At 35.4% G+C, this 57,671-nt stretch carries 50 protein-coding genes (1 of these 50 running past the window's edge); 31 read left to right on the forward strand and 19 right to left on the reverse strand.

Translation table 11 applies throughout. From position 1 onward, the window contains the following. Positions 1 to 409: 409 nt before the first annotated feature. Positions 410 to 820 carry a type II 3-dehydroquinate dehydratase gene (locus PMI13_RS19740; protein WP_007847139.1) on the forward strand — a complete coding sequence of 137 codons (411 nt, stop codon included), beginning with the start codon at positions 410 to 412 and terminating at the stop codon, positions 818 to 820. A gap of 130 nt (positions 821 to 950) precedes the next feature. On the opposite strand, the gene pckA is transcribed toward PMI13_RS19740, so the two are convergent. The 11 genes from pckA to rimP all read right to left on the reverse strand — a co-directional run bounded on the left by pckA (position 951) and on the right by rimP (position 19,566). Then, entirely contained in the window at positions 951 to 2,567 is a 1,617-nt protein-coding gene (gene pckA, locus PMI13_RS19745; RefSeq protein WP_007847140.1) for a phosphoenolpyruvate carboxykinase (ATP), read from the reverse strand. Positions 2,568 to 2,694: 127 nt separating this feature from the next. Further along, the gene (locus PMI13_RS19750; RefSeq protein WP_007847142.1) at positions 2,695 to 3,600 is read right to left on the reverse strand and encodes a GYDIA family GHMP kinase; all 906 of its coding nucleotides are present in this window, start codon (positions 3,598 to 3,600) and stop codon (positions 2,695 to 2,697) included. Positions 3,601 to 3,610: 10 nt separating this feature from the next. Next, complete coding sequence (gene fabD / locus PMI13_RS19755; RefSeq protein ID WP_007847150.1) at positions 3,611 to 4,486, reverse strand: ACP S-malonyltransferase; 876 nt, start codon at positions 4,484 to 4,486, stop codon at positions 3,611 to 3,613. Positions 4,487 to 4,555: 69 nt separating this feature from the next. Next, positions 4,556 to 6,502 carry a LysM peptidoglycan-binding domain-containing protein gene (locus PMI13_RS19760; protein WP_007847152.1) on the reverse strand — a complete coding sequence of 649 codons (1,947 nt, stop codon included), beginning with the start codon at positions 6,500 to 6,502 and terminating at the stop codon, positions 4,556 to 4,558. A 37-nt stretch (positions 6,503 to 6,539) separates the two neighbouring features. Beyond that, positions 6,540 to 8,126 (reverse strand): bacillithiol biosynthesis cysteine-adding enzyme BshC, encoded by a 1,587-nt coding sequence (gene bshC / locus PMI13_RS19765; protein WP_007847155.1) that lies wholly within the window; start codon positions 8,124 to 8,126, stop codon positions 6,540 to 6,542. 15 nt (positions 8,127 to 8,141) lie between these two features. Beyond that, positions 8,142 to 10,076, reverse strand: a complete 1,935-nt coding sequence (locus PMI13_RS19770) for a putative porin (protein ID WP_007847157.1) — start codon at positions 10,074 to 10,076, stop codon at positions 8,142 to 8,144. Between the two features lie 133 nt (positions 10,077 to 10,209). After that, positions 10,210 to 11,667: a RagB/SusD family nutrient uptake outer membrane protein gene (locus PMI13_RS19775; protein WP_007847159.1), complete on the reverse strand. Its 1,458-nt coding sequence runs from the start codon at positions 11,665 to 11,667 to the stop codon at positions 10,210 to 10,212. Positions 11,668 to 11,678: 11 nt separating this feature from the next. Beyond that, the gene (locus PMI13_RS19780; protein ID WP_007847162.1) at positions 11,679 to 14,498 is read right to left on the reverse strand and encodes a SusC/RagA family TonB-linked outer membrane protein; all 2,820 of its coding nucleotides are present in this window, start codon (positions 14,496 to 14,498) and stop codon (positions 11,679 to 11,681) included. A 303-nt stretch (positions 14,499 to 14,801) separates the two neighbouring features. Then, complete coding sequence (gene infB / locus PMI13_RS19785; RefSeq protein WP_007847165.1) at positions 14,802 to 17,768, reverse strand: translation initiation factor IF-2; 2,967 nt, start codon at positions 17,766 to 17,768, stop codon at positions 14,802 to 14,804. A gap of 77 nt (positions 17,769 to 17,845) precedes the next feature. Then, complete coding sequence (gene nusA, locus PMI13_RS19790) at positions 17,846 to 19,081, reverse strand: transcription termination factor NusA (RefSeq protein ID WP_007847175.1); 1,236 nt, start codon at positions 19,079 to 19,081, stop codon at positions 17,846 to 17,848. A gap of 17 nt (positions 19,082 to 19,098) precedes the next feature. Further along, positions 19,099 to 19,566, reverse strand: coding sequence for a ribosome assembly cofactor RimP (rimP, locus tag PMI13_RS19795; RefSeq protein WP_007847177.1), 468 nt, complete (start codon positions 19,564 to 19,566; stop codon positions 19,099 to 19,101). Between the two features lie 215 nt (positions 19,567 to 19,781). On the opposite strand from rimP, the gene PMI13_RS19800 reads away from it, so the two are divergent. The 21 genes from PMI13_RS19800 to PMI13_RS19900 all read left to right on the forward strand — a co-directional run bounded on the left by PMI13_RS19800 (position 19,782) and on the right by PMI13_RS19900 (position 41,407). After that, a complete protein-coding gene (locus tag PMI13_RS19800; protein ID WP_007847179.1) occupies positions 19,782 to 21,095 on the forward strand; it encodes a UDP-glucose dehydrogenase family protein in 1,314 nt (437 codons plus the stop codon). 174 nt (positions 21,096 to 21,269) lie between these two features. Next, entirely contained in the window at positions 21,270 to 22,349 is a 1,080-nt protein-coding gene (gene rfbB / locus PMI13_RS19805; RefSeq protein WP_007847181.1) for a dTDP-glucose 4,6-dehydratase, read from the forward strand. A gap of 4 nt (positions 22,350 to 22,353) precedes the next feature. Beyond that, entirely contained in the window at positions 22,354 to 22,806 is a 453-nt protein-coding gene (locus PMI13_RS19810) for a hypothetical protein (protein WP_007847184.1), read from the forward strand. A 3-nt stretch (positions 22,807 to 22,809) separates the two neighbouring features. Continuing rightward, the gene (gene rfbA / locus PMI13_RS19815) at positions 22,810 to 23,673 is read left to right on the forward strand and encodes a glucose-1-phosphate thymidylyltransferase RfbA (protein ID WP_007847186.1); all 864 of its coding nucleotides are present in this window, start codon (positions 22,810 to 22,812) and stop codon (positions 23,671 to 23,673) included. Between the two features lie 163 nt (positions 23,674 to 23,836). Continuing rightward, positions 23,837 to 24,685, forward strand: coding sequence for an ABC transporter permease (locus tag PMI13_RS19820; protein ID WP_007847188.1), 849 nt, complete (start codon positions 23,837 to 23,839; stop codon positions 24,683 to 24,685). A gap of 63 nt (positions 24,686 to 24,748) precedes the next feature. Further along, on the forward strand, positions 24,749 to 26,008 hold the full coding sequence (locus PMI13_RS19825) for an ABC transporter ATP-binding protein (RefSeq protein WP_007847191.1): 1,260 nt from the start codon (positions 24,749 to 24,751) through the stop codon (positions 26,006 to 26,008). A gap of 2 nt (positions 26,009 to 26,010) precedes the next feature. Continuing rightward, positions 26,011 to 27,093 carry a DegT/DnrJ/EryC1/StrS family aminotransferase gene (locus tag PMI13_RS19830; protein WP_007847202.1) on the forward strand — a complete coding sequence of 361 codons (1,083 nt, stop codon included), beginning with the start codon at positions 26,011 to 26,013 and terminating at the stop codon, positions 27,091 to 27,093. Between the two features lie 2 nt (positions 27,094 to 27,095). Further along, positions 27,096 to 27,731: an acetyltransferase gene (locus PMI13_RS19835; RefSeq protein WP_007847205.1), complete on the forward strand. Its 636-nt coding sequence runs from the start codon at positions 27,096 to 27,098 to the stop codon at positions 27,729 to 27,731. After that, the gene (locus tag PMI13_RS19840; RefSeq protein WP_007847208.1) at positions 27,728 to 28,633 is read left to right on the forward strand and encodes a glycosyltransferase family 2 protein; all 906 of its coding nucleotides are present in this window, start codon (positions 27,728 to 27,730) and stop codon (positions 28,631 to 28,633) included. Before PMI13_RS19835 ends, PMI13_RS19840 begins: the two co-directional genes overlap by 4 nt. Before the next feature lie 19 nt (positions 28,634 to 28,652). Continuing rightward, positions 28,653 to 29,243: an acyltransferase gene (locus tag PMI13_RS19845; RefSeq protein ID WP_007847210.1), complete on the forward strand. Its 591-nt coding sequence runs from the start codon at positions 28,653 to 28,655 to the stop codon at positions 29,241 to 29,243. Between the two features lies 1 nt (position 29,244). Beyond that, positions 29,245 to 30,429: a glycosyltransferase family 4 protein gene (locus tag PMI13_RS19850; RefSeq protein ID WP_007847212.1), complete on the forward strand. Its 1,185-nt coding sequence runs from the start codon at positions 29,245 to 29,247 to the stop codon at positions 30,427 to 30,429. Then, a complete protein-coding gene (locus PMI13_RS19855) occupies positions 30,426 to 31,298 on the forward strand; it encodes a glycosyltransferase (protein ID WP_007847214.1) in 873 nt (290 codons plus the stop codon). The genes PMI13_RS19850 and PMI13_RS19855 overlap by 4 nt, the downstream gene beginning before the upstream one ends. 54 nt (positions 31,299 to 31,352) lie before the next feature. Then, on the forward strand, positions 31,353 to 32,021 hold the full coding sequence (locus PMI13_RS19860; RefSeq protein WP_007847216.1) for an NAD-dependent epimerase/dehydratase family protein: 669 nt from the start codon (positions 31,353 to 31,355) through the stop codon (positions 32,019 to 32,021). A gap of 4 nt (positions 32,022 to 32,025) precedes the next feature. Continuing rightward, positions 32,026 to 32,946 carry a glycosyltransferase family 2 protein gene (locus tag PMI13_RS19865; protein WP_007847219.1) on the forward strand — a complete coding sequence of 307 codons (921 nt, stop codon included), beginning with the start codon at positions 32,026 to 32,028 and terminating at the stop codon, positions 32,944 to 32,946. A gap of 293 nt (positions 32,947 to 33,239) precedes the next feature. After that, positions 33,240 to 34,163: a glycosyltransferase family 2 protein gene (locus PMI13_RS19870; protein WP_007847225.1), complete on the forward strand. Its 924-nt coding sequence runs from the start codon at positions 33,240 to 33,242 to the stop codon at positions 34,161 to 34,163. A gap of 22 nt (positions 34,164 to 34,185) precedes the next feature. Continuing rightward, positions 34,186 to 34,971 (forward strand): class I SAM-dependent methyltransferase, encoded by a 786-nt coding sequence (locus tag PMI13_RS20785; RefSeq protein ID WP_007847229.1) that lies wholly within the window; start codon positions 34,186 to 34,188, stop codon positions 34,969 to 34,971. 6 nt (positions 34,972 to 34,977) lie between these two features. Then, on the forward strand, positions 34,978 to 36,573 hold the full coding sequence (locus tag PMI13_RS19880) for a hypothetical protein (protein WP_007847231.1): 1,596 nt from the start codon (positions 34,978 to 34,980) through the stop codon (positions 36,571 to 36,573). A 4-nt stretch (positions 36,574 to 36,577) separates the two neighbouring features. Beyond that, positions 36,578 to 38,374 (forward strand): asparagine synthase (glutamine-hydrolyzing), encoded by a 1,797-nt coding sequence (gene asnB, locus PMI13_RS19885; RefSeq protein ID WP_007847233.1) that lies wholly within the window; start codon positions 36,578 to 36,580, stop codon positions 38,372 to 38,374. Beyond that, the gene (locus PMI13_RS19890; protein ID WP_007847236.1) at positions 38,374 to 39,312 is read left to right on the forward strand and encodes a glycosyltransferase family 2 protein; all 939 of its coding nucleotides are present in this window, start codon (positions 38,374 to 38,376) and stop codon (positions 39,310 to 39,312) included. The genes asnB and PMI13_RS19890 overlap by 1 nt, the downstream gene beginning before the upstream one ends. Positions 39,313 to 39,483: 171 nt before the next feature. Beyond that, complete coding sequence (locus PMI13_RS19895) at positions 39,484 to 40,425, forward strand: glycosyltransferase family 2 protein (protein ID WP_007847239.1); 942 nt, start codon at positions 39,484 to 39,486, stop codon at positions 40,423 to 40,425. Positions 40,426 to 40,468: 43 nt separating this feature from the next. Further along, positions 40,469 to 41,407, forward strand: coding sequence for a glycosyltransferase family 2 protein (locus PMI13_RS19900; RefSeq protein WP_034670353.1), 939 nt, complete (start codon positions 40,469 to 40,471; stop codon positions 41,405 to 41,407). Here PMI13_RS19900 and PMI13_RS19905 read toward each other — a convergent pair. The 3 genes from PMI13_RS19905 to PMI13_RS19915 are packed head-to-tail and all read right to left on the reverse strand — an operon-like array spanning position 41,404 to position 44,550. Next, a complete protein-coding gene (locus tag PMI13_RS19905; protein ID WP_034670352.1) occupies positions 41,404 to 42,327 on the reverse strand; it encodes a hypothetical protein in 924 nt (307 codons plus the stop codon). The genes PMI13_RS19900 and PMI13_RS19905 overlap by 4 nt on opposite strands. A 1-nt stretch (position 42,328) precedes the next feature. Next, positions 42,329 to 43,762 carry an MBOAT family O-acyltransferase gene (locus PMI13_RS19910; RefSeq protein WP_007847271.1) on the reverse strand — a complete coding sequence of 478 codons (1,434 nt, stop codon included), beginning with the start codon at positions 43,760 to 43,762 and terminating at the stop codon, positions 42,329 to 42,331. A 14-nt stretch (positions 43,763 to 43,776) separates the two neighbouring features. Further along, entirely contained in the window at positions 43,777 to 44,550 is a 774-nt protein-coding gene (locus PMI13_RS19915) for a class I SAM-dependent methyltransferase (protein WP_007847275.1), read from the reverse strand. Between the two features lie 243 nt (positions 44,551 to 44,793). On the opposite strand from PMI13_RS19915, the gene PMI13_RS19920 reads away from it, so the two are divergent. The 9 genes from PMI13_RS19920 (at position 44,794) to PMI13_RS19960 (ending at position 53,629) form a co-directional block, all read left to right on the forward strand. Further along, positions 44,794 to 45,951 carry a glycosyltransferase gene (locus PMI13_RS19920; RefSeq protein ID WP_007847277.1) on the forward strand — a complete coding sequence of 386 codons (1,158 nt, stop codon included), beginning with the start codon at positions 44,794 to 44,796 and terminating at the stop codon, positions 45,949 to 45,951. A gap of 2 nt (positions 45,952 to 45,953) precedes the next feature. After that, the gene (locus tag PMI13_RS19925; protein WP_007847279.1) at positions 45,954 to 46,517 is read left to right on the forward strand and encodes an acyltransferase; all 564 of its coding nucleotides are present in this window, start codon (positions 45,954 to 45,956) and stop codon (positions 46,515 to 46,517) included. Next, positions 46,518 to 47,669: a glycosyltransferase gene (locus PMI13_RS19930; RefSeq protein WP_007847281.1), complete on the forward strand. Its 1,152-nt coding sequence runs from the start codon at positions 46,518 to 46,520 to the stop codon at positions 47,667 to 47,669. It begins immediately after the preceding gene. 333 nt (positions 47,670 to 48,002) lie between these two features. Next, positions 48,003 to 49,214, forward strand: a complete 1,212-nt coding sequence (locus PMI13_RS19935; RefSeq protein WP_007847284.1) for a hypothetical protein — start codon at positions 48,003 to 48,005, stop codon at positions 49,212 to 49,214. A 154-nt stretch (positions 49,215 to 49,368) separates the two neighbouring features. Then, positions 49,369 to 49,926: a serine acetyltransferase gene (locus PMI13_RS19940; RefSeq protein ID WP_007847287.1), complete on the forward strand. Its 558-nt coding sequence runs from the start codon at positions 49,369 to 49,371 to the stop codon at positions 49,924 to 49,926. Positions 49,927 to 50,307: 381 nt separating this feature from the next. Continuing rightward, the gene (locus PMI13_RS19945; protein ID WP_007847299.1) at positions 50,308 to 50,976 is read left to right on the forward strand and encodes a carbonic anhydrase; all 669 of its coding nucleotides are present in this window, start codon (positions 50,308 to 50,310) and stop codon (positions 50,974 to 50,976) included. A 23-nt stretch (positions 50,977 to 50,999) separates the two neighbouring features. After that, the gene (locus PMI13_RS19950; RefSeq protein ID WP_007847301.1) at positions 51,000 to 51,299 is read left to right on the forward strand and encodes a hypothetical protein; all 300 of its coding nucleotides are present in this window, start codon (positions 51,000 to 51,002) and stop codon (positions 51,297 to 51,299) included. A gap of 142 nt (positions 51,300 to 51,441) precedes the next feature. Then, complete coding sequence (locus PMI13_RS19955) at positions 51,442 to 53,037, forward strand: SulP family inorganic anion transporter (protein WP_007847302.1); 1,596 nt, start codon at positions 51,442 to 51,444, stop codon at positions 53,035 to 53,037. Positions 53,038 to 53,191: 154 nt separating this feature from the next. After that, the gene (locus PMI13_RS19960) at positions 53,192 to 53,629 is read left to right on the forward strand and encodes a hypothetical protein (RefSeq protein WP_007847303.1); all 438 of its coding nucleotides are present in this window, start codon (positions 53,192 to 53,194) and stop codon (positions 53,627 to 53,629) included. 45 nt (positions 53,630 to 53,674) lie between these two features. On the opposite strand, the gene pth is transcribed toward PMI13_RS19960, so the two are convergent. The 5 genes from pth to PMI13_RS19985 all read right to left on the reverse strand — a co-directional run. Beyond that, the gene (pth, locus tag PMI13_RS19965; protein WP_007847304.1) at positions 53,675 to 54,238 is read right to left on the reverse strand and encodes an aminoacyl-tRNA hydrolase; all 564 of its coding nucleotides are present in this window, start codon (positions 54,236 to 54,238) and stop codon (positions 53,675 to 53,677) included. Positions 54,239 to 54,325: 87 nt separating this feature from the next. Then, on the reverse strand, positions 54,326 to 55,258 hold the full coding sequence (locus PMI13_RS19970; RefSeq protein ID WP_007847305.1) for a hypothetical protein: 933 nt from the start codon (positions 55,256 to 55,258) through the stop codon (positions 54,326 to 54,328). A 102-nt stretch (positions 55,259 to 55,360) separates the two neighbouring features. Continuing rightward, positions 55,361 to 56,257, reverse strand: a complete 897-nt coding sequence (locus PMI13_RS19975) for a hypothetical protein (protein WP_007847306.1) — start codon at positions 56,255 to 56,257, stop codon at positions 55,361 to 55,363. Positions 56,258 to 56,377: 120 nt separating this feature from the next. Beyond that, positions 56,378 to 57,118, reverse strand: a complete 741-nt coding sequence (locus PMI13_RS19980) for a hypothetical protein (RefSeq protein ID WP_007847307.1) — start codon at positions 57,116 to 57,118, stop codon at positions 56,378 to 56,380. Positions 57,119 to 57,124: 6 nt separating this feature from the next. After that, positions 57,125 to 57,671, reverse strand: partial view of a hypothetical protein gene (locus PMI13_RS19985; protein WP_007847308.1) — the 3' portion only. It continues 269 nt past the right edge of the window; the window shows 547 of its 816 coding nt (coding positions 270–816); its start codon lies off the right edge, out of view; its stop codon occupies positions 57,125 to 57,127.

Consider the following 57,671-nt stretch of genomic DNA (forward strand, 5'->3'; position numbering starts at 1 on the left):
TAAAAATGTAGCATAAAGAGTATATAAATTTTGTCTCAAAAATAGTTGCAAGTTCAAGGAATACATTCGCTCCATTTTGCTACAGGTATGTTTAAAGCATGGAATGCAAGATATGGAGGGGCAGAAGCTTCAAGAATTACTGAATTTTATGCTCACAGTATGACAGATGGTAGATCAATTATGATTTAAATAAAGTTTCAACAATTTTAAAATATCACTCTAGTAAGATGATTTTTAATAAGTAATACATTTATATAAATGAATCCGTCTCACAACAAAAAAGTGAGGCAGATTTTTAGTTAATTAGATTTTTAGTTCGTTATTAAAAAAAACACTATCCCATGAAGTGTGTAAGTTAAAAATAAAATAACTTTACTCCCCAATTGAAAAAAGTTTTTAATTTTATGGTATGAAAGTTTTATTAGTAAACGGACCCAATCTGAATCTATTGGGTACAAGGGAACCTGAAATCTATGGCACTTTATCTATGGAAGATTATCTTGAGAAATTGAGATCTGAGTTTTCTTCCTATGAACTGATTTATTATCAGTCCAATATTGAAGGAGAGCTGATTAACAGGCTTCAGGAAGATGATTTTGATGCTGTGGTGATCAATCCGGGGGCTTTCACCCATTATTCTTATGCAGTTGCCGATTGCTTAAAAAATATCAGTAAACCTAAGATTGAGGTACATATCAGCAATATTTACAAAAGAGAGGAATTCCGTCAGAAATCTGTTACTGCAGCCTGTAGCGATGCCGTTTTATCCGGTTTCGGAATGGAAGGATATCGATTGGCGATTCTTAGTTTACAGTATTAGTTTATGTTAATCACAGATTACTCAGATTTTCACAGATAATCAGAACTTAATTTTCAGTAAGAATTCAAGAGCAGTTTAAGAAAGCAGAATATATAAAAAAGCCCCATCGATCGATGAGGCTTTATATTGATTAAATTGTTTGTTCCTGTAACTGAGGACCTGAAGAAATTAATTTCTTACCTTCTTCGGTATTGCAGTACTGGTCAAAGTTTTTGATATATTTTGCAGCAAGATCTTTCGCTTTTTCTTCCCACTCAGTGGCATTGCTGTATGTATTTCTAGGATCTAAAATACCTTCCGAAACATTAGGCAAGGCAGTCGGAATCTCAAGATTCATGATCGGAACTCTTGTTTTAGGGGCATTTTCAATAGAACCGTCGATGATTGCATCAATGATCGTTCTTGTATCTTTTAAGGAAATTCTTTTCCCTGTACCATTCCAGCCGGTGTTTACCAGATAAGCTTTAGCTCCGTGTTCTTTCATTTTACCTATCAATGTTTTAGAATACATTGTTGGATGTAATGTAAGGAATGCTTCTCCAAATGCAGGTGAGAAAGAGGGTTCAGGTTCTGTAATTCCCCTTTCGGTTCCTGCTAATTTTGACGTATATCCACAAAGGAAGTGATACTGTGCCTGGTTTTCATCTAAGATAGAAACCGGAGGCAATACTCCGAAAGCATCAGCAGAAAGATAAACAATTTTCTTAGCATGCCCTGCTTTAGATGGTAAAACGATCTTATTAATATGGTAAATCGGATAAGAAACTCGTGTATTTTCTGTGATCGATCCGTCTTTATAATCAGAAACACCGTTATTTACAACAACATTTTCAAGAAGCGCATCTCTTTTAATCGCTCTGAAAATATCGGGCTCTTTTTCTTCAGATAAATCAATTACTTTGGCATAGCAACCACCTTCGTAATTGAATACTCCATTGTTATCCCAACCATGTTCGTCATCACCGATCAGGTATCTTTTCGGATCTGCAGACAATGTTGTTTTTCCTGTTCCGGAAAGACCGAAGAACAAAGCAACATCCCCTTCTTCACCTACGTTTGCAGAACAGTGCATTGAAGCCATTCCTTTTAACGGAAGATAATAATTCATCATGGCAAACATTCCCTTCTTCATTTCTCCACCGTACCATGTACCCCCAATAATCTGTAATTTTTCAGTAAGGTTAAACATCACAAAATTTTCTGAGTTTAATCCTTGCGCTTCCCAATCAGGGTTTGTTATTTTAGACCCGTTCATTACGATGAAATCCGGTTCTCCGAAGTTTTCCAGCTCATAATGAGAAGGACGGATAAACATATTAGTAACGAAATGCGCCTGCCACGCCACTTCAACGATGAATCTTACTTTAAGCCTTGTGTCTGCGTTTGTTCCACAAAAGGCATCTACTACATAAATTTTCTTTGACGTTGAAAGCTGGTTCAGCACTAATTCCTTGCAAGACCGGAAAATCTCCGGTGTTGTAGGTAAATTTACTTTACCATCCCAGAAAATTGTGTCTCTTGTAACATCATCCTGAACAATATATCTGTCTTTAGGTGAACGACCTGTGAAAATTCCTGTTTGTACAGATACTGCACCGGATTCCGTAAGCTCAGACTTCTCAAAGCCTTGATTATCAGAAGATACTTCAGCCTGATATAATTCCTCAAAAGAAGGATTATACATCATTTCATAATCTCCTTTAATCCCTAATTTTTCTAAATCCTGGATGATTTTAGCGTGTTTCATTTTACTTTATATTTTCTATTTCTTTTTGGGTTCAACAAAATTAAATATTAATTAATTGTTAAAGGTGGATAAATATAATGATATAAGTCAGAATACCAAAGAAAAAAACCTTAGCGTAAGGAGTTGATTATAAAGAAATTAAATCATCCCAATCAAAAATAGTCGTAAATCCTTTTCCCCAAAAATACTCCTTAAACCCTTCAAATTTTGCACTCATTACAAAATCTCCACCCCAGGCACCAAGACTTTTAACAAATGAAGGACAATCAGTGAAAATTTTTTGTTTAACTGTAGGAATTTCAATAAAATCAGATATTTTTTGCTCATGAAAGAACATTAATTGAGAAAAATTCTCTAATCCGTCACATAACAAAATATTTCTTGTGAGATCTGAAAACTCATTCACCAGTTTTTGAGACCTTGTTTTAGATTTATAAAGCGCAATGCCTTCACGGCTGTCCTGCTTTTGATTTAAATGAATAAAAATCAATTCATTTTTAAAGGAAGGATTAAAGTTTACCTTCTCATACCTGATTTCGGGTTTGTTTTGAAAAAGGACGGCAGATTTCTCTTTTGCCACTGCAATATCATATCCACTTCCTCCCAAACTGACCGAATTTAAGTGAAAAGGATCTACTTCAGCCCACACAGCCAGGTTATTCATTAAAGTAGAGCTGCTTCCAAGGCCATAGTCTGCCGGAAACTGAAGATTTGTCTTTAAGTAATAGGAATCAGTGCCTTTGAATTTTGTTTCAGAAAGATCCTGAACATTTTTCAGGGTTTTTAGAATAAATTCAGCACCTGAAGGAATATTGGCTTCCAAGACCTGCCAGCTTTTAAAATCAATGACAGCTTTCAGCCATAATTTGTTCTGATGATAAGCTTCCCAGAAAATAAGTGACTTCTGATCATCCCTTTCATCAAAGAAGAACTCTTGTCCCAGCCTGGTAGGTACCGCTAAGACAAGGGCTCCGTCTATCGCGAAATATTCTGAAGTAAGCATCAGCTTTCCCGGTGAAAATATTCCGCTCATATTTTTTTATTTAGATGGCAGAGGCAACGTCTACAGAACCGTCAATTTTCTTGATCAATCCCTGAAGCGTTTTTCCGGGCCCCACTTCAACGAAATTGGCAGCACCGTCTTTAATCATATTCTGAACAGATTGTGTCCATTTTACAGGTCCTGTTAATTGTGCGATCAGGTTTTGTTTGATCTCTTCAGGATTTGTAATGGCTGTCGTTGTAATATTCTGGTAAACAGGAATTGTTGCTTTTCTGAATTTGGTCAATTCGATAGCAGCGGCCAGCCTTTCCTGTGCAGGCTGCATCAATGGGGAATGAAAAGCTCCGTTTACAGGCAATAATAATGCCCTTTTGGCTCCTGCTTCTTTTAATTTTATACAAGCTTCTTCAACAGCTGCTGTTTCTCCGGAGATCACTAATTGTCCGGGACAATTGTAATTAGCAGGCACAACGATTCCGCTGATCTGTGCACAGATTTCTTCAACTTTAGCATCTTCCAATCCTAAAATTGCTGCCATGGAACTTGGATTGGCATCACAAGCCTCCTGCATTGCTTTTGCTCTTTCGGAGACTAATTTCAGACCGTCATCAAACGACAGAACACCGTTTGCCACTAAGGCTGAAAATTCACCTAGAGAATGTCCTCCAACCATTTCTGCTCCAAGACCGTTTACTGCTTTCAGAACAGCTACTGAATGTATAAAAATTGAAGGTTGGGTAACCTCTGTTTTCTTCAAGTCTTCGTCCGTTCCATTAAACATAATGGAAAGGATGTCGAAACCTAAAATTTCATTGGCAGATTCCATCAAATCCTTTATATCTTTTCGAGAATCATATAATTCTTTTCCCATCCCAACGAATTGAGAACCCTGCCCAGGAAATACAAGTGCTTTCATGTATTAATTTAAAATATTATGCAAATATAGATATAATGTTAAAAATATTATTTAACATAAATAAATATCTTAAGGAACTAAACGTATCACACGGTAGCCGGTATTTACGTATGCTCCGTTCACTTTTGATTTTACGAATTCAAATTTTGTAGCCAGCTGTGTCTGAACTTTATTCATTTGCTTAAACAGCTCTCCTTTTTTGTTTTCTCTGGTCAGCATATCATTCACTACATCAAAGCCTATGATCGCATATTTAGCCGGAGTTTTACAATACTTGGCTTTATATGCAGCCAGGATCTCTTTTTCAAAGCTTCCTTCAGTATTAATTTTTCTGTCCATCAGATAAACCAGGCTTGCCTGGCTCAGGTCGTCTACTTTTTTCTCAAAGCTCGGTACAAAATACATGCTGAATGCTTTCATTCCCTGTACTTCTTTTGACAATGCTATTATTTTATTTGAAAATGCCTCTCCGGTACTGTCATTGTCACTTGCCAGGATTGCAATTACCGGTGCTGACTGGCCGGTCATCATATTTTTATCCAACTGTATTTCAGCCGGAGAACTGACAATCGTTATATTCGGATTTTTAACTGCTTTTTCAAGACCGGCTTTAATATAGTTGGCCAGCTCCTTTTTACTGTCAGCTACAACATAAATCTTTTGATCTGAATATGCTGTTTTTACTTCATCAACGATTTTATCCGCATACGTCTGGTCATTGGTCTCAATAATGACAAGATTACTGTAATTGTGTAATTCCGGAGTGTTGGCAAACGGTGCTACAACAGGAATTTTCTGGGTCTTAGTAAAATCTAAGACATCGATCACATTGGATTTAAAAAACGGCCCGATAATCAAATCGGTATTATTAGGGTTTATCTGTGTTAATGAATTTTTAAAGGAAGCTTCATTTCCGGAATCCACCACTTTGATATCTAATTTTTGTCCGTTTCCTGCATTTCTTTCAATCGCTAATTTTGCTCCTGTTAAGAAATCCAGTGCCATAGCCCTGTATTGCGTTTCATTGGTATTATACCCAAAAGGCAGCATCAGCACAACACTTAGAGCATCACCGCTCTTTTTCACATAGCCCGGATCAAGTTTTTTAATTTTTAAAACCATTCCTGTTTTCAGGCCTTTTGAAAGATCAGGGTTTAGGGCAATTAATTCATCAATTGAGATTCCGTATTTATTTACGATAGAAAAAACAGTATCTCCCTGCTGAACGGTATAGGTTACATATTCATCTTGTGAAACTGAAACAGCAGCCGTAGTATTTTCCGAAGATTTTTCGTTTCCTGAATCAATTTTCGTTTTATGGTTAACAGGCTCAGAAATTACTTCTGTATTCTGTTTTTTAACTTTAATGGTTTCTCCCGGTTTTAAGCCTTTTTCTTCCAATCCCGGATTTAAAACAAAAAGCTCCTGCTGAGTGATTCCAAATTGCTTTGAAATCCTGTAATAATTATCTTTAGACTGAATGGTATATGATTCTCCGTCTGCTACAGGAGCAGCTGGTGTTTCCACTGTTGTCTCTGCAGGTTTAGGTTCGGGTTTTGTTGTTGTCACAGCTACCAGTTGCTGATCAGCACCATATTTTTTTATACTTTCAAGAGGAAGGGTAATCTCATCCCCGATTTTCATATGAGAATCAAGCTCAGGGTTGAGCTTTCTCAGGTCTGTTTCTGAGATACGGTACTGTTTTGTAATTCCGTAAATGGTCTGTTTAGGCTGCAAAACAATTTTCCCTGTCTGGGAAATATTAGGTTTTGGCTTTTCCACAACTGTTTTAGGAACTGAAGCTGTTTTTTTATCAGATTTAACGGTTAAAACGTCTCCAATTGCCAGCTTACCATCTTTAAATTTCGGATTTAATCTGAGCAATTCATCTACACTTATCCCATACTTCTTAGCAATATTGTAAGGAGTATCTCCTTTTACAACCGTGTGGGATTGTTGAGCGGAAACACCCAAAACCATACATAAACCGGATAGAATAAAAAACCTCTTTATCATAGTCGATAATTATATTTACAAAAATACTTCTTTAAAATTAAATGGCAACAATTATTAATTTGGATTCTTGAACCACCATTTCTTCTAAACAAGTTTCAAGCCACGAATACCCGTAATCTGCAAAAAACACACTAAAATTATAGACTCTCTCCTGCCAGGTTTTGGAAGGATGTACGTCTAAGAAAAGATTTTCAAGCCTTTCCAATAATTCGTTCTGTTTTATTTTTTCTGCATGCAAAAGACGTTTTTTCATTCTCATAAATGATTTAAGCTGTCTTATTTCTTCAGCCCGGACCATATTTCCAAATGATTTCTCTGTTGTTTCCGCAGCAGATTTTAACTGAGAAAATTGATTGACCAAAAGACTTTCTTTTTCATCAAGCAGTTTCAGAATTGCATGATCTTCTAAAATTTTGTTATTCGTAAGGTTCGTAAAATTTTGAAAAAAATCTTCAATTTTCAAATTAAGCTTATCTGTTTTTTTCAATGTTTTTTCTTTTAAAAACAGCATTGAATTTCTTGGGATAAGAATGGGAAACGGAATATTGATTTTTGAAAAATAATCTTTCAGTTCCAGCCAGTACATGATTTCGGCATTTCCACCGATATAAGCTAAATTTGGCAGTACTTTTTCCTGATAAACAGGACGCATCAAAGCATTCGGACTAAATTTTTCAGGAGAGTTTTCCAGTTCGTTTATGATTTCGCTTTCCGTAAACTGAATATTTTTATCGATGATATTATATTTCTGGCCATCAAAGTCAATCCTGTCTCTGGTTTCAGAAAAATAGAATAGATTGATTTCTCTTGGATTCACCTGTACCTTACCATATTTAGCAGTCAGAAAATTTACTTTTTCTTTTGAGGTATTTTGTAAACTGAAATGAAGAAGCTCATCTTTGAAAATATCTTTGACCTGAGTTTTCAGCTCTTTAGAATCACCATCAAGAATTAATAATCCTAAATCAGAAAAAAGCCTGTTGACCAATGTTTTAATAGCATCTGTCAATGTATTTCCTGTTTTATATGCTTCTTTCAGCATTAAAGTCAGCTCTGTTCCGAAAATAGAATCTTTAAATTCTTTCTCAAATTCAGAAATGAAAAATGTATCATTGATCTTGATTCTTCCAACCGGCCCGCCGGATTTCTCATTAATTTCGTAATAATTATTTTCCGTTTTGAAATGATTGATCTCGGCAAAATCATGGTCTTCCGAGGCCATCCAATATATCGGTACAAAATCAAAATCGGGGAAGTTTTCTTTTAAATAAGTGCAGGTTTTAATCGTCTGCAAAATTTTATAGACAAAGAAAACAGGGCCCGAAAAGAGGTTCAGCTGATGCCCTGTAGTAATCGTGAACGTGTTCGGCTGTTTTAAATTTTCTATATTTTCTTTTTGCCTTGCAGACAAGATAAGGTTTGAAAGCTGTTTTTCAAAAGCATCAGATAAAACATTTCTTTGTTCTGATGTGAAAGATTCCTGTTTTAAATGAATCTGCTTCCTGAAATGATCCAAAGAAAAAGTACTTTCTTCGAAACCTTCAATTTTATGATTTAAAAAATCTTTTATTAACTGAGGTATACTCTCGATATCGGTAAACGATATTTTATTGATTGTTTTCAACTTTAACTGAGTTTTTTAGTTGAACAAATACCATACAATCCCGATATTCAGTCTAAAGTCGTAAACCGGATAATGTGGAAATGCATAGGCTTTATTATGTGAAAGAAGGGTACCGATCTGCTGTCCTTCGATAAAGAAGAACATTTTCTTTACTTTCATGTTAAAGTAGATATCAGCAATGGGCTGTCCTCCTATTGAAAATGAGTTGGAATTCGGCAGAAGGTATTCGTTCAGCATCGGCGAATAATCTCTTGAAGCAAACTTCGAGAAGTAATATACTTTTATACCTGCCTGAACTTCTGCGGCCTTTTTAAACGCTTTAGCCTGGTAAAAGAAGTTAGCCCGGCCTATAAATCCAGGCATAGGATATAATTCTTTATTCGTTAAAGCATTCTGGAACTGAACTCTTGTATTTAAATGAAAATTACCATAACTGAACGTTGCATCTCCTCCGATCTGAGAAATATTCAATGAGCTCTGGCTCTGTTTCGGCATCGCAGAACGATCCAAATAGGTATAATTATCAATCCTGAAATAGTTGACAAATAATTCCGTCTTGAACCATTTCAGATTAATATTCCCCCCGATTTCAGTGATCGATTGATTTTTAGCATTCTGAAGATAATAATTCAGGTTATTATATATTGAGGTATTTATAAGATAATTAAAAGATGGATAGGCACTCTGGAAATTTACTTTAGCATTAACAAAATAATCTTTGATCGGTTCAAATTTTAAATTATTTGTTGTTTTCACATAGTTTCCGAACTGGCTTCCATTGGAAAATTCTACAAATGAATTTAGCTGGATTTTATCTAAAAGTTTTACCTGAAGATTCCCAACTGCTCCGATCCTGTTTTCTTTAATTTCATCTGGAATTTCTAAAATCGGTAAAGTAATCTGAGTTGACCCAAATTTCAGCATTTGATAACGAACTCCGGCATCAAGCTTGAATTTTTCATTATCCCAAACCAGACTTACCGTATTGCTCAGGTTGTTTGAATATTTTTTTGTTGAAAGAGGGAAATTACTGACAATCTCAGACGGAACATCATACCAATATCCTTCTAAAGCATCCTGGGCATAATAATATTTATTCCCTTGATTAAAAATCGTGTGTCTGATTCTGAAAGGAAATTTCTCTGAATTAAAAGGGGTAAACTGGTGGCTTAAATAGTATCTTCTATAGGAAAACTGTGAGCTTGAAGATGCCAGATTCACTTCTGCATTGAGCCTGTTTCTGAAATCACTGTTTCCTTCCTGAAAAAGATCATCTTCAACAATCCCGCCATTTTCCTGATTGTTTACATTCTGGTGTAAGTAGTGCGCAAATAATTCATAGTTTCCGCTTTTACTTATATAATGTCCTGAAAATAGCGTATTGTTATTAGATGCTAATGAATTTCTATACAGACCTTGTGAACGGAGGCCCATATATTCTAATGCGAAATTAAATCTCTTCCCGATATTCTGGGTATAGGTAGATTTCAAAGCTGCCCCGTTTTTCATAGAGTTATGATAAATAAAGGTAGCTGTAGGGGTTTTCACATCATAATATCTGACATCATTGATTCCTAAAATCCCATAGGATTTATTGGACGGTAACAAAGCCAAATTCTGTTCAGCATTTACTTCATAGGAAAGCGGATTAAATCCTGAACCAATATTGGAAAACTGTATTCTTCCGAAATTGTCTTTATTGTTGTACTGGGAAAATATGTGTGTTTTCTCGAAAGTCATCACCGTATCAAAGATTTTCTTTTCAGAAAACTGGGTCTGATACTGGTAATCATTGATTGTGGGTTTGAAAATTTTTAAAGAGTCCTTTTTCCCCGAGTCTATAACTAAGGTATCTTCACCCTTCTTCGGAAGCTGGTTTGAGTCTGTTTTATTGACAACCTGTGCTTGAGCCGTGAGACTGAAGAATATGATAAGAAATAGGTATTTCATGCATTTATTTATATTGTTCAAAAACCGAAGCTATTTTAAAAAGGCTTTGTATTTTGTACAGCAAAAATAAGAAATAAAAGGAAATAAAAAGCCCTGCTTTGAGCAGGGCTTTAGATTATATGATTATTGTTGATTAATAACCTGTGTTTTGTGGCAATCCAGGATCTTTATTAATTGAACCTTGAGGAATTGGCCATTGCCATCTGTAATCAGACGCAGGAACACTTTGTGTAACAGCTGGTACTCCTGTTCCATCAATATTAGCTCCTTCGCCAGTCCTCTGTAATCCCAATCCTAAACGCTTAAGTGTATAGAATCTATCATTTTCAAATGCTAACTCCAGTCTTCTTTGTAGCATAATCTCATTCCATAGAGCAGTTCCTGTTAAAGTTACTGGTGTATAATTAGTATATCTTTCAGCTTTTAAAGTATTTAACAATGAGTTAGCTAATGCTTCATTTCCTGTTTTGTATGCCGATTCAGCAACATTTAAATATACTTCTGCAGTTCTTAAATATTTTACTTCAACAACATTTAATGGTGTTTGACCACCTGTGTTAACAGCCCACTTAATAACATTGTTTCTCAAAGTTCCTTGATATGCACTCTGTCTGATATAAGCTGTTTTTCTGATATCATTATCTGCAAATAGATTATATAAAGATTTTGGCACAACATATTCAGCTCGTATATTCCCTCCAGTCGCTGTTGCTCCCTGTTGATATACTACACCTGTTGTAACTGCTTCTGTAGTAGAATTAAGTACTTTAAATAATACTCCATCAACATTATTTGATGACCAAATTAAAGGAAAGGTAGCAGCAGAACCTACACTTTGAGATGCCGCAATTGATTGCTGCCCAAAATTAATTGCATTTTGATAATCTCCTTTATAAAGATATACTCTTGATAATAAACCTAAAACAGCAGGTTTAGTTAATCTTCCTTTGTTTACTGTTGATGTTGTAATATTATTAACTGCAAAATTTAAATCTTCAATTATTTTATCATAAACCTGGGCAACTGTTAGCTTTCGTCCTTCTGACTTTCCAAAAGGGTCATAAGTAGTCTCATAATCAATTCCTATAGAAGCATTTGCATCACTACTTTGAGTTGGAATTTTACAATATGCTCTTACTAAATCAAAATGGATCATTGCTCTGATTGCTCTACTCTGTGCTATTATGTCATTTTTAGCAGCCCCATCAGGTAAATTATTTATATATTTCAAAGGAAGATTAGCATTACTAATTGCAGAATATCCGGCTATGAATAAGTTGGTTACTGATCCGATTGTCGACGCAATATTCCAGTTATAAGCTAAAAAATTGGTTTGTCTTCCAGTAGGACTGATTACTAAGTTATCAGAAATTTCATCAGGAATTCCTAACTGACTTGTATCTCCTCCAAAATAACCTGTAGCTTTCATAGCGTCATATGCAGCATCTTCTGCAGACTGAAATGCAGCAATGTCCGTGAAGACATCATCCGTTAATACTTTTTGAGGAGATGTTTGGTCTAGTTCTCTATCACAAGAATTAACCACAGTTAAAAACACTAATGTCGCAACTATATATTTTATCTTTTTCATTGTAAATATTTTTAGAATTTAATATCAAACCCAATTGAAAATGTTTTTTGAATTGGATAAGTATAAGCATAATATGAATTTGGCACTGTATTAGCCGCTGTGTTACTTTCAGCTAAACCAACTGCTGCCTCTGGATCTCCCTTAAATTTAGTCCATATATAAAGGTTTTGACCTTGTATGTATACTCTAAATGATTCAATGAATGATTTATCCCCTAAGAAGTTCTTATCAAAAGTATAACCCAAACTTAAACTTCTAAATCTGATATAGTCTGTTTTTTGAAGGAAATAATCAGTAGAATATAACCCAGAAGAAGTAGGTTTCGGAAGAACGTTAGTATCACCCGGTTTTTGCCAGAAGTTTACAGCATCTGTACTTTTATTAGTATTGTACTGTGCAGGATCCAATCTGTCTAACTCAGCCATGTTCACAGCCCATCCACCATATTTATAGGTGAACTCAGCACTAAGATCAAAATTTTGGTAAGAGAAAGATGTTCCAAACCCTCCAAATACTTTAGGAAAAGGAGATTTCCCATCAAGAATCTGAGCGTCAGAACCATTATATACATTAGTAGCTTTACCGCCTTCTAAATTATAGAAAGTTTCTCCCTGACTTGCTGTTTCTCTATTAGTATAATATAATGCTTCTCCAGTATCTGGATTTACACCAGCATATCTAACCATTTTAAAAAGATAAGGTACCTCTCCAACTTTTAAAACGCTATCATTATAAGCTCCAGTTATTCTTTCAGTTTCCCCGTCTTTTAATGCTAATAATTTATTTTTAACATTCGAGATATTACCATGAACATTCCATGACCAATTAGAATTTTTAATAACGTCATAAGAAAGCTCAGCTTCTATACCTTTATTCTCTAAATCACCAACGTTACTATAATATACATATCCTCCTTTAGTATCAGTCCCTGAAACCTGTTGTAAAAAATCAGATCTTTTTGTAATAAAATATTCAAGAGAACCCCTCAATCTGTTGGCATATACAAAATCTACTCCGTAGTTCTGCATTTTCGCAACTTCCCATTTTAAATCTGGATTTCCGACAGTATTTATAAATGTTGTTGGTGTAGTCCCATACAGACCAAAAGAAGCATAATCATAATTTTGATAATCAGGAATTGGAGCATCATTTCCTACTGTTCCATAAGATGCTCTTAATTTTAATGTAGATAATTTGGTATCGGCTAAAAAGTTTTCTTTAGCAATATTCCATCCTCCACTTACACTCCAAAATGTTCCATACTTATTGTTTTCTCCAAATCTCGAACTTGCATCAGTTCTCAAGGAAGCACTTGCAAAATATTTTTTATCAAAATTATAATCAAGTAATCCTGCAAATGAGTTTAATGTATATACAGTTTTAGTACCTGTCGCAGTAAGTGGAGTCGCATAATTTGTCATCTGGAACGGGTCTAATTTAGGATTATTTATACCTTGTTTAGATGTTGCCAAAGTATTGCTTAAAGCATAATAAAACTCATGAAATGCTGTTGCACTGATGTTATGTGAACCAAACGATTTATCAAAATCTAATCTATTATTTATTGTATAATTGAAGATATCATTATTTGCTAGTGAAAACCATCCGTTATACCCTAATACTGTATCTAGATAAGAACCTTTATAAATAGCAGACGGTGTTTTAAGTTGAGCATAAGTACCTAATAATGTAGATCTAAACTTTAAATAGTTTGTAAACTTATATTCTCCAAATAGACTTCCATTAAGTCTTAAATTTTTATTATAATTAGGGTTATTTTGTAAAGCACCTAAAACAGGAAAGCCTGCTCCAGTTAAGTTATATTCTCCATCAGCATCAAAAACTGTTTCATAAGGATTTGCTGCATACATGAAATAAATAGGGTTTTGAGCATTATATCTGTCTCTTTGATTTTGAGTAATCTGATATTGTAATGAAGTATTAACCCCCATCCTTAATTTATCAGACAACTGACTTTCAAAATTAAATCTTGCAGTATATCTCTTCAATCCATCTAAATAACGGATAATACCAGAATTATGATCGTATCCTAGTGAGTAATAAAATAAATTTTTATTATTTCCCCCACTTGCGCTGAATAAATATGATTCTTCAGAAGAACTTTGTAAAACATCTTTTTGCCAATCATGATTTAATGCTGAAAGTTCTGCTATTTCAGAAGGTGTATAAGGAGCGATTCCAACTGCATCTGCAATTGAATTTTCCCAATTCAATTTTTGGTTAGCATCCATCATTTGAAAATTAAGCTCTTTATCAGAAACTTTTTTCGAAAATCCGAATCTAGTTTGGAACATATATGAAGTCTTACCGCTAATCCCTTTTTTAGTAGTAACAACAAGAACGCCTGAAGATGCTCTCGAACCATATTGAGATGTTGATGCAGCGTCTTTCAATATAGTAACTGATTCTACATCACTAGGATTTAATGCATTATATTGAGCTATCGAAGAATACATTCCATCAATTACTACTAGGGGATCAGAATTCGACAATCCAGAAAACCCACGTATTGTAATTGATCCTCCATTTCCTGGCTGTCCACTACTAGCCTGTACTAAAACTCCGGGAGCTTTACCCTGAAGCATATTTGTCATAGACAATGTGGCTTGTTGTTGAGAAAATTCTTTAGAAGAAACAACAGATTGTGCCTGAATAATTTCATCTGCTTTTTTAGTTCGGTAACCCGTAACTATCACCTCTTCTATTTGCTTTTCTTTCGGAAGAGTATCTCTTTTTGTTGTCTGTGCAAAAACAGCCTGCCCCAAGAAAAACAATGCTCCAGCACTTAATACACGTAATTTCACATTCATATTAACAAATTTTAATATTTAAAAGGGCAAATATGTTAATAAATTTTAACATTAACAACTTTTTAACAACGTGATTATTATTACGTTTACACCAAATATATAGTTAAATTTATTTTTAAATGAAGGAAATTTAACGATAAAATCATTTTATTCTTTTACTAAAACAGAATATTTATCAATCAAATTATGTTTAACAAAATTCTACTAATCATTAAAATATTATTTAGAATTATTACAAATTATTGTTTTTAACAAAAAAACCACTTTTTTTAAAAGTGGTTTTTTTGTGCTATAAAAATTGAATTATTTTAGCTTTTTCTTAACAGCTACTTCTTCATAAACTTCAAGAATATCACCTACTTCTATATCGTTGTATCCTTTCAGATTCAAACCACATTCGTAACCTTTCGTTACTTCTTTTACATCATCTTTGAAACGCTTCAAACTTTCCAGTTCTCCGTCAAACTTCACGATACCGTCCCTCAATACTCTTACTTTGGAATTTCTTGTCACTTTTCCTGAAAGAACCATACATCCGGCAATTGTTCCTACTTTAGAGATTTTGAATATTTCTCTAATTTCAACATTACCAATTACCTGTTCTTTAATTTCAGGGGAAAGCATACCTTCCATCGCTTCTTTTACTTCATCAATAGCAGCATAGATTACAGAATATGTTCTGATTTCAATTTCTTCTTTCTCCGCTAATTCTTTAGCATTTGCACCAGCTCTTACATTAAATCCGATAATAATCGCATCTGAGGCTGTTGCTAAGTTGACATCAGATTCTGTGATCTGTCCAACACCTTTATGAAGAATATTTACATTGATCTCTGCTGTGGATAATCTCTGTAACTGATCTGATAATGCTTCAACCGAACCATCAACGTCACCTTTTAAGATAATATTCAATTCTTTGAACTCACCTAATGCAATTCTTCGTCCGAGTTCTTCAAGAGTTGTATGCTTCTTCGTTCTGATAGAAAGTTCTCTCTGAAGCTGTTCTCTCTTGTTGGCAATTGTTTTAGCCTCGCTCTCATCTTCATACACCTTGAACTTATCACCTGCCGTAGGAGCTCCGTCCAGACCTAAAATGGTTACAGGAATAGATGGGCCTGCTTCTGCAAGGTTTCTACCTCTTTCATCAAGCATAGCTTTTACCTTACCATGGTTTTTACCTGCCACTACATAATCTCCAACTCTTAATGTTCCTGTCTGTACTAACATCGTGGCAACATATCCTCTTCCTTTATCTAATGAAGCTTCAATAACAACTCCCTGGGCATTTCTATTCGGATTAGCTTTTAGATCAAGCATTTCTGCCTGAAGCAATACTTTTTCCAATAGAATATCCATATTATTACCAAATTTTGCAGAAATCTCCTGCGCCTGAACATTTCCACCCCATTCTTCCACAAGGATATTCATCCCGGAAAGCTGTTGACGAATATTATCGGGATTCGCATTGGGTCTGTCAACTTTGTTCAAAGCAATAATCATTGGTACTCCGGCAGCCTGTGCGTGGGAAATTGCTTCTCTTGTCTGAGGCATCACATCATCATCAGCTGCAATTACGATAATTGCAATATCAGTGATCTGGGCACCTCTGGCTCTCATTGCTGTAAACGCTTCGTGACCCGGTGTATCTAAGAATGTAATTCTCTGCCCGTTCTCTAATTTCACGTTATAAGCACCAATATGCTGAGTAATACCTCCGGACTCACCAGCAATAACATTGGTTTTTCTGATGTAGTCAAGCAGTGATGTCTTACCGTGGTCAACGTGTCCCATTACCGTTACAATCGGAGCTCTTGGAGAAAGATCCTCCTCGGTATCCATATCCTCTTCAGATTCTACTTCTTCAAGATCAGCATCTGAGAATTCAATTTTGTAACCAAATTCATCAGCAACCAATAGTAAGGTATCTGCTTCAAGTCTTTGGTTCATTGTTACCATTACTCCCAATGAGAAACAAGCAGAAATCACTTCTGTGGGTGAAACATTCATTAAGCTGGCTAATTCGCCTACGGTAATAAACTCTGTAACTTTTAATGTTCTGTCCTGAGCGTCAATTTCCTGCTGACGTTCATCTTGTTCTCTACGGAAAGTTCTCTTGTCTTTTCTGTGTTTAGCAGATTTAGATTTACCACCTTTGTTGGTAAGCTTTTCAAGGGTTTCCTTAATCTGATTTTTAACCTGTTCATCAGTTAATTCAACAGGCATAACTCTTTGTCCGGGTCTGTTATTCTGTCCTCCCTTCTTGAATCCGCCACCTTGTCCGGGAGGGCGGTTTCCCTGATTATTATTCCCAAAACGGTTTCCTCCCTGACCACCTTGACCAGGAGGACGATTTCCTTGTCCACCTTGCCCTTGAGGACGGTTCCCCTGGTTTCCACCCTGAGGTCTGTTTCCGCCACCTTGCTGGTTATTGTTGTTGTTTCCGCCTTGTTGATTGTTACCTTGGTTTTGTTGATTAGGGCCACCCGGTTTTTCAATTCTTTTTCTTTTCTTTTTTGCTCCTGAGCTTGGTTTCGGGGCAAACTGAGTCAGATCAATTTTTTCACCAACAATTTTAGGCCCATCAAGTTTTTGATAGACTGTCTCAATTTTTTGTGGTTCCTGAGACTGAGGTTCAGTTTCAGTTTCAGTTTTCTGAGGTTCAGCTTTAACCTCAACAGGTTTAGCTACAGGTTGCTCTACAACCGGTTTTGGAGCTTCTTTCACAGGCTCAATTGGTTTTTCCTCTGCTTTTTTCTCTTCCACTTTTGGTTTATCTTTTTTAGCAGGTCTGTTTCTAGATTCTATTTGAGACAGATCAATTTTATCTAAAACTTTGAATTCCTGCTTTTCAGGTGTTGCTTTAACTTCCGGTTCCTGTGCCACTGCTTCTTCTTTCTTTTCTTCAACCGGTTTTGCTACAGGTGTAGCAACGGGAGCTTCTTCAACTTCAGGTTTTTTAGTTTCTAAGTCTATTTTACCTAAAATTTTAGTTTCAGGTTTATTAGCTTTAGCTCTTATTACTTCAGGGGTTTTCTTTTCTTCAATTTCCAGCTTTTCTTCCGGAACTTTCGTGATCACCACCTCATGGGAAGCTTTACGTTGTTCACCATCTTTGGCAAACTCAGCGTCCAATGCAGAATATGCCGCTTCTTCTAATTGAGCGTTAGGATTGCTTTCAACCTCGAAGCCCTTGGATTGTAAAAACTCCACTAGTCGGGACATCGATATGTTGAATTCCTTAACCGCTTTATTTAATCTAATTTTTGGCATCTATATTATTTACTGTTTTTTTAATTCTTAAAATTAAAGTATTTCTTTTTACTGTTTATTAAAATTTATTTAAAATCTTAATCTTCAAATTCTTCTCTTAGAATACGTTTTACATCTTCAATCGTTTCCTCTTCAAGATCAACCATATTTAAAAGACTCTCAGTATCTTTATCCAACACCGATTTTGCCGTAGTAAGACCTACTTTCTTAAACTCATCCAAAATCCACTGTTCGATATCGTCATTAAATTCTCTTAATTCAACATCATCATCCTCACTGGATTCTCTGTATACATCAATTTCATATCCTGTCAACCAAGAAGCCAGTCTTATGTTTTGACCTTGTTTTCCGATTACTTTAGAAATCTCTTCAACAGGGGTATAAACCAATGCATAGTTGCTATCCTCATTGATATCAATTTTATTGATGGTAACGTTTCCTAAAGCTCTCTTCACCAAAATCTCAGGGTTTTTAGACCACTGAATAACATCGATGTTTTCATTTCTCAACTCTCTTACAACGCCGTGAATTCTGGATCCTTTCACTCCCACACAAGCTCCTACAGGATCTATTCTGTCATCATAAGCATCTACTGCAATTTTCGCTTTCTCCCCAGGAATTCTTACAACTTTTTTCAGCATAATAGTTCCATCCTGGATCTCAGGAATTTCCAGCTCTAATAATTTCTCCAAAAATTTAGGTGCAGTTCTGGAAATAATAATCTGTGGCTTAGATCCTTTAAAATCTACGGTTTCTACAATAGCTCTGATGTTTTCACCTTTTTTAAAGAAATCGGATTGAATCTGGTTTTCTTTCGGCAAAATAAATTCATTCCCTTCATCATCCAGCAAAATTACATGTTTGTGACGAATATGGTGAATTTCTCCTACAACAATTTCCCCGATTCTGTCTCTGAACTGCTCATACAGCATAGCATTGTTGTGCTCCTGTAATTTTGTAGCCAGAATCTGCTTCAAAGTAAGAATGTTTCTTCTTCCCAATTGAGCTACCGGAATTTCCATTGTAAAATCTTCTCCCACTTCAAAAGTAGGATCTATCTTCTTTGCTTCAGAAATTTCGATTTCCAGATCATCATCTTCCGACATTTCATCTTCTACAATCGTTTTATTTAAAAATATCTGAAAATCTCCTTTATCAGGATTCACAATCACATCAAAATGATCATCTGAATCAAATCTTTTTCTTAAAAGAGTTTTCAGAGAATCTTCAATAATCGCCATAAGATCAATTTTACTGATCCCTTTCTCGTCTTTAAAATCACCGAAGGATTCAATCAACGCTATATTATCCATTTATTCTTTTTTCTTTTTTAAAATTTAATTACTACTAGTGCTTTTTTTATCTCTGAGTAAGGAATTTCTTTTTCCTCCTCCACATCTACTTTACCTTTTCCAATATCTTTTGGTTTTCGGTAACGTAAGATCAATGTGATTTTCTCTTCATCCACTTTAGATAACTCTCCTTCAATTTTGGAAGAATCTTCAAGCATCACTTCAATCTCCCTTCCCAGATTCTTTCTAAACTGTCTTGGAGCAGACAAAGGCTCACTCAGCCCGGCAGACATTACCTGCAGACTGAAATCATGTTCTTCACGATCCATGTTAAACTCTATTGCACGGCTCGCATCAAGACAGTCCTGCAAAGTAACTCCATTGTCCCCATCTAAAATCACTGTAATGTCATCCCCTGCAGAAATCTTTAAATCAACAAGAAATAAATCAGTTCTGGTTCCAAGGAAGTCATTTAATAATTCTTCAATTTTTTTTCTAAACTCCATAAATTTAACTTGGTTTACCTGTACGAAAAAAGGCTTTCTTGCGAAGCCTTTCCATTATTTTTCCGTAAATCCATTGCAAATATACACTTTTTTTTCTGAAAAAGCAAAATCATCTTAATTATCAGACTTATAAGTTATAATCTATTAACATTAAATTTAAAGATGTTTTGAAAGTATTTTTATTATTTTTGTCACAAACTTTAAAAACATACATTTTGAATATAACGATTGTAGGAACAGGTTATGTAGGATTAGTTACAGGAACTACCCTTGCAGAACTTGGCAATTCAGTATACTGTGTTGATATTGATGAAAAGAAAGTAGAGGATATGAAAAACGGCATTGTTCCCATCTATGAGCCGAACCTCGAAGAAATGTTCTTAAGAAACATTCAGTCTCAAAGACTATTTTTCACTACAGATTTAAAAGAAGCTTTAGATAAAAGCGAAGTAATTTACCTGGCTTTGCCTACTCCCCCGGGAGAAGACGGCTCTGCAGATCTTTCCTATGTGCTGAAGGTTGCCAATGACATCGGTGAGATGATGACAGAATATAAAGTCATTGTTAATAAAAGTACGGTTCCGGTAGGTACAGCTGACAGAGTACATAAAGTAATTGCTTCAAAAACAGACATCCCTTTTGATGTGGTTTCAAACCCTGAATTTCTCAGAGAAGGTTTTGCCGTTGAAGATTCTATGAACCCTGCAAGAGTGGTGGTAGGATCAAGCTCAGAAAAGGCAAAAAATATTATGTCTACAATTTATCAGCCCTTCACGAATACCGGAATCCCTATTATTTTCATGGATGAAAAGTCATCCGAGCTCACCAAATATGCCTCCAACTCATTTTTAGCTGTAAAGATTACGTTTATGAATGAGATTGCAAACTACTGTGAAAAAGTAGGTGCTGATGTGGATAAGGTAAGATTAGGAATGGGAAGTGATGACAGGATTGGAAACCGATTTTTATTTCCCGGCATCGGATACGGAGGAAGCTGTTTTCCTAAGGATGTAAAAGCACTGATTAAATCAGGAAAACAGGAAGATTTCAATTTCCAGATTTTAGAGGCTACAGAGAACGTGAATGTTGCCCAAAAAGTAATTCTGGTTTCTGAAATTGAAAAGTATTTCGGCGGAAGTATTGAAGGTAAAACGATTGCCATGTGGGGCTTGGCATTTAAAGCCAACACCGACGATATCCGTGAGGCCTCATCTCTTGACAATATTGAACTTTTATTGAAAAAAGGTGCAAAAATTGTTGCTTACGATTTGGTGGCGGAAAATAATGTTCAGAAAATCCTTGGAGATAAAATCCAGTATGCTAAAGGAATGTATGAAGCTTTGGAAAAGGCTGACGCCTTATTTATTGCTACAGAATGGCCGGAGTTCAAAAACCCTAATTTCAGACTTATGGCTGAAAAAATGAACAATAAGGCTATTTTTGACGGAAGAAATATGTATCCTCTGGAAATCCCTGAACAAAACGGATTCTATTATAAAAGTATCGGAAGAAAAACCATCTTAAATTAAGAATATCATAAAAGGAGCCTGTTCCATAGGGGATATCAGGTACCATTACTGATTTATTCTAATAATTAAAGATACATGTGTGTCCCTATTGTTTTTTTCAATCGGGCATTGTGTTTTCCTTTATAATGAGTACTTTTAATATTTTTAACGCTAAAATTTTTTCAAAACATTAAAATGAAAAATATAATTATTACCGGAGGAGCCGGTTTTATAGGCTCCCATGTTGTAAGAGAATTTGTAAAAAACAATCCCGGCACTACTATTATCAATCTTGATGCTCTTACCTATGCCGGAAACCTGGAAAATTTAAAAGACATCGAAAATGAGCCTAATTACGTTTTCGAAAAAGCAGATATAACAAAACCTGAAGAATTAAGAAAGGTTTTTGAAAAATATAATCCGGACGCTATTGTGCATCTGGCTGCAGAAAGCCACGTTGACAGAAGCATTACTGATCCGATGGCATTCATCAATACCAATGTGAATGGTACAGCCAACCTCCTTAATCTGTGTAAGGAATTCTGGACGTTAAACCCTGATCATACCCATGGGAGATTTCCTGATGAGAAAAGACAAAATTTATTCTACCATGTTTCTACGGATGAAGTGTATGGCAGTTTAGGTGAAACAGGTTTTTTCCTTGAGACAACATCTTATGATCCCCAATCACCCTATTCTGCATCGAAAGCAGCTTCAGATCATCTGGTAAGGGCTTACGGGAATACCTATGGAATGCCGTTTATCGTTTCCAACTGTTCCAATAATTACGGTCCGAATCATTTCCCTGAGAAATTGATTCCGCTTTGTATTTCCAACATTATCAATGAAAGGCCATTGCCTATCTATGGTGACGGAAAATATACAAGAGACTGGTTATACGTTATTGACCACGCCAGAGCAATCCACCAGATTTTCAATGATGCCAAAACAGGTGAGACTTATAATATCGGAGGTTTCAATGAATGGCAGAATATTGATTTGGTGAAAGAGCTGATCAAACAAATGGATTCTAAATTAGGAAAACCAGAAGGCTACTCCGAAAAGCTGATTACATTTGTGAAAGACAGACCCGGACACGATAAACGTTATGCTATTGATGCTACAAAACTTAATAAAGAACTGGGTTGGAAGCCATCTGTCACTTTTGAACAGGGATTGGGAAAAACCATCGACTGGTATCTTGAAAATAAGGAATGGCTGGAAAATGTAACAAGCGGAGATTATCAGAAATATTACGATAAACAATATAACTAGCCGGATGAAGCGTATTGCATTATTTCTTTTTGTATTATTTTCTATTTGGGGAAGTGCCCAGCAATTGCCTCCACCTCCTGCTGCACCTAATCTTTTGCAAAAACAATTGATTGATGAATTTATAGAAGTTTCCCATTATAAAAAGTCTATCATTAATTACGCAAAAAATTACCTTGAGCTTAAAATGTTTGATTACAGTGTAGATCCTCCCAAAGAGCTTCTCTCCAAAGAACAGGCCCGCTCTATTATTAATAATTTTAATTTTGATCACGTAAAATCCTCATTATACAGCTCTTTTTCTTTTATTCCTGAAGATAAACTAAAAGAATTAGTTAAGTTCCACAGAGCTATCGGAGGTCAGTTATCAAAAGATGATTCAGCATTTTTAATAACACCAACTCTTGATTTAAACATTAAGAATCAGCTGGATTATGCTATAGAAAACATAAAAAAATAAAAGATGAAAGGAATAATATTAGCCGGAGGTTCCGGCACCAGACTTTACCCTCTTACCATTGCCGTAAGTAAGCAGCTCATGCCAGTGTATGACAAGCCCATGATTTACTATCCTCTTTCCACACTATTGCTGGCAGGGATAAAAGATATTTTAATCATTACAACACCGCATGACCAGGCAGGTTTTATGAAACTTTTAGGTGACGGCTCCCAGATCGGATGTAATATAGAATACGTTGTACAACCCAGCCCGGATGGACTGGCACAGGCATTTATTCTGGGAGATCAATTTATCGGAAATGATTCAGCTGCATTGGTTTTAGGTGACAATATCTTCTATGGCTCCGAAATGGGAACCCTGTTGAAAAACAAAACCCAACCGGATGGAGGCGTTGTTTTCGCCTACCATGTCTCTGATCCCGAGAGATATGGTGTGGTAGAATTTGATGATGATTTCAAAGCAGTCTCTATTGAAGAAAAGCCCATTCAGCCTAAATCAAATTACGCCGTTCCCGGACTGTATTTTTACGATAACGAAGTAGTGGAAATCGCTAAGAATATACAGCCTTCTGCTCGTGGTGAACTTGAAATAACGGATATAAATAATGTTTATCTTAAAAAAGGCAAACTTGAAGTAGGTGTTCTGGACAGAGGAACTGCCTGGCTTGACACCGGAACATTTGATTCCCTTCATGACGCCTCAGAGTTTGTAAGTGTCATCGAAAAAAGACAAGGCTTCAAAATCGGCTGTATTGAGGAAATTGCTTTCAGAAATAAATTCATTGATGAAGAAAAGCTACTCGAAACAGCATTAAAATACGGTAAAAGCGGATATGGTGAATATCTGAAACAACTTGTCAAGAAATAATAAACAATTCCCTCGACTATTGGCGTTATAGTCAATAGTTTGCTCATAATAACAAATATTAATATATTAGTTCTTCTTTTCCGATTTTATATGAATAATTATTCATAATCCGGGAAATATCGGTTAAATTAATTATTATAAATTTGTATAAACTATTACACAAATGAATGAACCACAACAAAAGTGGACAGAAACGATAGAGGCCAGTCATTCTTTATTTGATTTAAAACTTAAAGAAGTCTGGAGATACAAAGATCTTGTTTATATGTTTGTAAAGAGAGATTTTGTATCGAGCTTTAAACAGACAATTTTAGGCCCGGTATGGTTTTTTATTAATCCCATCTTTACTACAATCACCTATCTGATTGTTTTCGGAAGAATTGCCAAATTACCTACAGACGGAGCTCCTCCTTTACTGTTTTACCTTGCAGGGATTACACTCTGGAACTATTTTGCATCTTCATTAACCGGAACATCATATACCTTTACCGGGAATGCCGGAATATTTGGAAAAGTATACTTCCCAAGACTGGTAACTCCCCTTTCCATCGTTATTTCCAACCTGATGCGTTTCGGAGTACAGTTTTTATTATTTCTTCTGGCATGGGCCTATTATTTTGCCATAGGTGAAGCTCATCCTAATATCTGGATTTTGATAACTCCATTTCTCATTATTCTTATGGCCCTTTTTGCGTTGGGTACAGGAATGATCTTTTCCTCTCTTACTACAAAATACAAAGATTTAAATATGCTGCTTGGGTTTGGAGTCAGTCTGTACATGTATGCTACTCCGGTAATATATCCTACCTCTTCACTTCCTGCAGGTTTTAAAAAACTGGCTTATTACAATCCTTTAACCGGTATTTTCGAATGTTTCAAGTATGCCTGGCTGGGGGTTGGAGATTTCTCACCTTTAATGCTGGGAATCAGTACTGTTATTATTCTGATTATTTTAGCAGTAGGAATCGTTATTTTCAACAAAGTTGAAAAAACTTTTATGGATACGGTATAATTAAAAATCGTAAAAACTGTTTAGAACTTATACTCAGAAGTCTAATTCTTAAATTAAAAAAACATGCTGGCTTTAAAAGCTGAAAATATATCAAAACAATACCGCTTGGGACAAGTGGGCACAGGAACTCTTTCTCATGATCTCAACAGATTCTGGCACAGAGTAAGAGGTAAGGAAGACCCTTATTTGAAAATTGGAGATACCAATGACAGAACGACAAAAGGGGATTCTGAATATGTATGGTCCCTTCGGGATATTGATTTTGAAATCGAACAGGGAGATGCAGTAGGAATTATCGGAAGAAACGGTGCCGGAAAATCTACCCTTTTAAAATTATTAAGTAAGGTAACCAAGCCCACTACAGGCAAAATATATACGCAGGGAAGAATTGCATCTTTGCTGGAAGTAGGAACAGGCTTTCATCCTGAAATGACAGGCCGTGAAAACGTTTTCCTGAATGGTGCCATTTTAGGAATGACTAGAAAAGAAATTACAAGAAAGTTCGATGAAATTGTAGATTTCTCCGGTGTTGAAAGGTATATCGATACTCCAGTGAAAAGATACTCATCAGGAATGTACGTTCGTTTGGCATTTGCAGTGGCAGCCCATTTAGAATCTGAGATTCTGATTGTAGATGAAGTTTTAGCAGTGGGTGATGCTGACTTCCAGAAAAAATGTCTTGGTAAAATGGGTGATGTTACGAAAGGAGAAGGGCGAACGATCCTGTTTGTAAGCCACAATATGGCAGCTATAAAGACCCTTTGTACAAAAGGTATATTATTGAATACCGGTAAAGTTGCTTTTCAAGGAAATATTGATGATACCGTATTAAGATATTTGGGAGGTAACAATACTTCTATCACCAATCATTTTATTTATGAAAATATTAAAACAGATTTTTTCAAACTAGAAGAAATAATTTTAAAAAACGACAATAAAGATATAAATGAGCCTTTGGATGAAAACCAAGAAATAGAATTCACCACCAATTTTATTCTGGATACCGGTCAACCGGAACGTTATCATATCACCTATCATCTTCTGAATGATTATGGCGAAGCTTTATTTTCATTCAGCAGTATCTCCCAGGAAATAAAATATAATAAAGGATTCAATTCTTTAAAGTGTATCTTTCCTAAGAACTTTTTCCAATCTGGTAATTATCATCTCTGTTTTTTCCTTGTTGAAGACAAAAAAGAGGCAATATTAGTAGAAAAAGATATTGCTTCATTTTCAGTAGTTGATGGAAACAGGGAAATTGGAGTGTATATGGGACGGGAACCAGGCTTCATCCGTCCTCAGTTTAACTGGCAAATAAAATAATTATGATTCCTGTAACACAACCCTTTCTTCCGCCAAAGGAAGACTATGATAAATATTTGGAAGGTATCTGGAAAAGAAACTGGCTTACCAACATGGGGCCATTAGCCAGCCAGCTCGAAATGGAGCTTAAAGATTATCTTAAACTACAGCACCTCCTTTTTGTAACTAACGGCACTGTTGCCCTACAAATGGCTATTAAAGCATTGGAAATTACAGGAGAAATTATAACGACTCCTTTTTCTTTTATTGCCACAACCAGCACTATTGTCTGGGAAGGATGTACTCCTGTTTTTGTAGATATTGATTCCCGAAGTTTATGCATCGACCCCAAGAAAATAGAAGAAGCCATTACAGAGAACACTCAAGCGATCCTTGCCACTCATGTATATGGAAACCCTTGTGATGTAGAAGCGATAGAACGCATTGCAAAGAAGCACCATTTAAAAGTAATTTATGATGCTGCCCATGCATTCGGTGTAGAAGTAAACGGTACATCTATTTTCGAATATGGAGATATTTCCACATGCTCACTGCATGCCACCAAATTATACCATACAATTGAAGGAGGCTTATTGGTCACTAAAAATCCTGACCTTTTAAAAAAGCTTGCCTCAATAAGAAACTTCGGAATTTCCGGGTTTGATTCTTTTTCCGATTTAGGAATTAACGGCAAAAACTCCGAATTTCATGCTGCCATGGGATTAGCCAATTTAAAATATATCGGGCAGATACACGAAAAAAGAAAAGCACTTGCTGCTCTGTATGATGAAAAGCTTAAAAACTTAAAAGCGGTAAAACCTCTCTGGCATGTCAATGCCACTGAAAATTACCCTTATTATCCTATTGTGTTAGAAAGCGAAGAGCTGCTGTTAAAATTAAAACAGGAAATGGATAAGCAGGAGATTTTTACACGAAGGTATTTCTACCCGAGTCTGGCATCTGCCCTTCCCTATTTACCAAAATTAGAACTGCCCATTACTGAAGATATTGCTAAAAGATCTTTATGTCTTCCGTTTTATTATGACCTCACTTTTGAAGAAGTTGAGCTTATCTCCCGGCTTATGCTAAGAATTCAAAATAATTAATTATGCTGATCATAGGCGCAAAAGGCTTTGCAAAAGAAGTATTAGAGATATGTCATCAAAATAATGACCTTACTCACCTTGCATTCTATGATGATATAAATGATGATATAAAAGGCTTTTTATATCATACATTTCCGATTATGAAAACTATTGAAGAGGCACAGCATTATTTTGCAACGGTAGATGAGAAGTTCACCATTGGAATTGGAAATCCGGACCTACGAAAGAAATTAGCCCATAAATTTTCTGACATTGGCGGTATACTGACTTCTACCATCAGCCCAAAAGCCGACATCGGTTCATACGGAATACAAATAGGCAATGGTGCGAATATTCTGGATGGTGCAAAAATTTCAAATGATGTGATCATTGGAGAATCTGTTATTGTTTATTATAATTCAATCATTACGCATGATGTAAAAATTGGCGACTTTACAGAAATATCACCAGACGTAAAAATATTGGGCAGGGCTGTTATCGGAAGCTTTTGCCAGCTGGGATCCGGATCTATTATTCTTCCGGACATTAAAATCGGAAACCATGTTATTATAGGTGCGGGCACCGTAGTAACTAAAGACATTCCCGACAACTGCACGGCTGTAGGAGTACCTTCAAAAATTATAAAACAAAACAAATGATAAATCCATTAGTAAGTGTGGTCATGATCACCTACGGTCACCAAGACTATATTGAGGAGAGTATTAATGGTGTTTTATCTCAAATTTTCGAATCAGAGATTGAATTGATAATTTCCGACGACTGCTCACCAGATTATACTGAATCCATAGTAAAAAAAATCATGGAAAATCACCCTAACGGGCATTGGATAAAATATATAAAACACTCTGAAAATAAAGGAGCCATTCCAAATTTTGTCTGGGCAATCCACCAAACCCAAGGCAAGTATATCGCAATTTGTGAGGGCGATGATTATTGGACCGACCCTTTGAAGCTTCAGAAACAGGTTGATTTTTTAGAAAAAAATCCTGAATACAGTCTTACGTTTCATAAAATAAAAGAGCTGACGACAAGAGACGAGAAATTTACCTATCCTAATCCTGATACTGAAGAGACTTATACTCTAGAAGACCTTTCAAAAGAAAATTTTATAATCACCGTTTCCGTTGTATTCAGAAAAAATATGGAAGTTTTGCCCGACTGGCTGAAATATTCTCCTATCGGCGACTATCCTTTACACATGCTGAATGCATCCTATGGACTGATAAAATATTTTCCTCAGGAAATGGCTGTGTACAGAGTGGGAAGCGGTATGTGGAGTACACAAAACAAAGTAGATCAAATCGTAAATACGATGTACTGTTTGAGATTTTTATTGCTAGCTTTTAAAAATAATGAAAAGGCTTACAGTAACCTTTTGAAGCAGTACAATAATTTTAGAGCCGAGCTTATAAAACCTATTGAAGCAAAAAAAACGCAAGACGCAAATCTAAAAGATTACCGATATATTGAAAAAATTACGGACTTGAGTAATATTTATAAAATCATAAAAATTAAAATCGGCAAAAAAATCAAATTTTAAAGATTAATTGTTTTAAAAAATGCTTACAAAACTAAAAAATAATGTTGCTCAAAAAGTAATTGCTCTTATGGAGAACAATGAAAAAAGAAAAAGGCAGGAAAAATGGAATGTTTTCATATCAAAATCTCATATTGATATTCATCCTACTTTCTTTCCAAAAGATGCGGATATTTTCAAAGGTGAAAATAATGAGTTTGGAAATGTTTCTATTGGAGAAAATGTTTTATTCCGGAAATATTGCAATATTCTGATCTTCCCAAATGCCGATCTTTCAATTGGTAAGGGAGTTTTTTTTAATAATTATTGCTCAATTAATTGTCTTGACAAAATAAAAATTGGTGATGACACAATCTTTGGTGAAGGTGTGAGATTATATGATCACAATCATCTTATTGAAAAAGGAGAAACATTATTTGTTGAAAAAGAAAAATACACAAAAAATCCTATTATAATAGGCAAGAATTGCTGGATAGGAAGTAATGCTGTTATATTAAAAGGAGTTACGATCGGTGATAACTCCATCATTGGTGCAGGCTGTATTATTCATAAGTCTGTCCCCTCAAACACAATTTTGAAAAACAACCAAAATTTAATTTCTCAATCTCTCTAAAATGGGTACAAAAAAAATATTATTCATTTCCCACGAAGCCTCTCTATCCGGGGCCCCCATTCTTGTTTTAGATTTGATTAAAAGATTGAAACAGGAAAAAGAAAATTATGCAATAGATGTTTTATTAATCAGGGGAGGAGAATTATATGAAGACTTCGCAAAACTCTCAGATAATATCATTGTTGCCCATTACCATCTGCAATCATTTTCTTTTTTAAAGAGAAATATAAAAAGAGTTCAATCTATTATTTTCAGAAAAAAAGAAACTCAACAGGACAAAATAAACAAAATTACAGATGCTCTTCTGGAGAATAAATATGACCTTGTTTACGGAAATACTATGGAATCTTTGGTCTGGACATTACCTTTCCATAAAAATAATATTCCTACCATTGTTGCAATCCACGAGCTTAGTTTTGGAATAGAAAGCACATATCCTAAAGATTTCGTTTTAGAAAATATCCCCAATATTACGAAGATCATAGCAGGCTCAAAAGCCGTAGGAGATAATCTTGTCACAAAATATGGGGCAGATCCTAAAAAAATAAATGTTGTCCATTCTTTCGTTGATACCGTTCTTACTGTTCAAAAAGACAAAGAAAATCTTAGAAAAGAACTGGGGATCAAAAACGATGATTTAATTATCGGAATTGCCAGTTCGCAGGAATTACGGAAAGGAACAGACATGATTCCCATACTTGTTCAAAAGATAAAACAGAAAACAGGTATCAACTTTAAATTTATCAATTTAGGAGGGACATCAAAAAGTCCCGCTGTAAGATGTGCCAAAATAGACGCTGAAAAGCTAGATGTAGATGATGTATTACTTTTTATAGATCATAATAAATTTCCTAATGATTATATTAATCTGTTCGATATATTCCTTTTGATGTCGAGGGAAGATCCTTTCCCTTTGGTTATGTTAACTGCAGCAAAGCTCAAAAAACCAATTGTCGCTTTCGAAAAAAGTGGTGGTGCTGTAGAATTTTTAGAAAATGACCATGGAGTTCTTATTCCTTATCTAGATTTAGATATTATGGCTGCAGAAGTTATTAAACTGATGGAAGACGCACGTCTGAGAGATACTTATGGAGAAAAAATCTATAAAAGACTCGAAAATGATTATTCAGATAAAAAGCTGGCAGGCAAAATTTTCACCATTATCGATGACTTATTATCAATATGATTTCCATAATAATATCCTCCTATCTTCCCCACTATTTTTCTGCTTTAGAAAATAATATTGCAGAAACCATTGGCAATATACCTTATGAAATTATTAAGATTGACAACCCCGGGTTGATGGGAATATGTGAGGCTTATAACAAAGGTGCTGAAAAAGCAAGGTTTGATTGTCTTTTGTTTACTCACGAAGATATTTTGTTTAATACCGGCAGCTGGGGAGAAAGACTGATTAAACATCTTGATGTTCCTCATTCAGGAATCATTGGGTTGGCTGGCTCATCTTATGTTCCTGTTGCACCTTCCAGCTGGACTGTTTCAGAAAAATATAATTCCGTGAATATTCTCCAGGGAAATAAAAAGAATACAGATTCATATTTAATAAAAACGACAAAAGAAAACAGAAATCCGGTCTATGCCGTCGATGGGGTTTTCCTTGCCATAAAAAGAGAAAATTTCAACCAGTATAAATTTGATGATGCCCTGAAAGGTTTTCATGGCTATGATCTTGATTTAAGTTTAAGAGTATCAAAACATTTACAGAACTACGTCATTGATGATATCCTGATCCAGCACTTTTCCAGCGGAAATCTGGATAAAAAATGGTTAGATGCCAATATCACGGTCAAGCAGAAAACTGGATCCCGTTTTCAAAGAAAAATTGATCGCAAAACAGAAGAAAAAGTTTTTTTAAGCTTTTTATATAAATATTTTGAATACTATCCTGTTGATAAAAAAAACATTCTTTTCACTTTAAAGTTTTACCCCTATAAATATCTCAGTTTCGCTCAGCATTTAGGTATTGCAAAAAAATATTATAACTATATGAAATATGCACCTGACATCAATAAAAAGCTAAATACTAATGCTTAAAATTCTTTTTATTATTTTTAACAATAATTAATTACCCAAAATATTAAACACAATATGATTATAGGAAACGGGCTTATTGCAAGTTCATTAAAAAATATTGACTCAGATGATATGCTTTTTTTTGCGTCCGGAGTATCCAATTCCCTTGAAACCAGACGTTCGGAATTTGAAAGAGAATTTAATCTTTTAAAAAACGCTCTTGAAAATGCTAAAGAAAAAAAAATAGTTTATTTTTCCACGTTGAGCATTCATGACCAATCTAAACAGGACAGTCATTATGTTCTGCATAAAAAGGATATTGAAAATTATATAAAAAATAATTCCGAAAATTATCTCATTCTTAGGATAGGAAATATTGTGGGAAATGGGGGAAATCCCAATACTCTTTTTAACTTTCTCAAAACGCAAATCTCCAATAATCATCAGTTTGTTTTACATTTAAATGCCAAAAGGTTGTTGGTGGATATTGATGACATCTCAAAATTTTTAGAATTAAACTGCAGTAAGATGAAAAACAGAACACTCAATTTTGCTTATCCTTATTATTACAATTTAAAAGAAATCATTGCTGTCATTGAAAAAAGCTTAGCTAAGAAAGCATATTTTGAGGAAGTACAGCAGGGTGATTTTTACCAGGTAGAATTTAATGAGAACATTAATACCTTTTTCGCAGAAACCAGTGCTGAGAGATATCTGGAAATTTTAGCTGATAAATATATTTAAAAAAATGCCTGTAGTTTACATAATTATTGTTACTTATAATGCCATGAAATGGGCGGAAAAATGTTTTACAAGTTTAAGGCAATCTTCCGTTCCTGTGAAATGTATCGTAATTGATAATGGCTCAGCGGATGGCTCTCAAAATTATATCAAAAATAATTTTCCGGAGATAGATCTTATTCAATCTGAAAAAAACTTAGGATTTGGGAAAGCTAACAATATCGGGATAGAAAAAGCCTATAAAGAAGGTGCTGATTTTTTCTATTTAATGAATCAGGATGCATGGCTTTATCAGGACAGTATTCAAAAGCTACTCGATGTTTATCACAATTACCAGGATAAGGAGGAAATCGGGATTATAAGCCCAGTGCATATTGACGGAACTGAAAAATACCTTGATATCTTTTTAGATAAATATATTGCTCTTAATTTTGAAAAAACAAGGCTGATTTCTGATCTTTATTTTCAGACTTTAAAGCCTTTTTATGAAGTAAGGTTCATCAATGCGGCCCATTGGCTTCTTCCAAAACGAACCATAGAAACTGTTGGCGGTTTTAATCCTTATTTTTTCCATTATGGGGAAGATGATGAATATACCAACCGCGTCCTGTTCCATAAGAAAAAAACATTGCTTGTCCCCGGCAGCAGAGTGGTACATGACGGAAAACAATTCTTGACTAAAGTTGATTATAATAAATATCCGAATTTGAGCATTGAAACCAAAATGATTAATCCTAATCTGCCCAATGCAATACATTTGGAAAAAAAATCTCTGAAACAAGGTATTTTGAAAAGCCTCATCACAGGTAAACTTGATCATTATAAAAAACTTTTTCAGAAATATAAAAAGATTACCGGCGAAGAAAAAGAATTAGCAAATATCCGAAGGAAAATCACTCAACCCGGCCCTACTTTCCTTGATCTGTAAAAGATTTTCTGTAAATAATATTTTTATAATATCATCTTATTATCAGATTTAATCTGATAAATTCATGTTTGGATTTTGCCGTCCTCAGATCTTTCCTGAGCTACTATTTTCCGAGACATGAAAAATTTCAACAAAAAACACATATATTTAAATTATTTTCAAACAAATACGTCAAAAATAACAAACAAAAAAGAAAATAATACAGATTAAATAGAATATAATTACAAAAAGCAAACTATTTTTAAATAATCAATATTTTTTGTGTTAATTTTAGTGTTCAAAAAAAACACATAATGAATCGGAAAATCACGATTATTATTCCTGTTTACAATTCTGCAAAATTTCTGCATAAAACCCTTAAAGCTGTAGATGAGCAAAGAAAAGAATCTCAATGGGATCTGGAACTGGTCTTAGTAGAAGATGGCAGCCCTGATATCAGTTTTGAGGTAGTAGAAAAACTTGCCCGGGAATATAATTACATCAAAGGCGTTAAGCTTTCAAGGAACTTTGGCCATCAGATTGCCGTAAGAACGGGCTTAAGCTATGCAACAGGAGATTATATCGCCATTATTGACGATGACCTGCAGGACCCGCCTTCACTTCTTCCAAGATTTTTTGATCAGCTTGAACAAGGCTATGAAGTAGTGTATGGCATCCGGAAAAAAAGAAAAGAAGACAGGCTGAAAAAAATGGCTTATACCAGCTTTTACCGAATTCTCAGCTCTATAAGTGATACCAAAATACCTTTGGATTCCGGGGATTTTTGTGTAATGACCAAAAATGTTAAAGATAAAATGCTTACCCTCAATGAGCAAAACCCTTATCTGAGAGGGATAAGAGCATGGGTGGGCTTTAAACAGATAGGCCTGGAATATGAACGAAGTGGGAGAATAGAAGGAGAATCCGGATATTCCCTGAAAAAACTCGTTAAAATTGCAAAAGATGGCATCTTTTCATTTTCTTCCATACCCCTGCAGATCATCAGCATCCTTGGAAATCTGGGACTTCTGATTTCAATTGTATTTACATTATTTACCATTTTCAGATATTTTAATAATGAAATTGAAGTGGCAGGCTATACCACCATTATCATCATGATCATGTTTTTCAGCTCCATTCTGCTTATCAGCCTCGGAATTATCGGAGAATATATTTACAGAATCTACAATGAGGTAAGGAACAGACCCCACACCATAATTGAAAAAACAATTAACTAAAAACACAAATTTATTCCCATAAATGAAAGAAAAAATACAGTCAATTATTGACTCCAGCTTTAAATATGAATATAAGGACGGAAAATTTGTTTTCCTGGAATTTGATGAAGACATCGTATCAGATTCTCTTGATAAGATAAAAACTTTTTTCAAGAAGTATGTATGGCTATATGAGCTCCTGATCTACATTATTGCGCCACTATACCCTTCCAGATATTTCTTTTTAAAAAGGGTTTTGAAACAAACCAAAGATTCCGGTAAAATAGTCGTAAATCTTGGCAGCGGCTACACAGATCTCAGAGGTGATATCATTAATGTGGACCTTATCCCGTACAACCCTGTGAATGTTGTCTGTGATATCACAAAATTACCTTTTAAGGATAATTCTGTTGATCAGATTATTAATATTGCCGTTTTAGAACACGTTCCGGATCCACAGGCCGTAATCGCAGAGATCCAGCGGGTTTTAAAGCCGGGAGGAAGGTTATTATGTGAAATACCTTTTATGCAGGCTTTCCATGCTTCCCCTTATGATTTTCAGAGATATACATACGAAGGAATCAAAATACAATTCAAAGAATTCAACAACTTAAAAATCCACTCAATAAGCCCTACGGGAGGGATGCTTTGGCCGTTGCAGGAGTGGTTTGTAATGTTGTTTTCTTTCGGAATCAAACCATTACATAATATCTTATTAATCATCGTAATGTGCCTTACATTTCCTATTAAATTTTTAGATGTTATTCTGCAATATCATCCTTTAAGTAAAAATATTGCATCCGCATTTATATTTGAATGTGAAAAATAATGTGTTATGAAGAAATTACTTCAAAATCCCGCGCATTTTTTTGCCTGCATTGTATTTCTTATCGGAACTGTATTTTTAGCCTGTCTCACCTATCATCATCTTGATAAAGGCTTTATTTTCAATGATGAGGCTTATTATTTATCTTACTATAAAAATAAAGGAGAAAGTTTAAGTTTTGACAGAACCAATTTTTTCAGAATATTCAGGTTTCTCTATACCCCGAATATTTACCATTTCAGGATCATCTCTATCACTACTTTAGTTTTAAGTAATTTTTTACTTTGTTGTACCATTTTCAAGTATTTAAAATTTGACAATAGCTTATTTTTTTACAGTCTTATAGGTATTTTTATAGGATTTGAAAGCTGGAATATCAGCAACCTGATTATTCAGCAGTATATTGGCAATACCATCCTCGTAAATGTCGGAATATCATTAATGCTTATATCATTGATAATCAAAAAAAAATTCATCCTGACACTCTCCGGATTTGTATTATCTTTTATATTATTCAATGGAAATTCCCATGTTGTAGTTATCATCCCTATATTGATTTTTTTCATTGTCAGTGATTCAGAAAACCGGAAATCAAATTTATTATACCTCTTTTCGGGTTATATAATTGGTGTTATTGTTTACTTCACGTTCTTGGATACTTTAGATAATTTCGTTTTTCAGTTCAAATTTCTAAAAGAGTACCTCAGTTTCCATAGAAAACAGCATTCAAGGACCTTTATCGTTTTATGGTGCGTTTATCTTTTCCTCAATGCGATCTTACCGACAGCCATTGCCTACTTTTTTTTATGGGAAGCAAAGTTTTCCGAAAATTCAATTAAGACATTAAATAAATTGATTGCGTTATTAGGTATTCTTACAATTCTACTGCTTTGTTTAAAGTATGAATTTTACCTATTCTCGCTCATCCTTTTTACCCATATTTTGGCATTAAGATTCTGGATTGAAAAAAACGAGACCCTAAAAAATAAATATGTGATTATTTTACTTTTAATAATACCATATTGCCTGGCTTTCGGTTCCCAGACGTGGTTCCACCTCAGACTTAACGCCTACAAGCTATACTATTTCCTCCTTATTTTCATCTGCCTTATGAGGCTTTATAAAAATAATTTATGGGTTGCAGGATATCTGATAAAAATATCCATTATGATTTTTGTATTTCCTGATGTTCTAAAAGATAAAGGCTGGAAGGATTTTGTTTTTACAGAACAGACAGAAAAAGTCAAAGTAAACGGTTATCCTCTCTATCTTGACAAACAGAGAAAAAAAGACCTTGATATATTACACCCCTATCTGCAGAATCAGCCGGATGTAATTTATTCAAGTAACCATCTGATGGGCTATCTGTACATCCTCGATGCATCTCCACCTATTTATTATTATTTTGAATTAAAAGATTATATCCGCTTTATTATCAAAAAAACAGGAAAAACACCAGACGATTTTATATATTTTGAGAGCATTGATTACCCTTTCAATCCTAAAGAAATTGTACCTTTACAGTTTGTAGATCATCCTGAAAATTACAAAATTGTAAAAACAGGAAGATTTACCTTATACCTTCCCTCTAAATACAAAAAATGAACAAATGTGCGGAATAGCAGGAATTATTGCAAACAATGCCAGAAATTATCAATCTGAAATTCAAAAAATGACGGATGCCATAAGCCATCGTGGTCCCGATTCTTCCGATCACGAGTTTTATGAAAATGCAGCTTTAGGCCATCGAAGACTTTCTATTATAGACCTTTCGGAAAGTGGAAAACAACCCATGTTTTCAAATACCAAAAATGAATGCATCGTTCTGAATGGAGAGATCTATGGCTACCTGGACATAAAAAAACAATATTCGGAATATTCTTATCACGGAAGCTCTGATACAGAGGTTATTCTTGCCATGTATCAGAGAAAGCAGGAAAACCTCATCCATGACCTTCCCGGAATGTTTGCATTTGCCATCTGGGATGACCAGAAACAGCAGTTATTCTGCGCAAGGGACCGCTTCGGAGAAAAGCCCTTCTATTATGCTATCGGAAATAATAATGAATTTATTTTTGCATCAGAAATTAAAGCAATCCTTGCATCAGGCCTGATTCAGCCAAAAGTAAATTCCGAAGCCCTTTCCCAATATCTGCAGTACGGATTTGTGAATACTTATCAAAGTATTTACAGTAATATTTTCACATTACCCCCAGCTCATCAGTTAATCTGGAAAGAAGGAAAAGCTACTGTTTCCCGCTATTACAATATCCCTGCAAAAGACAGAAACATAAGCTTGTCCGATGCAAAAGAAGAGTTTTTATACCTGTTGAAAAACGCTGTTAAAAAACAGCTTATTGCAGATGTGGAAGTAGGAAGTTTTTTAAGTGGCGGATTGGATTCTTCTTCTATTGTTGCTTTGGTGAATGAATTTTTACCTAAACAAACTACCATCAGCTTTGGATATGACCATAAAGCAAATGAGCTGAAATATGCCAAAGAGATCGCTGAAAAATACAACACCAATCATATTGAGGTACATGAGAAAAAACAGGATCTTGCAACTTCCCTGTTGAACGTTTCCCCGTTTTTGGATGAGCCATTTGCAGATATTTCTTTTCTACCCCATTATGAAATTTGCAGAAACGCAAAAAAAAATCTTACCGTTGTTCTTTCCGGAGATGTTGGAGATGAGCTGTTTGGCGGTTATGATTTTTACAAAGTTGAAAATAAATTGAGAAATCATTTCAGCTATAAAAATATTATTGCCCGGTTCGGATTAAAGATGTACCAGAACATCAGAGAAACCTCTTTCCTTACCCAGAAAAACCTAAAGCATTCCTCCATTTTAGATTTCCATGAGAATTCCGTGAGAAATGCATTTAATAAGGAAGAACAAAACCTGCTGGGTATCTCAGAAAATTACCGGCAGCCCTATAGCTTTACTCCAAATCCCGATTCTCTGAACGATATTATGAGAGTAGACCTGGAAAATTATGTTCCGGGAAATATGATGGTAAAATCAGACAGAATGGCTATGGCCAATTCATTGGAAGTGAGAACCCCGTTTCTGGATATAGACTTTGCTGAATTCTGTATACAATTACCGGAACAGCTCAAACTGGATAACGAAAATGATAAAATTATCCTTCGGGAAACGATGGATTCTTATTGGACTGAAACCATAAGAAACCGCCACAAACAAGGATTTGGAATGAGTGTTAAAAGCTGGTTTGAGGAGGATAATCTTATGAATCTTTCCAATGACCTGCTGAAAGACCAAAACCAGAAAGTCTTCAATTACATCGATTTTGAAGCGGCTCAGAAGTTCCTGAATAAAGACCATAAACACTGGAATTTATTACAACTTGCTCTTTGGGCACATAACAATCAATCTGTATTATAATGCTTGATATTTCTGTAATTATACCGGTATATAATGCCTCTGAGTTTTTAGAAAAAGCAGTCTTATCCGCTTTGCAGTTTGACGAAGTAAAAGAAATTATTTTAATTGAAGACAAATCAACTGATAATTCACTGGAGCTCTGTCAAAGAATGGCCATTGAAAACCCTAAAATAAAATTATTTCAACATCCCGACAAAGGTAATCACGGTGCCGGCGCAACAAGAAATCTGGGAATTGAAAAATCAACAGGAAGTTTTATCTCATTCCTGGATGCGGATGATTATTATCTACCCAACCGTTTTGATGCAGAAAAGGAGATCCTTACTGATTCTAAAACTGAAGGTGTTTTCGGAGCTATTGGCATTGAATATCTAACTGAGAAAGGAAAAAAAGAATTCCAGTCTAAATTTAAAGATACTTCACTTACAACAGTCAATTATCCGGCAGAAGGAAATGAGGTTTTTAAGGGATTATTGGGTCTTACACCTAAAACTTTCGGTACATTTTTTCATCTGAATGCACTTACTATACGGAGATCCTCTGTTGAGACCAATCATTTGCGTTTCAATGAAAACCTTCGGGTACATCAGGATTCAGACTTTATTATTAAGCTTGCTTATCATTGTTATTTAAAATCAGGAAATATTTCTGAGGCAGTTGCGATGAGAGGTGTACATGATAATAACAGAATTACTAAAATAAAAATTTACTCCAAGGAATATAACCAGCGCCAGTCTCTGATCTGGAACTCACTTTACGAATGGTCTGAATCTGTAAAGCCTGATGCTGATGCCGGACAACATATTTATTTACAAAAAAAAGCTTTTGAGCTCTCTTTAGCAAAAGGGATTTCTAAGGCGGTAAATTTGTTCTCAGTAATTCTTAAAAATCCTAATATTCTTAAAACGAGATACCGTTTTACCTATACCCATTCATAAGCTTATCCCAGCCATTTTTATTGAAGAATAAAATACTTTAATTTTCACTTTATTGAGAATAATTTTCAGTTTTTATAGGATATAAATATTATTATTTATATCTTTTTCGTGTTATTTATAGAAATATTTTCTAAACGACTCGAAATAAAAAGCAAAATATAATTTGATAAAATGAAAATTTCTGTCATTATTCCTGTCTATAATGCTGAAAAGTATGTTTCCCAGGCTGTAGAATCTGCGCTTGGGCTTGAGGAAGTAACTGAAATCATTTTAGTAGAAGATAAATCACCTGATCATTCTTTACAGGTTTGCCGGAAATTAGCCTCAAGGTACGACAGAGTAAAATTATTTCAGCATCCCGATGAAAAAAATCATGGTGCCAGCGCAACCAGGAACCTTGGAATAGAGAAATCAACAGGAGATTTTATTGCATTCCTGGATGCGGATGATTATTATCTGTCCAACCGTTTTGATGCGGAAAGAGAGCTCTTTAGAAATCCTGAAATAGATGGAGTTTATGGTGCTTTAGGCGTACATTACTATTCTGAAAAGGCAAAAGAACAATATTATCCTCTTTTTAAAAACTCTTTAACTACAGTATATCAAAAACATGATCCGGAAGATGTTTTCCCGGGACTGCTTAATATGCGGGGAAGTTTCGGACTTTTCAGCATTGATGCTTTAACAGTTCGAAAAAGCTCTTTCAAAAAAATGAAAACCCTGTTTAAACCGAACCTGAGACTTCATGAAGATACCGAGTTTTTATTCAGGCTTTCATATTACCTTGATCTTTATCCCGGAATTATTGATAAAGCCGTGGCAATGAGAGGTGTTCATGAAAATAACAGGATCACCAAAGTGGATAAAAACAGGACTAAGCCCGGAGTTTCAAGAGTTATATTATGGAATGAGGTGAATAACTGGGCTCAAAACGAGAAAGCTGTTCCTGAAAATATAAAGCTTCATATTGAAAGAATGCTCCGGAGTTTTGAAATCGCAAATGTCCCGAGATTAAAAAAATGGACTATGATTGCTAAATATTTGCTTACAGATTATCAAAGTATAAGATCAGGCTTGTATAATATCAATTTTAGATATACCTTAGTCTCTTAATTCTTTAGATTAAAAACACAAGTACCGTTTAGTTATGACAACAATGAAAATATCTGTCATTATTCCCGTTTACAATGCAGAAAAGTATATTACCCAGGCCGTAGAATCTGCACTTCAATTTGAGGAAACCTATGAAATAATTCTTATAGAAGATAAATCCCCTGATAATGCACTGGAGGTTTGCAGGAAGTTAGCTGAGAATAATCCACGGATAAAGCTTTATCAACATCCTGATAAAAGGAATCACGGAGCCGGAGCAACCAGAAACTTAGGAATAGAAAAGGCTACAGGAGATTTTATTGCATTTTTGGATGCTGATGATTATTATTGTCCCAACCGTTTTGATGCAGAAAAAGAACTTTTTAAAAACCCAGAAGTTGAAGGGGTTTATGGTGCCATTGGAGTGCATTATTATTCTGAAAAAGCAAAGGAACAGTATTATAGTATTTTTAAAGACCACCTGACCACCGTTTACAAAAAGCATGATCCTGAATATGTTTTCCCTGGACTACTCAATATGCGTGGGAGCTTTGGACTTTTCAGCCTTGATGGCCTAACAATAAGGAAAAGTGCCTTAACAAAAGTAAATACAATCTTCAAAACCCATCTCAGGCTCCACCAGGATACGGAATTTATTTTCCGTTTATCCTATTATACCAATCTTTATCCCGGAATTATCGATCAGGCTGTAGCGATGAGGGGAGTACATGAAAATAACAGGATTACCCAGGTAGATTCTGGGAAAATAAAACCATCAATATCAAGGGTTTTACTTTGGAGAGAAGTCAATAAGTGGGCACAAAGTGAAAATTCAATTTCTGAAGATATAAAAACACATATTAAAAGAATGCTGAGAAGTTTCGAAATAGCTAACGCTTCCGCTCCAAAAAAATGGGCAATCATCTCGAAATATCTGGTTACTGATTTTCACAGTATCCGTTCAGGATTATACAATATTAATTTCAGAAAACACCTTTTTTAATGCTTCCGGTGTAAAGCAATTGAATCGGCAAGCCTTCCTGAAAGCACCTTACCTGATTCTTTATACATATGGGTCCCGTCACTATACAGATAATCAGCATATTGGGTCGTTAAATCGTAATAAGCAACATGATGTTTCGCTGCCATATTCTGTATCAACTTATTAAATTCAGGAAATTTTTTGTTTTCTATTTCTAATATTTTTTCTGTAGCCGGTATTCTCACCAGATATACCGTTCCTTTGTCTTTCAGGTACTCAATAATTTTCGAAAGGGCTGATAACCGTACATCAGATAGTTTTTGTTTTACCGACATATCTTTATAGAAATTAATCTTTTCAGACACTCTTTTGGATACCGAATCTTTTTGCATATCAACGGTAACCTCCATCCAGCCGTCCTTATGCAAATAGGTATTGGATTTTCCTGCTTCTTCTCTTTCTGTATATAATTTAAACCAGCTTCTGCCATAATGCTTCAGTAAATACTCATAATTGGGTGAGCAATCATAAAAATGCATATCTGTGAAAGGTGAATGTGACTGTTCTTCAGGATAGTCTTTCAGTCTTTTTACATTAACGTCTAAGGATAAGTTCCAGGGATTAACCGTTAAAATAAATATTCCGTTTTTGGTATCGGGATCTATTTTTCTTTTTAAAGCATCCAGATAAATCTGCCCATACGGTGACTGAACGATATTTAAAGAAAAATTATCAAATTTTTTTGCAAGCTTTTTCTCCAGTTCAGCCGGAACAATTCCCTGTGCTCCTCTAGAATCCCCCAGGATAATATTCTGAGGCTTTTCTACGGCAAAATGCATATAATTATTATCTGTATTCCCGTCCGCATAAAATCCCAGAATTCCAAACAGTAAAAGGATTCCCAACATATAGAATGATATTTTAAATAAAAACTTTTTCATGCTAAAACTGAAAATAGATAAACTCATTATTTCCGAAGTTGGCATAACGGACAATGATATAAATGATGATGATATACACTCCCCTTCTCACCCAGGGATTGAATCTCTCGATCTTCAGCCCATGCACTTTTTCCCTGTTGATCCATTCGATAATAAACATGACTGCAGTGAGTGCTAGTATTTTAATGGGAAATGGCTGTGGAATGCTAAGCAGTGTATTGCTGAATATTTTCTTTATGTAAGAAAATGCCTGGGCCACCGATTCTGCCCTGAAAAAAATCCAGGCGAAACACGTCAGTATAAAAGTAATCAGAATCTGGAAGATTTCTTTAGCAGATGGTAAAAATTTTCCCATTCCCGCTACCTCAAGATTCTGCCTGTTTTTATTGGTCACCAATAATGGCATAAAATATAAAGCGTTCAATCCGCCCCAGATAAGGAACGTCCAGTTTGCCCCATGCCAGAAACCCGAGACGAGAAAGATAATAAAGGTATTCCTGATCTTCATCCATAAACCGCCTTTGCTGCCTCCTAAAGGAATATAAAGATAATCCCTGAACCATGAAGAAAGTGAAATATGCCATCTTCGCCAAAATTCAGCAATATCTCTCGAAAAGTAAGGAAATGCAAAGTTTTTCAGCAACTCTACTCCAAACAACCTTGAAACACCCAATGCAATATCCGAATATCCCGAAAAATCCCCGTAAATCTGAAATGCAAATAAAACAGCTCCTAAAACCAGATTACTTGAACTTTCCGTATGGTAATTATTAAAAATCTCATTGACTAAAGGGGCACAGTTATCGGCAATGACCATTTTTTTGAAAAAGCCCCAAAGAATCTGTCGCATCCCATCTGCTGCCTGCTCGTAATTAAAGATCCTTTTTTTCTGGATTTGAGGTAAAAGATGAGTTGCCCTTTCAATGGGCCCGGCTACCAATAATGGAAAATAGCTTACAAATACAGCATAATCGATAAAGTTCCGTTCTGCTTTAATCCTTTTTTTATAAATATCAATAACATAGGAAAGCCCATGGAAAGTATAGAAGGAAATTCCAACAGGAAGAACGATATGCAATAACCAGACATTAGCCTTAAAACCGAAGCCTCCTAACAAATCAGCAAAGCTTCCGACAAAAAAATTATAATATTTAAAGAATCCCAGAAAACCGAGATTGATCACAATACTTAATGTCAGCCAAAATGTAGCTTCCTTATTGGTTTTACTTTTTTCAATCTGAATCCCGGATAAAAAATCCAGGCCGATAGAAAACATCAGTAAGAAAAGAAACCGCCAGTCCCAGCACGCATAAAAATAGAAACTGGCAACCAGCAACAGCAGATTCTGATGTTGGTATTTTTTATTAAAAACAAACCAATAAAGTATGAAAACTATAGGCAGAAAAACTAAAAAGCCAATGGAATTAAATAACATAGCGTTTTATAAAATTATTTTTTTATAAAAACACCTACATATTTACCTTCAAATTCCACCACCGTAGTTTCAATCTGATTTTTTTCGCAAAAATCCTGATAAGCCGAGTTATCTCCTATATCATCACTGATAAAAACCCCTCCGCTTCTTAAGTGCTTATACAATTCGTTATATGCCCAGACTCTTCCGTTGTAGCTTTTATCCGAGTCATAATGTATCACATCAAAATTCTGATTTTCCTCAAAAATCTTCGGTAAAGATTCTTTATCAGCAAAACGGAATAGCTTCCAGTGGGTTTTGAGGTTTTCAGGGACAATGTAGCCAACGTACTGATCTCCATTTTGCCCCAGATATGGCATATCAGAGCTGTATAAAGTACCATCTCTTTTTTCAAGAGATAATAAAGAAGCCAATGAAGACCATCCATAAGCAACTCCCGTTTCTACAACATTTTTTGCCTGGGTATATTCACAGGCATAATAAATCAGCTCAAGAGCTCCCGGACCGCCCATTGTAATTGGGCATTCCTTCTCTCTTTGTTCCGATTTTTCTAAAACATCATGAAATTCATTTCTGAAAGGAGCAATATTAATTCCTAAAAGCCGGGAAACTGCCTCTTGCTGTGAAATAGCTTTTGATTGTGCCCAGGAATGGGTTTTTTCTTTTCCTTTAAACGCATTATTCCTGTTTACTGTATTTTTCAGAATCTTCCTTCCCAATTCAGGATAAAGATCAGGTCTTTTCAGATAGCCGTAAAATGTTTTGAGAACCCTGGTAATTTCATTCATCGTGTAAAATCATAAGGGACAAAAATAGAAATTTTTCTCTAACTTTTGATTATTAATCCATTAAATTGCATTAATAAATCAAATGTTAAGCTCAGTTAAATCAGACTATAATTTTGATGATTTTTAAGCTGTATTTATGGTAAAATCTGGTTTTATTAATGAAATCAATTATCTTTACAGCGTTCATTTGAAGAAATTCAAACAGAAGGAGAAAAATAAAAAATTTTCATTTCAAAACACACAATGCCTGATCAAAAAAAAATAAAAATCCTTTTCAGACATCGTTCCATGGAAATGGGAGGCGTGGAAAAAGTGATTTTAAGCATGCTTAATCACCTCGACAGGAATCAATTTGAATTCACTGTTTGCCTTAATATCAACCAGGGAGAGCTACGGAATGAGTTTCCTGATCATGTAAAAAAAGTTTATATTACTGATGGTAAAGAGGATCTTTCAAAGAATTCAATCCTTCAAAAAATTCAACTGGTACGGAGAAGACTTAAGCTTAAAAAAGCACAGGAAGACCCGAGATTCACCGACCGGCTTTTGAAAGAAGATTATGATGTGGAAATTGCGCCTACCTATGCTGCTTTTGGATCCGTTTTAAACTCATCCAATAAAAATTCAAAGAAAATAGGCTGGTTTCATTCGGATATTACCCTCCCTAAACTTCAGCCTTTAGTTCCTGAAATTTTAAAACAAATCCCGGAGTTCGATTATTTTATCTTTGGTTCTCAACAGACTAAAGATATATTGATAGAAACTTATCCCGATCTGGAAATTCCCGAAAGCCAGGTTATTTTAAATGCGATTCCTATTGAAGAATTAAAGCAAAAAGCGGCGGCATTTAAGCCTGAATTCCCGGATAAGCCTGTCTTTGCATCCGTTGCAAGATTACATACAAGAAAAGGATTTCACAAGCTGCTGGAAGCTCATGCAAGATTATTGAAAGACGGCTTTGACCATCATATTGTAATCATAGGGGATGGCGAAGAAAAAGAAAATCTTAAAAAACAGGCTGAAAGCCTTGGTGTTAGCAATAGTTTTGAATTATTAGGCTCTATGATGAATCCTTATCCTTATGTGAAAAATGCAGACTTTTTTATACTTCCTTCCGAATCTGAAGGCTGGCCTTTAATTATTGCAGATACCCTGATCCTTCAAAAACCGATAATAGCAACTCATGTAGGAGGAATTCCGGAAATGATTACCCATAAGAAAAACGGCTACCTCATCAATTATGAAGTGGATGATATGTATGAATCGATGAAAAGTTTTCTTACCAGGCCAGAGCTTGTTTTCACAATCAAAGAGAATTTAAAGGATATTGAATTGCAATTTGACAATCAGAAGATTTTTGATGCCGTTGAAGATATCATTATTAACTTAGTAAAAAAATAAGCATGCTTTTGATATACCGGTTGATTCTAAAAATTCATACTTCTTACCTGTACATGATCCAGCAGATTTACCTTAAAATATGCATTGCAAAGGGTCTGAAAGTAGGTAAACATGTCCGTTTTGTAGAAGTTCCCCAATTCGGAACAGAACCGTTTCTCATTGAAATCGGTGATGAGACTACATTTTCGAATAACGTAAGATTTGTAAACCACGACGGCGGCCAGAATGCCCTGCATTTTTTTGACAAGTATAAAGATGTAAGGACTTTCGGAAGAATAAAAATCGGCCGGCAATGTCTTATCGGAGCTGATACCATCCTTATGCCCGGTATAGAGATGGAAGACAACTGTGTTTTAGGGGCAGGCTCTATTTTAACAACCTCAATGCCTAAAGGAAGCGTTTTTGCCGGAGTTCCTGCCAAATTCATCTGCACGATAGAAGAATACGGTGATAAATTACTGGCCAACAATGTAATGTACCCGAGAGAATTAGAGCTTGTGCGCCCTCAGCTGGAAGCTTACATCAGAGAACACCTTCCACACACTTACAAACCTGTAAAAAAATAAATGCCTGAAAAAAAGAAAATACTGATCAGAATAGGTTCTCTCCGTCATGGTGGAGCAGAAAAGGTACTCGTTACTTTTCTTAAAAATCTTCCGGAAGATCAATACGAAATCGATCTTCTTCTCAATCTATATTCCGGAAAATATTTACCGGAAGTTCCGGATTGGATCAATGTTGTTTATATCAATAAAGGAGAAATGATCACGACTAACCGGCTACAGGATATTCCTAAAAAAGCGGCGAGGGTTGTTTATCAAAAAATATTAAAAAAATTCCCTGATCTTCTTTACAAAGGAAAATTGCAGAGTAAAAAATACGATATCGAATTTGCCGCAATCCATGGAATGAGGGATGAAATTCTCAGCTCTCCCGTTCAGTCTTCTAAAAAAATAGTCTGGATTCATAATGACCTTTCACAGGTAAAAGGGTATACGGATGCTGAGATCCGTAAATTTTTCGGATTTGATAAAATAATGGTGATTTCTGAAAAAATTGAAAAATTATTCCTGGATCTCACGAAAAATGAAAATGAAAAAAATAAAATTGTAAAAATCTACAATCCTTTAGATACACAGGAAATCTTGACTAAAGCAGAAATGCCGGTTGCAAATTATGTGTTTGATCCCATTGTTCCCACTTTTGTTTCCGTCGGCACTGTTTTTCCACAAAAGGGATTCGACAGGCTTTTAAAAGTTCATAAAAAGCTGCTTGATGAAGGTTTTCAACATAAAATTTTGATCATTGGTGACGGCTATGATTTTGAAAATATCAAGAAACTGAAATCAGAACTGGGACTTGACGAGACTGCAATCATGCTGGGATTTACAGATAATCCGTATCCTTATTTCAAAAATGCAGATTTTTACATTTTAAGTTCGCGGTATGAAGGCTTCCCCACAGTTCTGTTTGAGGCCATCACACTGAAAAAGAAAATCATCTCTACCGAAGTTTCCGGAGCAAGAGAAATGCTTGGTAACGGAGCGCTCGGACTGGTTGTAGATAATTCGGAAGATGGAATTTATCAGGGCATAAAGCAGGCTCTTTTACAACCTGAAACATTTGCTGGATATGAAAACAGACTAAAGGAATATCAAATGCCTTTCAATCTGGAAAATTCTGTGAGTAAAATTACATCTATACTTGATGAACTGTAAACTTAAAGTAACAACCTCCACCATTTTTTAAGTTCAGAACAACAAAATGACGTATTAATTTGTCAAAATAAAACTTTGCGGGTAACTTATCCGGGAAACATTCAGATTCAATTGTAAAGATTTTTCTATTCTTTACGAAAGCCAGCCTAAATTACACTTACTTAAAAATCCTCCACACTTACTAAGTCTGACTTTATCCTCCAAACTAAATATCCTACACTTGTGAATAATCACAAGACTTTTTCGATCCTGATTATACAAATTCTAAAGGTTGGAATTAACCCTGAAAAGCAACCTTAAAAAGGAGTAAGGGACCATTAAACTATAAAAGCTATGAAAAAAATTGTCTTATCCGCAGTAACCATGGGGATCATTCTTTCCTCTTGCAGCAATAATGATTCTGATACTCCATCAACGGCAGATCAGAAAGCGTCACAGTCTGCAATGATGAAAACCAACCTTTTCAATCTGTCTCTTGATGATAAAAGGGCCTATCTGGAATCTATCCTGATGACTTCAGCCAAATATATTGTTTTAGAAGCCCAGAAAAGTGCTGAAGCAAGAAATGTTATTTACGCCGAGCTGGAAAAAAATATCGATGGTGATGATAATGCTTTGGTTGATATTTTCTACCAAAACATACCTGCTCTGTATACTAATCCTGAATTTAAAAACAGCCTAACCACTTTTAACGATTTAGAGGGCAGTAAATATTTTCCACAGGTTTTTATTTACAACTATAGCGGCTTAAAAGCTACCGGTAAAACCGGTACATCAAATCCTATTTTAACTGTTTTCTATACCGGTGATGAAACGCAAACATCTGCAAAAGCATATGCGCTTAATTCATCAGGGAACTGGGAATTTGTAAAAATGGTAGACGAGCAGACCATTGAAAATGAAGAAGTATGGGTTTTCTCATTAAATGAAACTTTTGTTAATACAATCGATTTATCCGTACTGCCAAAAGATGTTGTTCCTACTGCCCAGAAAGGGCCTTCTGCTCCACCCCCGGACGACCGTTGCCAGGACGGAATTCATTATTGGCCGTATTTTGAATATATGACCATAAGAAAACATAATGAGTCTTTCTTCGCGGGAAAAAGTGATATCTGGACCAAAACATATACGGCTTGGGATACTCCAAACAGTGTAAACCCTTGTAATTCTTCATTACCTAAGCTTATGTGGACCAACAATCCAAGTGGTGAAGTCTTTATCAGAAAATTCATGAGATATATGATTCCCAATACCTCCCTTTATGTCGTATGTGGCTACGCAGGGTCATGGGATCCGGGGCCTGCAAATGCAAACGGATGGCAGGGAAATGCATTTAATTATGTGATTTTTGAAAAAGATTCGTGGCCAACAGGGGTAAGATTCACAGATATCAATAATAACGGTTTCAACGCCTCTCATCAATACCGTTCCGCCGATGATTATTATGATAAGGGGATTATCCTGCACTGGAGCAGTACCGGCCCCCATATGAATGGCTATTCAAGAAATATTAGTGGCCAAATCAAATTTAATTCGAGATTATAACCACCTGATCCAATAGGGCTGCTGTTTACTACGGCAGCCTTTTATTTATTAAATAATGTCATTCAGCCCAATAATCGGATTTTCGTTTTTCCTGATTTTAATTCTAAAGTATTTTTTATAAATTGCTGCTTTAAACAGGCTCTAACTTTGTGACATGTCAGAAAAACATTCCCTTATTCAAAAAGATTTTTATCGCGAAAGTGGAAAATGGCTTTCAAGGTTTGAAATCTGGGCAAAATGCATTAACCCAAATCTTCATTTTATCTATCTTTTGAGAAAAACTCAGGAATATAAGAAAAGGTCTCTGCCCGGGGCTTTCTGGAGATTTGTGCTCCGGCATCACCAGATTAAATATGGTTTCCAGATTTACCCTGAAACAGAAATCGGGGAAGGCTTTTACCTCGGACATTGGGGCAGCCTGGTTATCAACCCTAATGCTAAAATCGGGATCAATTGCAATATTGCACAAGGTGTGACCATCGGACAGCAGAACAGAGGAAAAAATGAAGGTTTTCCTAACATTGGTAATGAAGTCTGGATTGGTCCTAATGCAGTAATTGTAGGAGGAATCACGATAGGGGATAATGTTTTGATCGGTCCGAATTCGTATGTTAATTTTGATGTTCCGCCCAATTCTGTAGTTATTGGAAATCCCGGAAAAATTTATTCCACTGAAAATGCAACCGACGGATATATCAATAATAAAGTATAGATCTCATTACACTGTTGGATTTACTCATTTGATTTCCGATTTCTTTTTCATTAAGTGTTGCAACAATCTGGTTCCTTAAACTATTTTTTAAGGAAATTTAAGATTATTTTAATTTCCGGATGTTTAATTAAAATTTATAGTTTGTATTTTTATGTTTAGTTTTTGAATTATTCAATTAATATTATAGTTCATTAAAAAACAGAAAAGGCAGCTTTATTCAATAGTATATATGATTTTAAACATATTCTCATATTAAACTTTGTTAAAAGTGATTGCTTTTTCATCAAAAACTATATTTTTGCATAATTATTGATTCAGTCTATTGAATTTAAAAATAATTTAAACGAAATAAATAATTATAAATCTTAAAAATTTTATTTTATGTCACAATCGTACGAAGTTATTTTTGAAAACAACAGAAAATGGGTAGAGTCTAAACTTTCAACAGACCCTCATTTCTTTGAAGAGCTTGCTAAAACTCAGCATCCTGACTATTTATATATCGGATGTTCAGACAGCAGGGCTACTGCAGAAGAACTGATGGGCGCCAAACCTGGAGAAGTTTTTGTTCACAGAAACATTGCTAATGTGGTCAACACTCTGGACATGAGTTCAACAGCGGTTATTCAGTATGCTGTAGAACACCTGAGAGTAAAGCACATTATTGTTTGCGGACATTACAACTGTGGAGGTGTAAAAGCAGCGATGACTCCTGAGGATTTAGGATTATTAAATCCATGGTTGAGAAACATTCGTGATGTTTACAGATTGCACCAGGCAGAGCTTGATTCTATCGAGGACGATGGTAAACGTTATGACAGACTTGTGGAACTTAATGTTCTTGAGCAGTGCATCAACGTGATTAAGATGGCTTGTGTACAGGAAAGATACATCCTTGAAGAGTATCCTATCGTTCACGGCTGGGTGTTTGACCTTAGAACCGGAAAAATTATTGATCTGGAGATTGATTTCGAAAAAGTATTGAAAGACATCCAAAAGATCTATAATCTTACGGAATCTAACTGGGTAATGAACAGAAAGACCAAATAACCTGTTCAAAAAAAGAATGTGAAATGAAATTCTGGAGTATTATTGTATTGACGATTTTTCTAAATTTTACAGCGTTGCCAGGCATTGCTGCAGTGGCCGGGTGGGATTTAGCAAGAACCAATGTGATACTGAATGAAGAAGAACCACACTCTCATCCTACCTCTTTTATTGTTTACGAAAAAACACTTCCAAAAACTTTAGATGTATTCGATTACCTGAAGTTTTTTGAACCTGATCTCAAAGACAGGTCTTTTGTGCTGATAGATGATTCTTTTCATCTGTCGCCTTTACTCACTATATTTTCTCCGCCTCCGGAAGCTTAATTTTCAGGTAAGATTATTAATAAATATTCATATCATTTTTGATATTGGATACACATGCTTTAAAATTAAATTTCCAATCTTTTATAATTGATATGGTAAGAATAAGCCGGTCAGTTATATCGTAGTATTTTTCAACATCATCATGAAAAAAACAAAATCATTATTAGGAGGAATCAAGGAGAATTTCCCTTCAGGACTCGTTGTATTTTTAGTAGCACTCCCATTGTGTTTAGGAATTGCCCTGGCATCGGGAGCACCACCACTATCCGGAATTATTGCGGGTATCGTGGGCGGATTAGTCGTAGGGTTTCTTAGTAATTCGAATATTTCGGTATCAGGCCCTGCTGCAGGTTTAACAGCAATTGTTTTAACGGCAATTACTGATTTGGGTGCATTTGAGCTTTTCCTTTGTGCAGGTATCATTGCAGGCCTTATTCAGTTGGTTCTGGGATTTGTAAGAGCGGGAAGCATTTCCAATTATTTTCCCAATAACGTGATTGAAGGAATGCTTGCAGCCATAGGTATTATTATTATTTTAAAACAGATCCCACACGCTTTGGGATTTGATAAAGATTATGAAGGCCATGAATCTATATTTGACAATGGCTTAAACTTTAATTATTTCGGAGAATTATTTAATGCAATTCACCCCGGAGCAGTTTTAGTCACTTTAGTTTCCGTAGCTATTCTTTTGGCCTGGGATAAAATCCCCGTTCTGAAAAGAATGAAAATGCTTCCGGGAGCTCTGGTTGCTGTAGTGGCCGGAATTTTATTAAATGAGGTTTTTAAAATGACAGATAGCGGATTGGCTATTGAAACGCAGCATCTGGTTTCTTTACCGGTTCCAAAATCTATTGACGATTTCAAAAATTTAATCATCATGCCGGATTTTAACGGATTTACCAATCCAAAAATCTGGATCGTGGGCGCAACTATTGCTATTGTAGCTTCCATTGAAACATTACTTTGTATCGAAGCATCAGACCGGCTCGATAACCAGAGAAGAATTACAGATACAAACCTTGAGCTTAAAGCCCAGGGAATCGGAAACATGATCAGTGCATTTATCGGCGGGCTCCCAATGACTTCCGTTGTGGTAAGAAGTTCTGCCAATGCTAATGCGGGCGCTACTTCTAAGGCTTCCGCAATGATTCATGGGCTTTTATTATTAGTATGTGTGCTTTCCATTCCTTTTTTATTAAATTTAATTCCGTTGGCTACTTTGGCTGCTGTCTTAATTTTAGTAGGGTATAAACTTGCAAAGCCGGCTACATTCAAACATTTCTGGCATTTAGGAAAATTCCAGTTTATCCCTTTTGTAGCAACGGTGGTAGCTGTAGTCGCTACAGACCTGTTAAAAGGAGTAGGAATCGGTCTGGCGATTTCCATTTTCTATATATTACAGGGAAATATGAAACGTGCTTATTATTTAAGCAGAGAAAAGCTGGATGATGCTGATGGAATTACCATTAAGCTTGCTGAGGAAGTATCTTTCTTAAATAAAGCTGCAATTAAAAAGACTTTAAAAAATATCAAATCCAATTCTACGGTAAGTATTGACGCAAGAGGAACTTCCTATATTGCAACGGATGTCCTCGAAATGATTCAGGATTTTGCCAATATCCGTGCGAAAGAAGAAGATATCAATGTGGAGCTTTTAGGCTTTAAAACCACTTATAAGGATTATGAAAGGGATGAAGATTCCCATATCGTAATCACCCACAGAAGAGCTATGTAGAAGATCAGATTGGAAATTAATGATAAAGTACAATATAAAGGTCACCGGTTCCGGTGGCCTTTTCTGATTAATTAAAAGCAAACTATCGGTACCAAGCTGAAAAATACTTAATTTTGAATAAAATAACCGGACTACAAATATCTTATTATTCCTTATGAAACTACAGATCCATATACTTCTTGCCGGGCTTTTGCTATTCCTGAACGGAGTTTCAAAAGCACAGGAAGTTTCAAACAGAAAGGCAGTGAATGATACCCTGAATTATCTTAAAAAATTTGAAACCAATAAAGAGAAATATGTAGGAAAATCTTTTTCGCGACTGCTAAAAGATCTGGCTCAAATGCACCCGAAAACGGCAAAATCAACATTTAATGATGACCAGGCCCGTTCCATACCCAGTACAATATTCGGGTTCTCCGGTAAAGCACCGGATTCCGGCAACGAAATTATTTTACTCGTTAAATGGAAAGCAGACAATATCCCCACGACTCCAATAGAGTTTTCCGAACAGGAACATAACTACCGTTTTACCGTAAGCGAAAAGAATTTCTTCATGAAGAAAGTTGTGAAGGATATCATCGTCTACAAATAAACAAAACCTCCTGAGGTGGAGGTTTATATTATAATTTATTTTTAATTATTTTCCGTTAAAAGCGGACATGGTATTGTTGATTCCGGCAAAAACAAATGATAGCGAAGCTTTGGCAAATTTTTCAATTCTTTCGGAAAGCTTTTCTTTCTCTTCCTCACTCCATGTTCCAAGAACATAATCAACCTGTCGGCCTTCTGAAAAATCAGCCGATATTCCGAAACGTAATCTGGCATAATTCTGGGTCTGCAATACTTCATTAATGTTTTTAAGCCCGTTGTGGCCGGCATCGGAACCTTTCATTTTCATTCTTAAAGTTCCGAACGGCAATGCAAGGTCATCGGTAATGATCAATACATTTTCCAAAGGGATATTTTCTTTCTGCATCCAGTATCTTACGGCATTTCCGGAAAGATTCATATAGGTATCGGGCTTTAAGACCAATACTTTTCTGCCTTTATATTTTCCTTCAGCCATCCAACCGAAATTGGTAGTGTTAAATGAAACTTCGAGGGTTTCTGCGATTTTCTCGGCAACTTTAAATCCTATATTATGTCGTGTATTTTCATATTCAGGGCCTTTATTTCCGAGGCCGACTATTAAATATTTCATTAGAAATTTTTTGCAAAATTAAGCGATAAAAAATAAAAACTCAATCCTTAAAAGAATTGAGTTTAAAATATTAATAAAATTATTTTTTTATAAAGGCTTATAGATAAAATTAATTCCGAATCCTTTGGTAACATAAGTCTGAGGATCGTAGTTATAATCTGTACTGAATATAGCCGGTACCGGAATTGGAGTCGTAAGGTCTGTGATCGCCATTCTCTTAGGACTGTTCGGTGATAATATCAAGCTTCTTCTGTCATTAATTTCTGTTGATAAAAGTACAGAAACTTTATAGGCAAACGGCAATAATGTATAAGGACTGATCCGGGTATCAAAGTTTGAATAATCATATCCTAATTTGGTAATAGCCGGGCTGAACACCCCTCCGCTCATAGGCCCGTAATGTCTTACAACACCGGAAATATTGTCTCCTAAATAGGTATATGCTGTTTTAGAATAATTCGTATAATCAAACGGTGTTCCCGGCACTTCTTCCCCGGTTTTCATAATAATAGAATCCAGCTTGCTTGTTGCAGCTGCATACTTCAGATTATAAAGTGTTTTTGTTTTTCTTAAAAGGGCAAAAGGATTCGGAGTTGTAGCCGGTGGAACCAAAGGAGGTCTTCTGTATACCCAACGGTTTTCAGAGATGGTCTGAACTCTTCCGGATTGTCCGTAAGTGAAGATCTGAGAATAAGATATACTGTCCTCATCCAGTGCTCCGTCATTATCCAAATCAAGGAATCCTCTGAAATCAATTTTGCTTATTTTGTCCCCGCTATACATTACATCTGTAATAGAAGCACCTTTTGTAAGGACTCTCGATAAAAGCAACCCGTTATAATGATATTCTGCGGTTGTGTCTGTATCTGTAATTTCTCTGTATAACGCTCTTGGCCCGTTTAAGCCCTGATTGTTATGCATATCCAATAAGGGATTACCATCTTCATCAATTAAATCTTTACAAGAATGTATAGAAGAAAGCCCTGCTAATAATAAAATAAAATAGAAAAATCGTTTCATTCCAAAGGGGGATTATTTATATTCCCACAAATATAATTTTTTTTTACAAAAAAATTATACATTTATTCATTTTATAACAAAAGTAGCAATCAAATATGCTGCCTAGAGTGGTTTGTAAATATATTTCTGCGTCTGGCTCTGGTCTGAAACCGGATAATTCTGTGAATCATATAAATAAGTCTTCGGTGCATTGATAGGAGGCAGAGGCGAAGGAAATACAACATTCAGGGTCTGGGGATTATTCGCAGATAGGGTGTAGAAATTGGCCGGATGTAATAAACTCCAGATTATAAAAAATGTTTTGGGAAGCGTTGTGTATGGACTGATTTTACCATCATAATTCTGATAACCGTAAGTAGTAGATACCCCGGTAGACATATCCGGGTTACCATTAGAGTCTGTCATTCCCGCCTTCCAGATTACTTTTTCCACATTATCACCCGAATAAGTAAGCGTGCTTTCTTTAAACTGGATATATGCAGATGTCCCGGCAGGCTTTATTCTTTCAAGGATTTTTGAAATCTTTCCGGCAGAATCATAGCTATAGGTATAATTGCTTTCAGTGGAGACTACAGAGTTTGCACTCATACTTCCCGTTGTTCCTGAAATTCTTCCGTTACCGTCATAAGTAATATTATAATCATACGTTAAAGCCCCTGCGGCGTTTGATACGAACTTAACTTTTGAGATCCTGTTATTTGTGTAGGTCACAGTTCCTGTCAGATAATTATTAGGTCCGCCTTCATCTTTAAAAATTGCTTTTTCAAGAAATCCTGCAGTGGTAACGTATTCTTCATTCACAACATTGTTTACGGTCACTTTTTCAAGAATACGGGGTCCTGTAATCGTTGTACCGCCACCATTACCGCCATTCCCTCCGGAAGGATTATTCGGGTTATTAAGGCTGTTATTGATAGGATCTGCAGTCGTATTATCACAAGATAAAAGAAACCCGAAGAGCATACAGAAGCATGCTTTCAAAAAGTAATTTTTGCTCATAGTTGATTAATTTTTTAGCTGTCAAATATAATTTATTTTCTATTATTTGTGATATTTAACAAAAAAAAATCTAAAAGAATATCTTTTAGATTTTTATATTTCTGAATAGATCCGAAACAATTAATAAGGTTGCAATACTGAGGTCGTCAGTACAGATTGGGCCATATCAGCATTTAAAAAAGTAGCATTTACGGCTTTTCCGACCCCTAAAGTCCCGGCATTTAAATTCCTTTTTGTACAGGCAGCTTTTACACTGTAATTATTTTTAGGAGTAAGGTTCGTCAATGTTGCATTAAGATTAAAGATCTTATTTGTCCCGTCACCGCCTAATAAAACATCTGTTCTTACCGCTCTAAGCCTATTATCTACAAAAATACCACACGCAAAACTTATGGAAGCATTAGTATTGGCTGTCTTCTGGGCTGTCGTCTGAAAAGTAAACGTTACTTTATTGGTAGCATTGGTAATGGAAAAAGTATCTGAAGCCCCAGTAAGAACCGTCCATGTAGCATCCAAAGCTGCATTTTCAGTATAAGGTGATGTTGAGCCGTTTGAACCGCTAAAAGTTGCTCCGGCCTGATCAGCAACGGTATTCATAGAAAATAAAGACATACTTCCTTCTCCATCTGCAATTTTTATCGCTTTCCAGTCATTGGTTGCCAGGGTACTGTTATTATGAAAAATATCCCCTGCAATACCGGCGTTTCCTTTCTGTGTATTGTTTCCCCCTACTCTCATTTCTCGTCTCAGGTTCAGATCACCGTTAATATCCAGAGTATTTACAGGTGTTGAAGTATTAATTCCGACCTGGGCTTTCAACAGGCCGGCAGAAGATATTAGGATTAAAAATATTTTTTTCATGTGTTTTTAGTCTAAAATTGTGTTAAATACTTGAGGAACCTCATATACATCTACTTTCAGGGAAGATTGGGCAATGAAGCTGTCGATATTGGTAGCCACATTAATCCCGATGCCTAATGTAACATTGGTAGTGGTATAGGATTTCAGTCTTGAGCAGGCAACACTGATGGTATGCTGGCCTTTCGTCAGGTTTTCAATAATCCCGATCTGATTATGGGTTAAAAAGGGGTTGGCCGCGCTGCTGGCCTTTAAGTTTCCCTGTCTTAGATTTACCAGCTTGTTATCCACAAAGATTCCGCATGCATAATCTACAGAGCTATCTGTCGTTCCGTTTGCTGCAAAATCAGCATGTACAACTGTTTCAAACTGGAAATAAGTTTTGCTTTCAGTACTGTAAACATTAATAGGCTGAGTTAAAGATGCAATTTTTTTAAACCTGTTGAAAGTGCTGAAATCGGCTCCTTTCACAAATGTTGTTGACCTTGAGGATGCAGAAGTAGATTCTTCGGCACTGGTAAACTTCACTCCTGTTCTGTCTGAAAAAGAGTTATTG

The sequence above is a fragment of the Chryseobacterium populi genome (genome assembly GCF_000282115.1).
In the GTDB taxonomy this organism is placed as follows: Bacteria; Bacteroidota; Bacteroidia; order Flavobacteriales; family Weeksellaceae; genus Chryseobacterium; species Chryseobacterium populi.

Coding starts and splice junctions, on each gene's coding strand:
- PMI13_RS19740 (WP_007847139.1), top strand. CDS start 410: ATGAAAGTTTTATTAGTAAACGGACCCAATCTGAATCTATTGGGTACA.
- pckA (WP_007847140.1), bottom strand. CDS start 2,567: ATGAAACACGCTAAAATCATCCAGGATTTAGAAAAATTAGGGATTAAA.
- PMI13_RS19750 (WP_007847142.1), bottom strand. CDS start 3,600: ATGAGCGGAATATTTTCACCGGGAAAGCTGATGCTTACTTCAGAATAT.
- fabD (WP_007847150.1), bottom strand. CDS start 4,486: ATGAAAGCACTTGTATTTCCTGGGCAGGGTTCTCAATTCGTTGGGATG.
- PMI13_RS19760 (WP_007847152.1), bottom strand. CDS start 6,502: ATGATAAAGAGGTTTTTTATTCTATCCGGTTTATGTATGGTTTTGGGT.
- PMI13_RS19770 (WP_007847157.1), bottom strand. CDS start 10,076: ATGAAATACCTATTTCTTATCATATTCTTCAGTCTCACGGCTCAAGCA.
- PMI13_RS19775 (WP_007847159.1), bottom strand. CDS start 11,667: ATGAAAAAGATAAAATATATAGTTGCGACATTAGTGTTTTTAACTGTG.
- PMI13_RS19780 (WP_007847162.1), bottom strand. CDS start 14,498: ATGAATGTGAAATTACGTGTATTAAGTGCTGGAGCATTGTTTTTCTTG.
- infB (WP_007847165.1), bottom strand. CDS start 17,768: ATGCCAAAAATTAGATTAAATAAAGCGGTTAAGGAATTCAACATATCG.
- nusA (WP_007847175.1), bottom strand. CDS start 19,081: ATGGATAATATAGCGTTGATTGAATCCTTCGGTGATTTTAAAGACGAG.
- rimP (WP_007847177.1), bottom strand. CDS start 19,566: ATGGAGTTTAGAAAAAAAATTGAAGAATTATTAAATGACTTCCTTGGA.
- rfbB (WP_007847181.1), top strand. CDS start 21,270: ATGAAAAATATAATTATTACCGGAGGAGCCGGTTTTATAGGCTCCCAT.
- PMI13_RS19810 (WP_007847184.1), top strand. CDS start 22,354: ATGAAGCGTATTGCATTATTTCTTTTTGTATTATTTTCTATTTGGGGA.
- rfbA (WP_007847186.1), top strand. CDS start 22,810: ATGAAAGGAATAATATTAGCCGGAGGTTCCGGCACCAGACTTTACCCT.
- PMI13_RS19820 (WP_007847188.1), top strand. CDS start 23,837: ATGAATGAACCACAACAAAAGTGGACAGAAACGATAGAGGCCAGTCAT.
- PMI13_RS19825 (WP_007847191.1), top strand. CDS start 24,749: ATGCTGGCTTTAAAAGCTGAAAATATATCAAAACAATACCGCTTGGGA.
- PMI13_RS19830 (WP_007847202.1), top strand. CDS start 26,011: ATGATTCCTGTAACACAACCCTTTCTTCCGCCAAAGGAAGACTATGAT.
- PMI13_RS19835 (WP_007847205.1), top strand. CDS start 27,096: ATGCTGATCATAGGCGCAAAAGGCTTTGCAAAAGAAGTATTAGAGATA.
- PMI13_RS19840 (WP_007847208.1), top strand. CDS start 27,728: ATGATAAATCCATTAGTAAGTGTGGTCATGATCACCTACGGTCACCAA.
- PMI13_RS19845 (WP_007847210.1), top strand. CDS start 28,653: ATGCTTACAAAACTAAAAAATAATGTTGCTCAAAAAGTAATTGCTCTT.
- PMI13_RS19850 (WP_007847212.1), top strand. CDS start 29,245: ATGGGTACAAAAAAAATATTATTCATTTCCCACGAAGCCTCTCTATCC.
- PMI13_RS19855 (WP_007847214.1), top strand. CDS start 30,426: ATGATTTCCATAATAATATCCTCCTATCTTCCCCACTATTTTTCTGCT.
- PMI13_RS19860 (WP_007847216.1), top strand. CDS start 31,353: ATGATTATAGGAAACGGGCTTATTGCAAGTTCATTAAAAAATATTGAC.
- PMI13_RS19865 (WP_007847219.1), top strand. CDS start 32,026: ATGCCTGTAGTTTACATAATTATTGTTACTTATAATGCCATGAAATGG.
- PMI13_RS19870 (WP_007847225.1), top strand. CDS start 33,240: ATGAATCGGAAAATCACGATTATTATTCCTGTTTACAATTCTGCAAAA.
- PMI13_RS20785 (WP_007847229.1), top strand. CDS start 34,186: ATGAAAGAAAAAATACAGTCAATTATTGACTCCAGCTTTAAATATGAA.
- PMI13_RS19880 (WP_007847231.1), top strand. CDS start 34,978: ATGAAGAAATTACTTCAAAATCCCGCGCATTTTTTTGCCTGCATTGTA.
- asnB (WP_007847233.1), top strand. CDS start 36,578: ATGTGCGGAATAGCAGGAATTATTGCAAACAATGCCAGAAATTATCAA.
- PMI13_RS19890 (WP_007847236.1), top strand. CDS start 38,374: ATGCTTGATATTTCTGTAATTATACCGGTATATAATGCCTCTGAGTTT.
- PMI13_RS19895 (WP_007847239.1), top strand. CDS start 39,484: ATGAAAATTTCTGTCATTATTCCTGTCTATAATGCTGAAAAGTATGTT.
- PMI13_RS19900 (WP_034670353.1), top strand. CDS start 40,469: ATGAAAATATCTGTCATTATTCCCGTTTACAATGCAGAAAAGTATATT.
- PMI13_RS19905 (WP_034670352.1), bottom strand. CDS start 42,327: ATGAAAAAGTTTTTATTTAAAATATCATTCTATATGTTGGGAATCCTT.
- PMI13_RS19910 (WP_007847271.1), bottom strand. CDS start 43,762: ATGTTATTTAATTCCATTGGCTTTTTAGTTTTTCTGCCTATAGTTTTC.
- PMI13_RS19915 (WP_007847275.1), bottom strand. CDS start 44,550: ATGAATGAAATTACCAGGGTTCTCAAAACATTTTACGGCTATCTGAAA.
- PMI13_RS19920 (WP_007847277.1), top strand. CDS start 44,794: ATGCCTGATCAAAAAAAAATAAAAATCCTTTTCAGACATCGTTCCATG.
- PMI13_RS19925 (WP_007847279.1), top strand. CDS start 45,954: ATGCTTTTGATATACCGGTTGATTCTAAAAATTCATACTTCTTACCTG.
- PMI13_RS19930 (WP_007847281.1), top strand. CDS start 46,518: ATGCCTGAAAAAAAGAAAATACTGATCAGAATAGGTTCTCTCCGTCAT.
- PMI13_RS19935 (WP_007847284.1), top strand. CDS start 48,003: ATGAAAAAAATTGTCTTATCCGCAGTAACCATGGGGATCATTCTTTCC.
- PMI13_RS19940 (WP_007847287.1), top strand. CDS start 49,369: ATGTCAGAAAAACATTCCCTTATTCAAAAAGATTTTTATCGCGAAAGT.
- PMI13_RS19945 (WP_007847299.1), top strand. CDS start 50,308: ATGTCACAATCGTACGAAGTTATTTTTGAAAACAACAGAAAATGGGTA.
- PMI13_RS19950 (WP_007847301.1), top strand. CDS start 51,000: ATGAAATTCTGGAGTATTATTGTATTGACGATTTTTCTAAATTTTACA.
- PMI13_RS19955 (WP_007847302.1), top strand. CDS start 51,442: ATGAAAAAAACAAAATCATTATTAGGAGGAATCAAGGAGAATTTCCCT.
- PMI13_RS19960 (WP_007847303.1), top strand. CDS start 53,192: ATGAAACTACAGATCCATATACTTCTTGCCGGGCTTTTGCTATTCCTG.
- pth (WP_007847304.1), bottom strand. CDS start 54,238: ATGAAATATTTAATAGTCGGCCTCGGAAATAAAGGCCCTGAATATGAA.
- PMI13_RS19970 (WP_007847305.1), bottom strand. CDS start 55,258: ATGAAACGATTTTTCTATTTTATTTTATTATTAGCAGGGCTTTCTTCT.
- PMI13_RS19975 (WP_007847306.1), bottom strand. CDS start 56,257: ATGAGCAAAAATTACTTTTTGAAAGCATGCTTCTGTATGCTCTTCGGG.
- PMI13_RS19980 (WP_007847307.1), bottom strand. CDS start 57,118: ATGAAAAAAATATTTTTAATCCTAATATCTTCTGCCGGCCTGTTGAAA.